We start from the raw sequence: 57,671 nt of genomic DNA, 5'->3' as shown, positions 1-57,671 counted from the left end.
AGGTGTCGTACTGCTTCTTGGTCATGCCGGAGAGCAGGCCGATGATCAGATCGGGCTTGGATGCGGCGATGGCCTCGACATCGATACTGTCTGATTCGTCATGCAGCTTGGGCATATCCGCCTTGTCCACATGCATTTCGTCCAAGGCATCCTTGGTCCAGGTCAGGTATCCGCCATCCACGGTCTTGCCGAAGGCGTTCTTCTGGATACTGACCGGCACAACTCCCAGGGCCAGGAGATTGTCGGGAGTGGCCCATCCGACGGTGGCGATGCGCTTGGGCTTGGAGGGTATGGAGGTGGTGCCGTAGACGTGATCGATCTTGACGGGGAAGGAGCCTTGCCCTTCCGTGGCCTTTGACTCGCTGGACGGACCTGCCTGCGAGTCCGATCCGCAGGCACCCAGGAAGAACAGGGCGCTTGCCAGCACCAGGATGACTGCGATAGTGCGCTTGAATAGAGTGAGGGAGAGGAGTGGTCGAATGTGCATGTGGTTCCTTTGATCGTGCTGTCTAATTGGCATGGTGCACCAGAGCCAGGTACCAGATGTAGCATCGGCACGATGGGAAGAAAAGAGTTGATTTCCTTGGTTGCTTGTGTTAAATGAATCATTCGCAAAGACAATAGGCGAATACCGACCGAATATATCTGTGATCAAGAGCATGGATATTCTAATGAACGTGGGGCTCTTCGTTACTCCGTATATGATTTCCAATCACTTCAGTGTGACTTAGAGAAATGCTGACGGATCCTACAGAGATTCCAGGTGGAAAATCAATGGGAACGGTGCTCGGCGGGAAGGATATGCCGCCGAGCACCGTCGAATATCAAGGTCTTTCAGGAAGGTTGAACTTTAACTGTGTCCCAGGTCCACAAAGCGTTCAAAGAAGGATACAAGCTTATCTATCACTCGCTGTTTCTGCTCCTGGTATCCGCCGGTTGGTGTGAACCTGGAGGTGGGCGGCATGATCTGAGTGATGGCGGTGCCGCCTGTCTGTAGGTCCCCGTTTTCGAAGGCTTGATGCATGAACCGCTCTGTGGATTCAGGTTTCAGATGCTCTTCGTCAATAATGCTGGTGAGCTCCTTTTGCTGCTGCTGAGAAATGAACTGTTGCCATTGTTCCTCCACTGTTCCGGTTATGGAGACGGTGTCCACAAACCGCTCAATCAGATCGCGCTTGTCGCGCAAGGTGGGGCTGGCGCTTACCGCTTTAGTTATAGTGGTGCGTAGTTCTTTGTCTTCGCCGCTGCTGTGATTCTTGCGGTACTTGTCGACCAGCATAAGGATGTAATCGACATTGATTTCAACTTGCTTGACCAGTTCGATTTCAAAGTTCAGATCATCATTAATGGTCTCTCTGTCAGCTTTCTTCTTGCTCCGATAATCGGCATATAGATCCAGGTAAATGTCTAGGTAGTCCTGGTATTGCATGGCCGAGAGTATTTCGTGGCCCTCGAATTCATCGAAGCTATCGAGTATGTTCTTACGGCTTAGAATGTCGCCAAACAGGATAATAAAATCCTTCTGTGCTTCTTCACCAGTTATTTGTCTGCCTGTTGGATAGGATTCAAGCAGTTGCGTGACTTTGACCTGATACTGGTCATAATAGTAACGATATGGTTTTAGTACTGCGGTGCCCTGAACATCTTTGTTGCCATATAATTCCAGAGCTTCGTTGGTCTGCTGTTCCAGATTTCTGAAAGAGACGATGTTGCCATAGGTTTTTATGGAGTTTAGTATTCTGTTTGTGCGCGAGAAGGCCTGAATCAGCCCGTGCATTCTCAGATCTTTGTCGACAAAGAGAGTGTTAAGTGTAGTGGCATCGAAGCCTGTCAAAAACATGTTCACTACAATGACCATGTCAATCTCGCGGTTTTTCAGCCGCATGGATAGGTCCTTATAGTAGTTTTGGAACTTGTCAGCACTGGTGTCGTAGCTCGTATGGAACATGTCGTTGTAATCAGCGATCACGTCTTCTAAAAAGTCTCTATCTTCGTTGTCCAAGTAATCCGTTGTGAAATCTTCATCATCTAATATCCCATCGGATTGAGCTCTATTGGGCGAATATGAATAAATCATCCCAATCTTGAGTCGTTGGTCAGGCGCCAGATCAGCTTGTTGGTGCTGGAATTCGATGTAGTAACGCTTGGCGGCTTCTATGGACGCTGTGGCAAAGAGAGCGTTGAATCCTTTCACTCGCCGTGGCTTCTTGATTTCTTCAGTTCCGCGAGGGGATTTCACTACTTCGGCAACATTGGTTACCGTCGTATGCTGATAGCTGTCTTGTCGGCGTGTTTTCTGTGCGAAGTGTTCAAGTGTGTATTTGACTATCTGATAGATACGGCGATTATCCAGCAAGGCTCGTTCAGTATCGATTCCTGAGACCTTATCGTCGGTTACATTACCGACCTCTACACTGTTTAGATAATCGATCCGGAAGGGCAGGACATTCTTGTCTCGGATAGCGTCAACGATGGTATAAGTATGCAATCTATCGCCGAAGACTTGTTCGGTAGTTCTCAACTGCGAGTTACCTTCGGATTGCGTATTCGCTGCGAAGATTGGGGTTCCGGTGAAGCCAAAAAGATTGTATTTCTTGAAGGAGTCCGTAATGAGGCTGTGCATGCCGCCGAATTGGGACCGATGACATTCGTCAAAAATAATAACGACATGCTGCTGATAAACAGGATGTCCAGGATTATTCTGGACAAAGTTTGACAGCTTTTGGATGGTGGTGATGATGATGCGGGCATCAGGGTCCTCCAGCTGTCGTTTTAGGATTTTGGTGGAAGTATTCGAATTAGCTGCGCCCTTCTCGAAGTTGTCATATTCCCTCATGGTCTGGTAATCAAGATCCTTGCGATCAACTACGAAAAGCACCTTGTCCACATCTTCCATCTGTGTGGCTAACTGGGCGGTTTTGAAGCTCGTGAGGGTCTTGCCGGAGCCGGTGGTATGCCATATGTATCCACCGGCTCTGACCGTTCCCAGCGTATGAGCATTGGTCGAGACTAATATCCTTCGCAGGATTTGTTCCGTAGCCGCAATTTGGTAGGGCCTCATCACCATCAATGTTCCATCTACTGTAAGAACACAGTAGCGTGTCAGGATATTTAGAATAGTGTGCTTGGCAAAGAATGTGCGGGTGAATGCTCTTAGATCCAATATCGGTTCGTTGGTGGCATCAGCCCAAAAGCTAGTAAACTCATAGCTGTTCGAGGTCTGGCGCCTGGTCCTTCTCTTCTTGCTTTGATACCCTATCTGGGCAATGTGTCTCTGACGTGTGGTATTGGAATAGTACTTAGTTAAAGTTCCATTGCTGATGACAAACAGCTGCACATACTCGAACAAGCCGGAATCAGCCCAAAAAGATTCGCGCTGATATCGGTTTATTTGATTGAAGGCTTCACGGATACTAACACCTCGGCGTTTGAGCTCTATGTGGACCAGTGGCAGGCCATTAACTAAAATAGTCACGTCGTACCTGTTCGAATATGTGGTACTGCCGCCCTGGGCCTCACTGGGGACTGCATATTGGTTGATCACCTGGAGCACGTTGTTGTGAATATCCTTTTTGTCAATCAAAGCGATGTTCTTAGTACTACCGTCGTCACGGCGAAGTGCCTGGACATAATCTTTCTGTATACGGTATGTTTTCTCGGCGATACCATCGTTGCTGTTGGAGATGGAGGTTGTGAAGAACTGATCCCATTCCTGGTCGGTGAATTTGATGTGATTCAGATCTTCAAGTCTGGATCGGAGATTTTCAATAAGATCCCGTTCAGTATGTATTTGTACATATTCGTATGCCTGGGATTCAAGGAGTTGAATAAAATCTCGTTCAAGATCCGCTTCAGACTGGTATCCGGCTTTGTCAGAGTTTGGTGCCTCGTATCTTGCGATGACTGTGCTTTCCTCGGACATAGCGATAGGACTGTATGCAGATGCGTCTAAGTTACTCATGCGTGTAACTCCCTAAAAGTCAAAAGTTGATTACGGTAATACTCATACTGTTTATGGCGAGCTTCGATTTCGTCTAGAAGTGATGTGGTTGATCGATTAATCAGGGAATGAAACTGTTCAAGTGTTGATGCGATGGCTGCTTGTCTTTCAAGCGACGGAACGGGAACTAATATTCTGGCCATATTTTTGCCCGAGACGCGGCGCACTTTGGTGCCGGTAATAAAAGGAACTTTCTGCTTTTGGAATATGGAACTTGAGAAAAGAAAGGCAGCATATAACGGATTAAGTCGATGTCTGAATATATAAGCATCTCCACTGACCGCGGCGCTCTCCTGGCCCATCCAAGCTATGGCCTTGCAAACATCCTGATCATTTTCACTTGTTGTAGCTATCACAAGATCGCCGGGCTTTGCTTGACGTAATTTCATTGCAAGTGAGTCCGATATAAATGATTTGGTTGTTGTGGTTTCAATGTCATAATCTGTATAGATTTGCCCGTAGTGGATGCAACTGTGTCCGGTGGTAGTGAAGTCTTTTTTTTGCAATCCCTGACCACGGATAAACGTACCAACCTTTCCTAAAGGAATGGTTCCCACCAATTTAGATTCTCTGATGAATATTGAATCTTTGTAATGTGCATATTGGAGTAATCGTGCATCAAGTTCCTTTTCTAATTCATTCTCTAGCTCATTTTCAAGGGAAGTGAATGATTCTAGAATCCGTACAATAGCTTTTTGCACAGGCATCGGAGGAATAGGAAAACGGAATTGCCTAAATTTAGACATAATCACACTAGAAAAGCTGGATGTCGTTGTATTCTTCATGCACCATTTATCAAGTATGAACCCGTAGTAATAAGCAAATTTCATGTCGATCATTTTTCGGAATTTTGGTTTCAAAGTTAAAGAGGTAAATCGCTGATTTGAAAGATACGGTACAGTAATCAGCGCGTGTGCTCCTATTGTCGCGCTGGTTGCGACAATTAGAGAATTAGCAGGGAATACCGTCCCGCCTTTTATTGCTGTTCGGGAAACAGATTGGATCGCATGGTCCAATACTCCTCCGTTTTTCCGGATGTCTTCCATGCGAAACCATGGGACTGTATCGGTTCCATTCCAATAGTCAGGATTTGACTTCGAAGGGGTATACCCATTGCGAAGGGTAAAGATTTCATCAATTGAATAAAAGGGTACTTCCTCGGAGCGTTTTTCTTGAATCAATTGCGTATCTGTAGTCATATTTAAACCTTGCTGCTTGTCTAAGTGCGCAAATTTTGAAGCTTGTTTTAATGCCATGACTAGTAATTCACTAATTAAGCAGTTGCTCTTGCGTGGGTAGCATGTGATGGGACGCTTTGTGATTTCAATGAATTTGCTTTCATGGGAGAGGAGTAGCTATCTTTCCCATTCCTGTCCTCTAGGTTGTTTACAATAGCGTCGATTTGTGTTCTTAACTCTTGTTGACGTCTTACTGTATCGTCAATCAGTCTGTTGATTTTATGAATGTCAACTGCTTCATCAGCGGATGCGGGTTGTACATAGCTGGAAACTGAGAAATTATATTCATTTTCGCTAACGTCTGAATTTGCAACCAATCTAGCTCGGTGATCAGCATCTTTGCGTTGTCTATACCAGTTCAAAATTTTTTGACGGTTAGCTTTAGCAAGTTTATTTTTGTTGCCTGAGTGCACGAATTGATCTGAGGCATCTATAAACAGAATGTTGTTATCTGTTTTGGACTTCTTCAGTACTATTATGCAAGTTGCGATCGTGGTGCCGAAGAATAGATTCGGTGGGAGTTGGATTATGGCATCTATATAATTATTAGTTATTAAGTATTTTCTGATCTTTCGCTCGGCGCCACCTCGATAAAGTACTCCTGGGAATTCGACAATGGCTGCTGTGCCATCTTCAGCCAGCCAGGAAAGAATGTGCATGGTGAATGCCAGATCCGCTTTGGATACTGGTGCTAGCACGCCCGCTGGTGAAAACCGCGCGTCATTAATGAGAGTCGGGTTGTTTTTGCCATCCCATTTAGTGGAATAAGGTGGATTGGATACTATGGCCTCGAAGGGCTCTTCATTATCGTATGCAGGTGATGTCAGAGTGTCCCCATGAGCTATGTGAAACTTCATATAGTTCACATTGTGCAGGAACATGTTGATTCTTGCCAAGTTATATGTGGTGGGGTTAATTTCCTGGCCGAAGAACCCCTGCTGCACGTTACCTTCACCTAGTACTTTATTGAACTGAAGCAGAAGGGAGCCGGATCCGCAGGCTGGGTCATATACCTTGTTGACATGGGTTTTGCCGACTACTGTGATTCTGGCCAGCAGTTCCGAGACCTCTTGGGGGGTAAAGAATTCACCGCCGGATTTTCCTGCTTGAGAAGCATACATATTCATCAGAAATTCATAAGCATCACCAAAGGTGTCTATCTGAGTATCGTCGTCAAACCCCAGCTGCATGTCACCAATAGCTGTCAGCAGTCTGCTGAGCTTTTTGTTACGCTCAGCCACAGTAGGACCCAGCTTGTTGCTATTGACGTCCAAGTCATCAAAAAGCCCCCTGAAGTTATCCTCGCTAGCCGTTCCTAGGGCCGATTTTTCAATATTCTTAAATACGCTCTCCAGAGTCTCATTCAGATTCTCGTCTTGAGTAGCATTGGCTTGCACGTTGACAAACAGATCAGAAGGGAGGATGTAAAAACCCTTTTCTGCGACCGTGTCGTCGCGTCCAAGTTCTGCCTGTTCGTCGGATAGCTGTGCATAATCGAAATCGCTATTGCCCGCTGCGTGTTCAGCTGCATTAAGATAGTCTGTCAGATTTTCGGATATGAAGCGGTAGAAGAGCAGCCCAAGGACATAGGATTTGAAGTCCCAGCCGTCCACAGAGCCCCGTAATTCATTTGCCATTTTCCAGATAGTCTTGTGTAATTCCGCTCGTTGGATTTCCCTGGTATCTGCCATTCCATGTGCTCCTTGTGCTCCTGCATGTGCGATATCAAACAGGCAGATCATGCTGCTGGACGGACCGCACATATTTATAGTCTCAGTATATGGTTATCGATCAGGACAGAGAACAGCCAAATTAACCAGTCGGGTAAAGTCCGCAGGCATAGGGCGACCGCATCAACTGGTTGATGGTATAAGACTATGTTCAGGCACGTTTACCTTTATCTTTCTTTATTTTCGGTCTTTAGTCTGGCTCCTGCCATACGGAAACGGAGAGGAGCCGATCATGCATTACATATTACGGACCGAGGGGCTGACCAAGGTCTTCGGCCATGGGCAGCGGGCCGTCGACCAGGTGTCCCTGCATGTACCCGAGGGCGGAGTCTACGGGCTTCTGGGCCCCAATGGGGCTGGCAAATCCACCACTCTGAAGATGGTCACAGGCATGCTGCGCCCTAGCGGCGGGTCCATGATCCTGGATGGACACCCTTGGTCGCGCCGGGACCTTTACGACATCGGTGCTCTGATTGAGCAGCCGCCCGTCTACCCCAACCTGACGGCCCGCCAGAACCTCAAGGTGCGCACCACCCTGTTTGGCCTGCCTGATGAGCGGATCGACCAGGCGCTCTCCATTGCCGGACTTGTCGATACGGGCTCCAAGAAGGCTGGGCAGTTCTCCCTGGGCATGAAGCAGCGCCTGGGGATAGCCAACGCCATCCTGACCAAACCTCGGCTGCTGATCCTGGATGAGCCCACCAACGGGCTGGATCCGCTGGGCATCGAGGAGCTGAGAGGGATGATCCGCAGTTTCCCCCAGCAGGGGATGAGCGTGATCGTCTCCAGCCATATCCTCTCCGAGGTGTCGGTCCTGGCGGATCACATCGGCATCATCGCCGACGGCCGCCTGGCCTACGAGAATGAGCTGCATGCCGGGGAGGACCTGGAGGGGCTGTTCATGGATGTGCTCAGGAGGTCGCGATGAGCAGCAGGAACCTTGAAGAACTGACCCAAGATAATGTGGCTGCATCAGGCGACCAGATCGGGACGCGGGTCAGGGCCGGAGGCATCCCCTTCGGCAGGATCCTGGCAGTAGAGATCATGAAAGGTCGGTCGGCCGCGCCGAGGCGTATGGCCCTGGCCTTTCCTCTGGTGCTCATTATCATCATGGCTGTCCTCGTGTTCGGACTGCATGTCTGGTCGCCCTCTTCGGTCAACTACTGGTATGTCCTGCTCCTTCCAGCCATGGCTGCCCTGATGAGCGCCGCCGTGGCCAGCATCGACGCAAGGCAGCAGTGGAGGACGACCCTGGCCCTGCCCGCCGCGCCCATTCTGGTTTGGTGGGCCAAGATCGTCTACTGCCTGTTCCTGGTCGGCGTCGCCACCCTGCTGGCTCTGGGCCTGCCGGCGCTCATGATCGCCATCTCTGGAGTCGAGGGGCCCTCTCCGGCTGATTTTGTCATCAGCGCCCTGATGCTGGTCCTGGCCTGCTCCTGGATGATACCGGCGGGATTGGCGCTGACCGCCAGATTCGGCATCCTGATCGGATTCGGCCTGCCTTATATGGCGGACCTGCTGGTCTCGACAACCTTCTGGGGAAACCAACGGCTATGGCCCTTCCTGCCGCCCTCCGCCATGATCAGCCTGCCAGTGCCTTTCATGACGGTCATGCCCGATGGCGTGCCCCTGAAAATCGAGAGCAGTAGTCCGATCAAGACCGCACTGTCCGTCTTCGGCGGTCAGAGCCTGACGGCGCTGGCGGTCTGTCTGGTCTGGTTCCTGCTCCTGTCCCTCCTGACGGGAATCTGGTTCTCGCATAAGGAGGCCGACTGACATGACCGTGCACTACAGACGCGCCGCCAGACAGACCGTTCCGACCAGGCAACCCAGGACAACCATCTGCCGGGCCATAGTCTCGGAGGCCGGACGGCTGCGCGGATCAGCGCTCATCCCCATCCACGCCGTCTGCGGGCTGGCGGCCGGGATCGCCTGCGGCGCCTACTTCGTTGCAGCCCCTTACGACCCCGGGTTCGGGACCGATGCCTTCTTCCAGATTCTGGGTGCCTTCATGCCCCTGATGGTCGCCATCATCGTCGCCTTGAACATCGAAACCGAGCGCGAGGCTGGCGACATGGCCAACCTCCTGGGGATTCCCAGCCGCCGCCTGGGCCTGACAGCCAAGATCATGGTGCTCTGGATCTTGGGCCTGCTGGCTCTGGTCCTGGCCGCCCTGGCCTTCCGCCTGCCCATGGCTCTGGCAGGCCGGGCGGGGACGCCGGTCTCCGCCCTCGCGCTCGCCATCCTGGGCATTGCCGGGGGTTCCCTCTGCCTCTACCTCTTGGCCATAGCCCTGGCCATGCGTTTCGGCAGGAACCTGACCATTGCCGTCGGGGTCGTCGGCACTGGGACCGCCATCGGCTCCCTGGGAGGCCTGCTCAACGGCCTGTACAGTCACACCCTGGCCGGGGCCGGCCCCACTGGGGTCAGCCGGTGGATCCCCTTCACCTGGCCCGCCCGCTTCGGCTCCCTGGGCATTGAGCAGGCCTTGGCCCTGACCATGCCGGGAGGGGACGGCCTACGGGTCTCCATCGGCGTAACTGCCTTGGATAATCTGGTTCCCTGCCTGGACTTTACCCTGGCCTTGGCCGTGGCGCTCATGCTGTGGATCGGCTGGTTCGAAGACCGGCACAAGGCCAGCGATTAGACTGGGCTGAGAAACGCCTGACAGGCATGTATGCCGGCTGAGCCGGGGGAGGCCAAGCGCAGAGAAGGAGCCGATCATGGTTGACACGCAGGCCGACCTTTCCCATGGGGGCGATCGGCATCAGGCCACCATCCTGGTGGTGGACGACGATCCCAGGATCACTGCGCTGCTGATGGCGGCCCTGTCCAAGGACGGCCACGCGGTGACCGTGATCAACGATTCCCGAAAGGTTACGAAGATGGATCTGTCCTCGGTCGACCTGATCCTGTGCGATGTCATGATGCCTCACATGGACGGCTTCGCCCTCCTGGCATCCATCAGGGACCGAGCGTCCTGCCCGATCATCTTCCTGACGGCCAAGACCGACGAGGACAGCGCTGTGCTGGCCTATGGCCTAGGTGCCGACGATTACATACGCAAGCCCTTCGGCGTAGCCGAACTCCGCGCCAAGGTCAGGGCGCGGCTGTCCCAGGGCAGCCGGTCCAGACGCCCGCTTCTGCGTTTCGGCTCCTTGGACATGGATCTTCAGACGCGTCAAATCAGAGTGAATGGGCACAAAGCCAATCTGACGGATGCGGAATACCGCATATGCGCCCTCTTGGCCCAACATCCTGGGCGGGCATATACGCCTCCGCAGATATGGGAGGCCTGCCTGGCCACGGCGGACGACTCGGCCGCCAATAGTCCAAACGGCGATGCCACTGCAGCGGTCAGGGTGCACCTGAGCAATGTCCGGCGCAAGTTCAAAGCCCTGGGAGCGGATCCCATCAGAACCATCTGGTCGGTGGGGTACCAGTGGGCGGCCTGACCGGCGGCGGGCCCGGATCGCCACAGAGGCGGAGCAGCGAGGGGAAGGGTGCGTCCGGCCGCAAAGGGATCCCCATTGTTCTGCTGATTATCAGATACTTTCTTTATGTGCTCCTAGCACTGGTCCTGCTCTTCGCCGGCATCGACGCGGTCTGGACGGGTCTGGGCGCCAGGGGCGACTTCCTTTGGGCCAACTACGGCGAACGGCACCTGGAGGAGGTGGGGCGCACCATCAGCAGTTCGGCCACTGTGGACGACGCCATGATTCCCGCAGCCTACTGGTACCGGACCTATGACCATCGAGGACGTCCCTTGGAGGGCGACATGGGCCCTGGCATGGCGGCTGATGCGGACCTGTTGGCGGCCGATCATCCTGAGCGCGGGGCATCCACGCTGGTGGAGGAGCAGGGAAGGAAGACCGGCCAGCCGCTGGGCACCCGCGTGGGCAAGGAAGCGACGTATGCCATCTATGCCACGGCTGATGGAAGCCGGTGCGTTCTGGCTTATCAGATCATGCCGCAGTGGGTTTCGAAGCAGGCCCGTGACCGGTACCCCAACCCTCAGGACTTCCTGCTGGCGGCATTTGCGGCGGCCCTGCCGATTACTCTGCTGGCGGTCGGGCTGAGGGCAGCTCATGTCATATCTTCCAAGCTCAAGGTTTTCAACCAGGTGGCTGCCGATATAGGGCGCCAGGATCTGGAGGTCGGGCTGCCCCGCACCAACATCCTGGAGATCAACCGGGTGCTGGACTCCTTCGACCGGATGCGCGTCACGCTCAGGAAGTCCCTGGAGGCGACCTGGACGGCACAGGAGGCCCAGCGGCGGCAGGTGGCAGCCCTGGCTCACGATTTGAAAACGCCTTTGACCGTCATGCGAGGCAATGCAGAACTGTTAAGCGAGACCGAGCTCAGCCAGGAGCAGCAGACCTACCTGGGTTATATCGAGGGTGCCATCCGTGAAATGGCTGACTATGCCCAGGCCATCAGCCAGGGCTCCATGGGTGCGGCCTCCGGACGATCTGGGGTCGCCACAGCTGTCCTGAGGGATATGGTCGACAATCAAGCCCAAGGCTATGCGAAAGCCCGGGGGCTGCGGCTTGAGAGCGATGGCCGTCTGGATTCCGCCGCTGGTCACATTTCCGGTGATGCCGCTGACCTTGTCCGAGCGATCATGAACATCGTTGCGAACGCGGCTGACTACTCGCCGGACCATGGCCTAGTGACGTTGACCTGGAGGCTGGAGGGTGGTCAGGAGGGCGGGCGAGCCTTAGTGGTGACCGTGCGTGACCGGGGTCCAGGTTTCAGCAGCCGGGCTCTGGCCCATGCCACGGAATGGCTCTATCAGGCTGACAGCAGTCGGCACGGCTCCAGCGGTCACCATGGCATCGGCCTGGCTGCAGCGCGGTCGACTGTGGAAAGTGCAGGAGGCCGCCTAATCCTGGCCAATGCAGCCAGTGGCGATGGCGCAGCAGTCACTGTATCTTTGCCAGTGCAGTGAATTCAGCGGAGCTGATACCGGTCACAGCAAACTCGGTGTCCAGTTAAGAATTGCGCAGTGGTAAAGATTAGGAAATAGTGTTAGTCGTGGGCTATTAATTATAAAAACATCAATTATTTAGTAATTGATTACAGAGGTTTGCCATTCTTTAGTAGATCTGTATGTTACAGATAACAGGAATTATAAATTTGTAGGGACTGTAGGGACCTGCATGTAAAAATCAGATGACGCTGAACAGAGCGATCGGTCGCTGGAGGAGGTTGTGCGTTCGATTCAGCACAAGGGTTGTGAAAGCCAATCGATAGAAGCCAAAGCCGCCAGCCAAGGGCCTCCGACGGTGTATGACTGGTTGTCGTCGCTGTTCGGCCAGGATGAGGGCGGCATCGCTGTGTGTGGGCTTGACGAGAATCTTAGTCTAGGTTGTCGGTGTCCGTGACGTACAGGAGCTGGAGAAGGCAATAATGGTACAGGGGGAAGAGATGAGTCCCACAAGGTCAAGCCGATTATAGCGAAGGCCTGATTGACGGCAAAACGGTGATTTTGGTTTCTGTTAGCGGCAGATGCATGGATGAAAGACTAATCTACCACAAAACAACAAGCACCAGCACAGGCGGTCATGCCCGGATCCAGGATGCCGATGCCGCATGAAGCCTACACAGCTAAAAGAAACTGAGGTTTTCGGGACTTCCGATGCGATAATGTTTCGGTAGATCCTCAGACCGATGCCAATATGTTGAGCCCTGAAAGACGCCGTATTTTCATAAGCCGCGCTCAACGGAGTGCACCATCTAGTGCAGAGGCAATCATATCCAAAGAACACGCAATCAGATCAAATTCAATAGATGGACATAATGCATGATCAGGCGGCATAGTCAAGGGCAGGGCCTGCAAAAACAACGGGGATGTGATCGTGTTGCAGTCTGCGCGACCGTTAATAGTGTGAACTGCTGGTTTTGAAACTGCCATTGTTTATTGAGTCTACGTGACCGCCTACATCTACTTCCTTCCTCCTAGCACAATGCACTAATAAAGAAAAAGGGACAGAATTATGCGCAGATCAGGAACGAGAAGTGGGAAGAGGACGACCGGAGGAGCTCTAAGACCGTCGCCATGGCCCGAGATGCAAAAATGCCGAAAGGACACGACCGACATAATGCACTGGCTGTACCCTCTTTTTCCTCCTTCCAAGCGCTTTCGTATCATCCCATCATGGCTTAGGGAAGACCGGAGCGCACGGCATCTATTAACTTACGCATACCCGTTTAGATTATTATTGAGTGGCTGAAGTCAGGTTCAGTCTCTTAGGTCTATAGGAAATCATCATCATTGAGATCAGATAATCATAAAAAAGATAGCTGATTGGTTGTTCGGAACAGCATGGGTTATGTTTTGAGAATGAGCAATTCCGAGATTTGTTCCTGTACGACCTATGGAAATTCGCGTGCAACTTCTTCAGCTAAACCTTGCCGTTAGATACTCAACGATCAGTTCAGCAGTGACTACGTATCATGCTGAAAATTAAGCAACCAATTAATTTCATCAAAGATATCTTTAGAAGGCAAGACGAAAGTGTGAGTCGCCTGTTCTCTAGTTGAAATGAAAATCCTGCCGCCAGCGGCTCGTATTTTCCTCGCATATAGATATATATCCGAATTATTCACATTAGTATCAAGTTTATTAACAGCAATGCATATGGGAGGATAAGATTGGTGGGCAACATTTTCCAGAGGAGACCAAGATCTAAGATATTCAATTTCTCGAGGATATTGGGTTCTTCCAAATTCCTCTTGGTCTATAGCAAGCCTAGGGTTTCTGTCATTAAGAACTGCTTTTAGCGGCGAAATAAATGGTGCCACTAAGTATGCGGCATCATATAGATCAGGGCGTTGGTTTAATGCTGCAGCCGCTATCGCTCCTCCCGCACTTGCTCCCGCAGCAATGATGTGCACATCATCCCCAGCACATTCATGTTTTATGGATATAGACACCGATATATAATCATTTATGGCGTTTTGTTTGTTACCCCTCTGGCCGGCGTGATGCCATTCAGTCCCAAGCTCGCCTCCTCCCCTGACATGCGCATAGGCTATATGCATGCCTCTGCTCACCAGATATTGGATGGATGAATCGTATGTAGGATCAAGATTTTTCCCGTAAGCGCCATATACCAAAAGAACCACTACTGTGTTATTAAGCGGAGTTTCTCTCGTGTTTTTAGGACAAATCAATGTAACAGGGATTTTTGCGTTATCGTATGATAGGGGAGTAAGAAATCTAATATAATGATTTGGTTCAATCATTTGGTGATGACGGTCTAGCCCCTTGTGCCAATCAACAATGCCCTTTCCTATATAGGCATATGAAGAGACTTTGCAAGCCGGACAACAAACATCCACCATCATTTGGCAATGCTGAGGACTAAACGCCTGTACCAGAAAAAGCGAAGTATGATGCACGCTTGGTTCCGTTGCTACCATCTTCCATTTCACTTCGCCTGGTTCATTGATGACGCTCATCCAGGTTGTCCATATGATATTTTCATCACCGCCTGTGCGGATAACCAGAAGAATCTCGTCGTTGAAAATCGCATAGTCAGTGATGATGCCCTTGACGCTTACATGGACATATTTCCAAGCTTGTGGTCTCAATAAGCTCTTTTCTCCGTTAACAACGATGATGTATTGCTGGTCTTCTCCATCATTTCCGTACCCAATGAAGTACGTGTTCCCTTTAGCACTTACATCTTGAACTTTTCTCAGGCCATTGACGTTTCGCGAGCATAATTGAGGGGAATCAGCGAGATGACCATCAGTGTGTATAAGGAAGGTGCTGTCTCCCTCATGCAGAAAAAGAAATCTGCGCGAAGGTAACACATCTATCGTGGCCCATTTCCCTACTGACAAAGTCTTAAGGTTAACATCTAGAAATGGGAATGCTGTACGTCTCTTCCTGAGTTCTTTGGGACTTCCATCTCTATCGAGCGATAGATAGTACAACCACGAATCATCAGGCGATAAGCAGACATCACTACCTGCGGTATTGACAGTCGTCAGTAAAGTGGCTGTTTCTAGTGCTATTAGATTCAACTCGTACGACGAATCCAATTCAGAGTGGAGGATGGAGACGGCGATCTTCCCGTTGAAGCCGATTTGCAATCCATAAAATCGGTTAATGACGGAAGCGCTTAATTTGCAGGCGATTTTTGGGTGGCGTTCCTTTGACTTGTCCCCGCATGAAAGCCTTTCAAGAATGAAATCGTTATTGGAATTGCTTGTTTCTGAATACCACCAATCGCCAATGCGAAACGGCTTGCTATTGTCCATTGATGCATCTTTCCTGCATGTGACTTAAATCAATGTCATCCATCCCTGTATTCCTACACAATTGTTGGTACAAAGGATTGTTCATGCTCAGATCAGCATGTGTCCCAACTCCGTTGATGGTTCCACTGGCCAAAACTATGATTCTATCTGACGAAGCGATCGATTCTAATCTATGAGCTACCATAACAATTGTCTGCTCGGGAAAATTGGCATGAATAACTTGTGTGACCAACTCCTCGTTTTTAGCGTCTAAATTAGAGGTTGTTTCGTCAAGCAAGATAATTGGCCGCTTTATGAGCAACAACCTTGCCAGGGCCAAGCGTTGACGTTCACCACCACTCAGCAACACACCGCGTTCGCCTACCAAGGTATCCAATCCATCGGAGGTGCCTCTCACTTTTTGCGCGAGGTTCACCTTATTCAAGGCATCCCAGCAGTCTTCATCAGATACGTCGTTCTTGTTCATCGCCAAATTCGTTCTGAAAGAACCAGAATAGATAGGGGCATCTTGTTCAACATAGCCGATCAGAGAATGTACATAAGAGGAGCTAAGCGTTGAAATGTCAACACCATTAAAGAGAATGTGGCCATGATTCGGCTTATAGAATGCCTCTATGAGGGCCAGCATGGTTGATTTCCCTGCTCCGGATGGTCCGACTATCGCGTAGACGTCACCGCCTTTCATATGTACACTTACATCATTCAATTGGAGCTTGCCACGATTTTCTTGTGTGTCATCATAAGAAAAATCAACATGGTCAAAATCGATGTCAATCCGATCGGGGTTGGGGATCTTCCTTTGGAGCTTACAGGACACTGCTCCTGCTGACGTTGCATCTTCGGTCGACATTCCCATTATTGCTTGAATTCTGGAGTATGCGCCCAACGCTCTGAACAGGCTGCTAAATGCCGACGAAAGTGTCGCCATAGGTGTAAACATCATTTCTAAGTACATAGAGAAAGTTACCAGTTGCTGAACAGTCATCACCCCTTTGACCACTTGGAAAGCGCCGATCCCCAATACAATCATTAGGCACAACTGCATTAAGGCCATTCCTGATGGCTGTATTAGTGATTGCTTCTTGGAAATTAGACGACCAAATGTGTACGCTTGTTTGGCCTTTTCGCTGATTATGTCGGTCTCCTGCTCTGTAGCGTTGAAGGCCCTGATCGTTTTTAAACCCATCAAAGCATCAGTGGCTGCAGACGTCATATCTCCTATGGCCGTTTGAGCCCCTCTGGAGAAGTCTTGTAATTTTCCGGATAAGACTACCAGTAAACCGACGGTAACAAGACAGGTCGAAAGAGAGATAACGAACATGACGGGACTGATTATGACCATTCCCACACACGCGCCTATGAACACCAGTAAAGTGCCAAACACTTCTGGTAATCCATCGGTCAGCAAGCGCTTCAGCTCATTTGTATCAGATGAAATAATAGAAATTACGTTGCCTGTATGCGACTGGTCCAGATCTTTGAACGGCAAATGCAGAATATGCATTACTAGAGACCGTCTCATATCGTTCAACAGCAGGTAAGCGTCAAAAGAAGTGATTGCTGCGCCGGACAGAAACACTCCTGCCAACGCTATTAGAGGGGCACTGCGGATCGCATGTTATGCTGCACGCGTCCAAGAATGACATTGACAAGCTGTGGCTGAGCCAGATTTAAGAGGGCGCTCGCTATACTTAGCAGACTAACCGTGAATAAAACACCCTTATGGATTTCAAAAGGCGGGGCACGTCTATCAAAGATGCGGTTTTCTCATTACTATTCCGCTTGTGTGGCGACATTTTCGTCCTTTGTTGGGGGTGGTTACTCACCGACTGCACGTGATATGACCCTCACAGAATCCTCGGAACGCGCGCACAGCGCCTGCACGCCTGTGACGAGGGCGCCTACGACAATAGCGAGGAGTGCGATGACCGCCCAATATCCCCATTGAACGCTTATCTTTGCGCTTCCCAGATATCGTTGCAGCATGAAGGCGGTGCCGCAGGTGCTGAGCAGTGTGATGACGAAGGCGAGCAGCACCGAGGTGACCATCGAAATGAGACCATCGAGGGCTCCCAAAATGCGCAACTGTCCGGTACTGGCACCGGATACGTATGTCAGCGCCAGATCCAGGCGTCGCCCTCGTGCGGTGATCATCAGTCCGGAGATTGCGCCCACCAAAGCGATGATGAGCGCAGGGCCGAGCATGGCCATCAGGTTCGTCAGCATGTGTGGGTTCACGTTCATGGAATGGCCGTTACTGGCGAAATTCTTGAGGCTGTCGGTCAGCGTATGCAACACACCAGAGAAAGTCATGAGCAACGACAAGCCGGCCGTCATGGGAATGATGGTCGCGTTCTGTCGTTGGATCCTCCCAACGGCCTGCTGCCTAGCGAGTTTCCAGGTGCTGAACGGCAGGGGGAGAAGATGCGTCCATCCTTTGGTGAACCAGTGCATGACATAGGGAGCCAGAACAGCCAATGCGAAGATCAGGAGGAACATGCCTCCCATGGAGAACCCAATGAATCCTGTCACTCTGGACTCTATGGGATTCCTGCCGGAAATGTGCGTGGCGAGCTCGCCAGAGTCTATCTTGCGTGTAGCTGTCCCCGGGATGATGAGCGCGCATATCGCTCCCACGAGCAACGATGCGCCTAGCAGAACACGGAATGCGTTCACTTGTCTCGGCGGGTTTTGTGACTGCCGAAGCGCCTCTATCGGCCTGATCTTGGATAGTGTGCGCACGGTCAGCACTGTGCCTGCAAGGACGGCGACTCCGGCAATGGCCAACCCAGTGCCGATGGATGCCAGCAGCTGGGTTGCTTGATACGTCAGTTTCAGCTCGAATGCTCTGGCCAGGAGGTCGAACAGATATGGTGCTGCCAGCGGCGTCAGGAGGGATGACGCTACTGCTGCCAAGATGAATAGGACGATGATGATAGCCAGATTCCCGAAGAGCAGCTGCCAAGGCGTGGCGCCTTGAAGGACCAGCAATGCTAGTTGGTGCCGACGCTGGTTCAGAGCGGCGGTCACGACCCACAGCATTACGAACACGGCTATGACCACGCTGAACAGCATTGCTGGGCCGGAAAGGTTGGCGCCTAGCCCGGCATCCGGTCCGTGGTAAGCGGCATCAATAGCCCTGCGCGCGGCGACAATAGTGCACACAGCGGTCTGGGAAACGATTAGTGACAGCCATACGCCTGCCCATACGGCCGGGGCTGCTTTCAGATCAGAGAGTGCGCCCCTCATATACCGGCCCCGCTCTCCGCATCGGCGTTCAGCACGTGGCCATCACGGACCTCAACGATCTGGTCGCACTGTCCGGCTACCTCTCCACTGTGGGTCACTATTACTACGGTCCTGCCCGCATCCATAGCCAGACTTTTGAACACCTGCATGACCTTGGCGCCAGATTCCTGATCCAAGGCTCCAGTCGGCTCGTCGGCGAAAATGATATCTGCATCGGAGAGTAGCACTCGTGCAAGCGCGACACGTTGCTGCTCTCCGCCTGAGAGCATCGTCACGCTCCTTTTTTTCTCGTTTGCCAATCCGAAGTACCGCAACATCTCATCCGCTTTTTGCTTGGGGAGTCGACGGCCGCGCAGGGTGAATGGCAGCGCGAGGTTCTCCTCCACCGTCATGCTCGTGATCAGGTTGTAGGACTGAAACACGAATCCCAGATGCCGACGCCGAAACCGAGTGAGCGCGGACGCTCGCATATGCGTGATGTCATGCCCTAGAAGGGAGATGCTTCCGGATGTCGCACGTTCCAATCCCGAAAGGCAGTACAGCAAGGTGGACTTTCCGCTGCCTGAGGGGCCGACAATCCCCGTGATTCTTCCGGGCTCAGCATGGAAGTCGACATGGTCGAGGATGGTGATCGAATCATCCTTCCTCGGAGTCACCGTCATCGTCAATCCATTTGAACTCACTGAAGCACCACTCATCACCGTTCTCCCATCATCGCCGTTCTCGCGACTTATAAATCTTCATCAGAATAATGCTATGGATGCCATACAAGGATGGCACCCATAGACTTACATGACTGTTGTCCTTGCCATCATCAAGGCAAAAATGACAGCCCATGCCATTTTGGTGAATACGTCATCGCAGTGGCATATTTTTGTGGATTAGCTGCAGGTCCATCAACTCCAGATATTATCATGCCCACCGCCGTGGCATGCAAATATGCTGACGCCGCTATGATGAGCGGCTTCATCATTCATGGCGATATTACTATTCTGCAGATCGATAATGTTGTGCATTTTGTCCGTCTCTCTCCTCTCTTTCTCGTGTTTAGTGCTATTTCCAATGGTGTCTCCACTGAAAGGATCGTTAGGGCAGACGGCTGGCAAGAACTACCATGGTTGGCCTATAAGACTATTTACTGCTCAGATAACGCCAGCTGAGCCTGTCGAATAATCACAAGAGGGTCTTAAATAGGATTCTCAGGGCAGATAAGGGTTTTTATGCCAGATGAGCCCAAATTGATTAAAGCTTTTCTAATGAAGATCTAGTATTTTTGGGGGGGGGGGGGGATTCGGCAACTAGGGCGCTGCCAAGTTAAGTGCAGCAAAGATACCGTCTCTGTCATGAGACAGGCCTGAGAATGCATACTGAAGCAAAGGCCTTGACGACTTCGGCCGTGTTTATGTATATTATTGGTTCAACTTGGCAAGCATCCACGCAGCGTTTTGGTCTGGCCGCCTCTGATTTCTTCCAACGGGCCTCTGAAGCGTTGACTACTCCGTGGCATAAGCAGGAGAGTGGCATGACTGGGTTGACCAGCGATCCCAAGCATGAGCAATCGACAGATACCGGCGTGATCCCGACTGCAGGGCAGGGCCATGAGCAGAGGCGCAGAGTGAATGGCCCCGTCCTCAAGGACCCTTCTATAGTAGGTGTCGATCAGGTTGCCCTTGCCCTGAATGTGGACCCCGACCGGGGCCTGGATGAGGCCGAGGCGGCGCGTCGGCTGGACAGGTTCGGTCCTAATGAGCTGGCTGGAGCGCCTCCCGTTCCTGCATGGAGGAAATTCCTTCAACAGTTCAAGGACCCCTTGGTCTATCTGCTTCTGGCAGCCACGGCCATTTCGTTGGTGGCCTGGGTGGTGGAACGCTCACATCCGGCATCAGGAGGCGGGGAGCCCCTGCCCTTTGATGCCATCGTCATCATGATCATCCTCATCCTTAATGCCGCCCTGGGGTACGCTCAGGAGGCTAAGGCCGAGCGGGCTGTGGATGCTCTGGCGAGCATGACGGCCCCGCACGCCTCGGTGCTGCGAGGCGGCCGGGTGGTCAGCCTGGAGACCAGCAGGATCGTGCCTGGTGATGTAGTAGTCCTGGCTGAAGGCGATTCGGTCGGCGCCGACGGAAGACTGTTCCAGGCCGCGGGTCTGCGCGTGGCCGAGGCATCGCTGACCGGCGAGTCGCTGCCGGTGGGCAAGCGGCCCGGTCGGCTTGACCAGCCCAAGGCTCTGGGTGACAGAACCAACATGGTCTTCAACGGCACCGCAGTGACCCAGGGGAACGGGCGCATGATCGTCACCTCTACTGGTATGGACACCCAGGTCGGGAAGATCGCCGACATGCTGGCTGATACCCAGGAGGAACCCACGCCCCTACAGAAGGAGATGGCCCGCGTCTCCAAGCTCCTCGGACTGGCCGTCTGCTTGATTGCCGCCCTGGTTTTGGCTGCTTTGGCCCTGATGGAAGGCTTTCAGACAACCCAGGATCTGATTGATTCCCTGCTCATGGCCGTATCCCTGGCCGTAGCTGCTGTGCCGGAGGGGCTGACGGCCATCCTGACTGTGGTTCTCGCCCTGGGCGTGCAGCGCATGGCCAAGCATCATGCCATCGTCAAGAAGCTCAGCTCGGTGGAGACCCTGGGATCGGCATCAGTCATCTGCTCCGACAAGACAGGGACTCTTACACGCAATGAAATGACCGTTGAACGGGTGGTCGTCCCCTCGGGGCAGGTCAGGCTCACTGGCACCGGGTACGCTCCGGAGGGAACCATGCAGCCGGTCGAGGCCAGTGGGTCAGATGATCAACAACTGACAGATACCATTGGTTCATCTCTGGCTGAGGCAGTGGAAGAGACCCTGATGGTCGGGGCCATCGCCAACGACGGAGACCTGCATTGGCAGCCGGTCGAGGCCGAACCTGATTCCCAGACCCAGTCTGGATCCGGGCAGGGTCACTGGCAGAGCGTCGGCGATCCCACGGAGGTCTCTCTGATTGTCGCCGCTCGCAAAGTCGGCGCTGATGCCAAGGCTGACGGCTACCGTCGTCTGGCTGAGATTCCTTTCACGTCCGAGCGCAAGCTCATGTCGGTCCTGGCCGCTCCGCGTGACGGCAGCGAAGGGCAATCGCGCCTCTTCTGCAAGGGTGCTCCCGATGTGCTGCTCGGCCGGTGCGACCGGATTCTCGAAGACAGCCAGGTCAGGCCTATGACTAGCGCTGACCGGGAGAGGATACTCGCCCAAGTCAGCAGCCTCTCGTCGGATGCCTATAGGACTCTGGGGCAGGCTTTCCGGCCTATATCTGACCATGAGCTATTGTCCCTAACCGAAGCTGACGAAGGGGAGAGACTGTCAAGCACGATTCGGACAGACCAGACAGACCAGACAGACCAGTTGTCTCGGATGTCTCAGCATGCTCCAGCGGTCCGTCTGTCCGCGGATAAGGTGATCCAGGAAAGGACTCGACTGGAGAGCAGTCTGATCTGGACGGGCATGGTCGGCATCATCGACCCGCCCCGCACCGAGGTCCGCCAGGCGGTGGACCAGGCTCACAAGGCCGGTATCAGAACGATCATGATCACTGGCGACCATCCACTCACCGCAGCCAGAATCGCAGGGGACCTGGGCATCATCAAGCCTGGACAGCCCGCCTGCACCGGCGAGCAGCTGGATGCCATGGATTCGGACCAGCTTCGTGAGACCACCTCCAAGGTCTCCGTCTACGCCCGCGTGGCCCCCGAGCACAAGCTGAGGATCGTCGAATCGCTCCAGGACCAGGGCAAGGTCGTGGCCATGACCGGCGACGGCGTCAATGACGCCCCTGCTGTCAAGACCGCGGACATCGGCGTGGCCATGGGCATCACCGGAACCGAGGTCACCAAGGAGTCAGCCAAGATGATCCTGGCGGACGACAATTTCGCCACCATCGTCCAGGCCGTGAGAGAGGGCCGGGGCATATTCGACAACATCCGCAAGTTCCTGCGCTACCTGCTCAGCTCCAACATGGGAGAGGTTTTCACGGTCTTCGGCGGCGTGGTCTTTGCGGGGCTTCTGGGCATATCGCAGCCCGGCATGGCGGGCGTGACCGTGCCGCTGCTGGCCACCCAGCTGCTCTGGATCAACCTCCTGACCGATGCGGCCCCCGCGCTGGCCATGGGTGTGGACCCGCAGACCGATGATCTGATGGATCGCCCGCCCCGATCCATCAACGACCGGGTGATCGACCGGGACATGTGGGTTGACATCATCTACATAGGCCTGATCATGGCCGTGGTCACCCTAATCGGCATGGACATGCACCTGAGCGGCGGCCTCTTCACCGACAGGTCCGTCCAAGCGATCGGTCACGAGGCACAGATCAGGGAGGCGCGGACTATGGGCTTCACCATCCTGGTCTTCGCCCAGCTCTTCAACGCCCTGGCCTCCCGCTCCTCCCGCAAGTCGGCCTTCCTGGGGCTCTTCAGCAACCTCTGGCTCTGGGGTGCCATAGGAATCTCCATACTGCTCCAGCTTCTGGTGATCTATGTGCCCTTCCTGGGCGAGGCTTTCGGCACCGTCCCCCTCCAGCCCCAGGCGTGGCTGGAGTGCATCGCCCTGGCCTCCCTGGTTCTAGTGGCTTCGGAACTGCGCAAGCTGTTCAACTGGGCAGTCAGACGACTGCGGGCATGATCGCCCTTTCCCGGTGCGGTGACTGCACTTGCTCTCGCTGCACCAGATAAGGGCACAGTTTGCGCCCTACTTCATCTTCCGCAAAGCCATTATGGATCAACTGTGTGCCACTTCATCACTCTTTTCCATACAGAGGTAGTGTTGAACAAAATTATCAACATTGACACTGTCGGTTTCATCTGCTGTTTGACCTATTTTTCAGCTCTTCTGCATGACTGGCAGCTGTTTGCGAGACAAGGGAAGACAGAGCATCCAGGGGCATAATCGTAGAGTTTTGAAGGAAATTCGGCTGTGTTGAAGCTGAAAACAAAAGATGACGAAAAGCTAATTTGACAGTGAGACTTATTTATCAGTATAATAAATTTGACTCTAGTTACTATGGCAGTACTAAGGAGGTCATAATGTTGTTAAAAAATCTAAAAAAGAAAGGCATGGCTGTAGCTTTAGCGCTTGCTGCATCACTTAGCTTTGCACCAGCTGCATTTGCTAACAATCACGCGGATACTGGATGGAGCGCCTATCTCTCGAGCTGGCAAACTAGTGATACTCCAAATCGTCAAAAGCAGGATGCCAGTTCAGGATACATCAAGGCAACCAGTGTATCCAATGGCCGTACAATTTGCAGCTGGATGCTAGGTTATTCCAACGAAGATGTCAATTCGGCAACTGTGAATCTGAAATCTGGCCAGTACCAATATGTACACAACTATGCATATCAGAAGTTTGGGAGAAAACAGGTCCATATGAGGTTGCAGCACGCATATGCCTATTCCGGGACCACACAGGCCTATGGTGTGTGGAGTCCTGACTCAGCCTGAGACAACGGCAAGTTCCTTCGACCATTAGATGGATGAAGGGACTTGTCAACTCTTATGTTCAACGGAGGAGTATTTTGATTAATACATCCCTGGCTAAGGCTCAAATCTCTCGCAGCTTGACTAGTCTTCGAATGGTTTCGGTAATTGCGATGTCGATTGCACTTTTCCTAATCCAGTATTCGACGACGCATTATGCTGGCTTTCGGTTAGCTCCTGGTCATGAACTGACTTTCCTCAGCGACGTGATGTTATTCAGTTGCCATGGGACTGGATCGGGACTTTATCTATTCATTCTTCCTTTTCTTGCTGCTCTTGTAGGCGGCAGTGTAGCTGCAATCGAGCGGCATAGTCGACGTATGAGTGGAATGCTGGGACGCGAGGGACGCGGCAAAATCATGAACACCTCGCTGGCATCCGGATTTGTTTTGGGAGGCATAGGGGGGTTGAGCCCGCTTTTGATAAACTTGGTTGTTGCAGCAATCATGAACCCACACATGAATTTCATCAATGGTGATGTCGTGGATGCCACGGGTTTGGTTGACGGATCCAAATATGTGCTCATTTATTCAGATTCGTGGCTGTATCCGTTGTACCGCTTCAATCAGCCATTGGCTATCCTCACGGTTATGCTAATGGTATTCATTCTTTCGGGCCTGTTCGCAGATATTGCCGTCGCTGCATCGTTCTTTACTACCCATAGGTATGTTGAAGTTCTCATCCCCTTCGTCCTTAGCATGCTCTGGTGGATGCTCCCAGGAATGACCAATTTTCTTGTGCCCGACCAATGGAGCCATATGATATTTCTCTTCCCTGCTCCTGGGGGCGCAGATTCTCGACAACTTGTGCAGATCTTCGTAGGAATGGCCCTTTCGGTATGCCTGCCGGTTGTCATATCGGCCTCGCTTGTTGCATTCAAACGAAGCCGAGATGTTTCATGATTAATCATCTGATCTACCTGCGTCGTTCCTCCTTCGGTTCCAAAATGGTTCTTACCGGACTCTTCCTATTTGGCTTTATCTATTGCACGACCCAGTTATTTCTCAACATGGAGAAGGATCCAGTGATGGACTATGCGGGGTTCATGCTCAACTGCCCTACTATCGGAGTATTGCCCGTATTCCTGATGCTGTTATACGCTGGAAGTGCTAGGTATTCGACCTTCGAAATGGTCAGGCGCGATCCGCGTTTGCAGTTGAAAACCAACTTGCTGTGGTGCGCACTTGTCGGTATCGTCGGAGCTTTATACACGTGGCTGTTGTTTTTCTTGATTGAGTTCCCATTGCAGGGCCAGCAGATAACACCTATGGCCTTGTCTGTTTCCCTGATGGTCCCTGTGCAAATATTCATGATGATTATCTCTGTGGGTCTGGTCTGCCTGCTGCTGAACAACCTTGGAATATCCTGGGGACGATTCCTGCCTATTATCATTGGTTTTTTCGCTATTGCAGATTGGTTGTTGAGTCCACTGGCGGGTAACGCTACTAGGTTTGTATTTTACTTTTGGTACCCTGTTGCTCCTTATTGGAAATTTGTGGTTATACAACAGATTGTCCCTTTCATTGTCTATTGCCCGGTTATGGCTCTGGCTAACTCATCAGCTTTCGGTAATACTGATCGACTGGGTGATTGAAATGCACGCGCTACGAAGAGCAATGCAGCAACTTGGACCACGTAACGGTCTGCGGGCCCTTATTCTGCTGGCATTTGCCGTTCTGGTGACCAACTACTATCTCAGTAGGAAACCAAGCAGCATATTTATGGGTATGTACCGTCTCAGTGAAAATCCCCAGGAGTCAAATCTCTTGACTAACATGCACGCCCTGGTTTTCATGATTACTGGAATGGCCCTTCCTCTTGAGCAGCTTTCGGAATACCTGGCTATACCGAATCCGCTGGTCTACATCCGTCAGGATCGGGGGATTCGACATTTCGCCAGTTACCTGGCACTTTTAGCCCTTTACTGCCTGGTCTTTACAGGGATTCAGGCATGCATCTCTTTTGTGGTGATACCTGATCTGGTTCCCGGTCAACTGCTGTCAACCGCTATTTGCGCTGGCCTGACCCTGTTCTGCATGCTTCTTATGGTTAACTGTTCCTATCTTCTGGCAAACCGGGCGGCTGGCTACATTGTTGCTCTCGTTATTTATGCGTCACTGCTGTCTTTTTGGCCGGCTGCGCGGTGGTTTTCCACGGCGCATGCAGGTCCTCTACCCTTATGGCTTCCATCGCTGCTTGCCCTTACGGTCGCGCTGATTGCCGCGAACGCTGTGGCCTGCGATCATCCCCGAATCGCGTGAGTGTCATGAAGCCGCCTCATAGCACAATTAACGCCCATTTGATAAGGAGAACTCCCCATGTTCGTTCATGTTGACAGCCTGAGCAAGACCTACAAAGGCAAGCGGGTGCTCAATCAAGTTGAAGCTGAATTTGATTCAGGACGGATTTATGGCATAGTCGGTCCCAACGGATCGGGCAAGACAATGCTGCTGCGAGCCATATGCGGCTTTATACGGCCGGATTCCGGCAAGGTTACCATTGGAGGTCAGCCTGTGGTTTTCAATCGTCGACTTCCTGAGCCCATCGGCCTGATCATCGAGAACCCGGGGTTTGTGCTCAGTGAAACTGCCATGCAGAACCTCCGTTATCTGGGGAACATCAACCACACTTTTGATGCTGATGAAACTGAACGGCTACTGACTGAATTCAGCCTTGATGGCCATGTGGATGAGAAGGTTAAATCCTATTCGCTGGGCATGCGGCAGAAGCTCGCTATTGTGCAGGCCCTAATGGAACACCAGCGTCTGATTCTGTTGGATGAGCCTACGAATGGTCTGGATGAGCATTCTGTGGGGATCTTCCTGGACGAGATGATCAGGCAGCGCAATCAGGGCAGGACTATAATCATCGCCAGTCACCACCAGGGTGAGCTTAAGCAAATCGCAGATGAATTTTTCCACATGAATGACGGAGCACTTAGCCAGATGCCGTAACGTGCTGGGAGCCTACTTATTCCAATTCCTTTTGGGCTTGACGGTTTTAAGGTTGATACGGGATTCGGTTAGATTCGGTGTCCCTGCCCTGGCTTGCGACTTGTGCGCGTCCATAACCTTATGCTTCCGTCTAACAGTTTGACTCCTGGAGCATGGATCCTGATTCTCGTGCCTGTCCCCGCTTATCCGCATACTGGCAAATATGGGGAACGATGAGCAACAGCATGCAATGGATGTTTTGTCATATTGGTGCGCGGTTGAACTGTTCTCGCCACAAACTTGGAGGGATAACCAGCTCATTGCTTTATCCTCCTCCCGCAACGACGACCACAGGGTAAGCGTTGCTGAGCAGGAGCGACTTCCATGGGATGGCATTCATGCTGATCTTCTCATCGGGCCGGTTGACAATGAGCGTCGTTCCTATACAAACCTCTATAACGACCTGCAGAGCAGGAAAATATACCGGCTGCAGACAGACATGTACGCTCGGCTGACCAAACCTTTCTCGTTTGCGGAGGATACCGAGAATTGGTTGCGCGCGCAGGCGGCAAAATCAGGGCTCGACGAACAGACTATAACCGGTCTGCTTAGGGAGACGAACCGGTTATGGCTAGAGGTGGCTGAGCAGCCCGGCCCTCTGCCGGCAGGTACTGAACTGACGGATTCCATGGTTTCGCGCCTGCTACAGGTGGTGGAAAAGCTGTCAGCAAAGGCCAATCGACCTGGCTCAGCCTGTGCCGTTTACCGCAAGGACTATGACCGTCGATTCGCACGTCGCCCCGTCCACCAGGCAGTAAAACCTGGCGAGAGCTCGGAGCAGCAAGAAGGGGTAGGACGACAAAATCGATGGCTTAGGCATGAACGTTTTCGAATAGCAGTTGGGCTCTCCCAGCGTGTAGTCACGAATGCGCTGTTGAAGGCAGCCAAGCTTGTTCGAGAGCTCTCGCCAGCCGAGGAGACTGCTCAGGATGAGGTGTTGCAGGAGCTTGCCCATCGGCAGAGCAAGCGCGCTGGCGGTCCTTCTGCCGTGGCTTCCCTCATGGAGTTCTGCGTAGGGGATGATGGCTGTCTGGTTCCAAGATCGTTGATGCTCTCGCAATATGCCAAAGCGGTTTCCTGCCTGTTCAATCATGAGGGCTGGCCCGATTGCCCGGCTGGGTGGCCACATATCGAAGTATTTGACGATACGGAAAGCAAACTCAAATCCGAATTCAATCGTCTGGCTGGGGAAGACTCTGAGGACCAGGCAGGTCCGGTCGGCAGATACGAGATCGAAAGCCTCGTTGAGCAGGTAGCAAAACGGATGGGACTGGATGACCGCGCGGTGAGTAGCTCTCCTCTTTTCGCCCGCGCTGACGGCTCTCCTCTGATCAGGGATTATGTCAATTGCCATCTGGAAGCCAGTTCAGAATCGTTGAATGGCGAAATGATGGACTCCTTCTTCCTCGAAGATCTTGAGGACCTTTATCAAAATGGGCCTGAAATATTTTCTGAACCGGTCAGGCAATATCTATCGGTTGGTCATCCTCGACGGTTCAATCTGCAGAAGGACCCCGAAGGGCATCTGGTCGGCGACTTCACGGAACCTGCCAGCATGCCGTTCGGGCGATGGCCGAGTGCTTCCAATCAATTCCAGTCGACAGGCCAACAGCTGGCGATCAATCAAATACGGGCGGCCTTGGAAGGATATGGCAGCTCATCGCTTCTAGGTGTCAATGGCCCTCCTGGGACCGGCAAGACCACCCTGCTCAAGGATGTGGTAGCCGAGATTATTGTGGCCAGGGCTCGGCGGTTGGCAGGATTCTCCCGTCCTCAGGATATTTTCACATCCCGGAGGCTGGCCAGAGCAACCTCGGACGAGGACAAGGACTACGTCTACTGGACGCTTGATCCGTCGGTGACCGGCTTTGAGATTGTCGTTGCTTCCAGCAACAACGAGGCTGTTGAAAACGTCAGCCAGGATCTGCCCAGTGCCGATGCTATAGACACCGAGTGGGAATCCTATATTGACAGTGAATTCAAGCAGGTTCCCTGTGGATTCGCTTTTCGAGACTTTGCCGGGCAGATTGCCGATCGCAGGAGCCAGGATAAGGAGAGTGGTCCTTCAAATACCTCCTCTGCCTGGGCTCTTATATCGGCGGTCTTGGGGAATATGAGCAATAAAAACCGATTCCTGTGGCCCTTCAAAAACGAATTTATCTATAAGTCATTGAAATACATGCCAGGTGAAAGAGGCAGCAGGACCAATTGGGCAAAGGCCAGGAACGACTTTAATGCTGCGCTGAAGAAGGAAGAGAGCATCCGCACCAGGAAAATTGCCCAGTACAATCTTGCGCGTTCTTATTCAGGTCTGTGCAATCAGCGAACTGATCTGTCAGCCGAGCTGAAAACCCTCAATGAACAACTCCTTGGCATGAAGGCAAGCCGCTCAAGGTATGTCGGACAGGTTCAATCAATGGAACGGCAGATGTCGGATGCTGGCCAGGCTGCCAATAATGCGCAAGCTGCTTGGGAACAGGCTGATGGCATTTGTCAGGCTCACTTGTCTTACTGGAAGGCGCATCCGCTAAGGTCGTTTTTCCACAGCCGCGAAAGGCAGCAGGACGAGCTTAAGGTACGTACTGATCTGGAGCAGGCGCGTCGCGCGAAGCAGCATTTTGATGAGCAGGCCAGCACGGTCCATCAGCGGTTGCAGTCCTTCTATGGAGGGTTGGAAGTCGGTGATCAGGAGTTAGGTCGATGCCAAAAACAGATTGCGACCTTGACCAGGCAACTTACTGCTCTTGAACAGCAAATTGCTGAAGCCGAACAGATTCAGTGGCCCAGGCCCGACATTGGCGATGACCATGTTGCGTGGATGGACCAGGAATGGAGCAAGGCGCGGACGGAGGTCTATATCAAGGCGCTGGCTCTTCATCAGCAGGCCGTCATGGGTGCTGCGCACCAGTTCATGTGCAATCTGTCCCTGGCTTGCGCCGTGATGCAGTCGAATGGCTTTACGGATGACGAGAGGTTGGTGGCTTGGCAGACTTTCTTCTTGGAGATCCCAGTCGTCTCCTCGTCCTTTGCTTCAATATCCAGAATGTTTTCGGGGATAGGCAAGGAGGCGCTCGGCTGGGCGATTGTGGATGAGGCCGGACAGGCCCTGCCCCAGGCCGCTGCTGGTCTGTTGCAGCGCGTGAAACATGCGGTTGCAGTTGGAGACCCTATGCAGCTCCAGCCCGTGGATACCATGCCCAAGCCGAAGCGTGAACTCCTGGCGAGCACCCATCACCTGCAGCACCTAGGACTGGAGTCCGAAAACATGCAGGCCTTGGTTGATTACCAGACGCCTTGCGGTCTGCTGGACGAGACGGATGACCACTGGCTGGGGATGCCTCTGGTGGTCCATCGGCGCTGTGGTGAACCCATGTTTTCCATATGCAACGATATGGCCTACTCCGGCAGGATGGTGCGTGTAGGGCCGGAGCATCAGCCCTGTGCCTATCCGTCTGGGCCCTGCGCGGGAGATGAGCTGCCGACCTCCTGCTGGTACGATGTGCCGCCGAATTCCAGCGAAACGGGGAGAACGCAATGGAGGCCGCAGGAAGGCTACGAACTACACAAGCGTCTATGCGGGCTCTTCCAAGGCGGGATCGACCCCACCAATATTCTGGTCATCGCTACGTTCAGAGCTGTGGCCAACCAGGTGCGTGACACCTTCGCGGATGCCTTGCGGCAATGCACTGGTTGCAATGACAGCGAAGCGAGCCGGCTGGCATCAAGCCAGGCCGGAACCGTCCACACCTCCCAGGGGCGGGAAGCCGATGTGGTCTTCATCGTTCTTGGCAGCAGAGCCGGCAAGCGTGGAGAAGGCTCTCGTTCATGGGTTAACGGGTCGCCCAACCTGCTCAACGTCGCCGTGTCGCGAGCCAAGCGTCGTGTCTACGTGGTCGGCAATCTCGCTGATTGGAAGAATGGAACCTATACGTCCAGGATTGCAAAGGACCTACCGGTGGAGGCAAGCGTAGAAAACTGAGTGGAGCGTGAAGATGCGGCCAGAATTCCTTTAGATACAGCACGTCATCCCTGGTCTGTAAGACCAATTAGTTATGCTGCAGATTAAAAAGTAGGGCAGGGTTATTAGTGACTTTGCCTTGCGCTTTGGCTGCCTATTTATTCTCGCTTGACTGCATTCATAATAGGGCCGGAATGGCAATGGGCGTAAAACCTCTGACGTAGCGTGGCTCTGATTAATCAGCTGCCTGGTTCCAAGGCTGTTGCCCTTAAGAGGCGAGCGTAGCTGAGTTCAGTGTCTTTCTCGTTCGGGCGGTTTGGTTGTAGTAGAAGACCGGTTGGCTATCGCTTTCGTAGAGATCCGCTTCGTCAATGTTGGCTTGGAAACATGAGTAGTCGGAATCGCCCAGCGCAGCATGAAGCAATGGATGCATGCTATTGCTGTCAGCTATGCACATTGATGCCTTACCATGCACTGCAATTTTGTATTAAAGTAAGAAATCAGCTGTAATTTTGCACTTTAATGCAAAATTACAGACAACAAGGAAGGTGGGCTCCGATGGAGAAGATGTCTCAGGTTACGGTGCGTATATCCGATGCGGACAAGCAACAGGTGGATCATATCGTGAAGGAGCTTGGTCTGGATATGACTACGGTCACCAGAGCCTTTTACAAGCAGATCATTCGGGAGCAGCGGATCCCCTTGGACTTCAGCTTGGATCTACCTGCCGAAACTGAGGAGGCCTTGGAGGAATCGCGCCGTCTGGCCATGAGGGGGAAGACTAAGGGGTACGCCACAGGAAAGGACCTGGTGGATGGCGTGCTAGCAGCTGCTGGCGCGGACCGATGAGGCTTGCGCTGGTTTCCACTGGTGCTTTTACGAGAGACCTGAAGCGCATGGTTCGCAGGCACGTCTCATTTGAGCCGGTCGAGGAGGTGCTTGATCTGATAGCAGAGAATTCTGAAGCGTCGCTCCAGGCATTGAAGGCGCATCATCGGATGCATATGCTGCAAGGTTATGCGGCTATTTATGAGTGCCATGTGGGCAATGCTGGAGATCTGCTGCTGGTGTGGCATAGGGAGGGCGATGCGGCCTATATTTTGCGACTAGGTTCCCACGATCAGGTGTTGGGTAGGCGCGGTAGATACTGAGATTCGGTAAATAGATCAAGGCTATGTCAGGTACCTAGCCCATCGTTGCGTAAGTGGATAGTATGGTTACATATTGGATTGGTGCGGTGGTACTTGGGCAGCTAATCAGATGCCGAGATTCTAATGGACAGATTTCTGATATGAGCCAACTTCGGAATGTAATCAACGCCTAACTTTTAGCTTTTTGCAGTTCTTTCTACCTTAAATCGAAGACGATATGCGCGTAGTGTTGGAATTGAAATTATCCCACTCCTCCTGGTAGGACAATAAGCGCGGCGAATTTTCGCGATGAATCGTTAGGCGATGTTCAGCTTAGGGTGCTGCTCTGGAACGCTATTGGTCGTCCTAACGCTTTTAATCATGATTAATGGCAATGAAACTAGGTGCGTGTGCTGTCGAATCATGGGTTAGCGATAGTTGATGGGTACAATTTGCAGTGGTGTGTGCAGCTTACTCAAACTGGCGTCTACTTTCTTGTATGTGGAGCGTAGCTGGTAGTAAGAAGAGATGAAACCGATCGAGAATTAACCATGTGATTGACAGGTTATATCTAATTCTCCTGAGCCCCCAAAAACTGAACTTGGACGAAACAATTAAGGACTGCCCATGAAGTCTTCTCGTAAGCAAACTCAGCAGGTGCACTTACAAAAAGCTCGCAAGCATAGTGCGACAGAGCAGATGATGATCACCTTGGTGGATGCTAAATCCCATGATATTACGATTCCCTATGACAAGATAAGCCACTACAAGAGGCTTGCCTCCTTCGCCAAAAGGTCGGGGAAGATTCCTGAAGGGATGCAGATTACGGTTAAGAGAAGTTGGGGACAAAGTGGTGCCGCCGTCAGACTTGAGCCGTTGCCTGCTTGGCAGTTGAAGAAGCTGAAGCCAATCCCGGTGTCTGCACAATTACGTAATCCCAATGATGTGACCACACTACTCAAGAACAGTGATGCGTTCCAAGTCAAGGGCGAACCTAAACATCGTGCGCTGCTTCTGATTGAGGCACTTGTCACTGAGGCTAGACGACGTGGCGTAACGGTCGAGGCGAAATTGGGCGAGCCATTGTTCCCTAACCAGTATAGGTATGACGGCCCGAAGCATGATGAGGTTATGTTCGTGTTCGGTCAGGATGAGTATCGCTTATGGTTTGAACAGAAGACGCTGCACAAGCATCATGAGCCGACCAGAAGCGAGATTAACTGGGCGTGGCGTGGCCGCCTGTTTCCTGATGAGGATGAGATTCCTGACACACATCTGAGTCTGGTCCTGCGCGGCGAGGGCGGCAAGTTCTGGGCTGACCGCTGGGATGATACGGACGATCATTATCTTGAGGATGATCTTGCGCAGATCCTTGAGGAGATGCAGCTGCGCCATGACGCCATGGACGAACGACGGCGTGATGAGGAGGCTGAGCGCAAACGTAAGCAGGAGGAGTACGAGCGGGAACAGGAGCAGTTAAAAGTGCAAGCAGAGAGACGTAAACGACGTCTTGCTGCTGCCACTAGACAGGCAAAGAGAAACTATCACGATCACTTCATCGTTGAGACGATGTATCAGCAGTCCCGACAATGGCAGGGTTCCTTGCTGCTGCGTCGCTATGCGCAAGCTATTGAATCCGCCGCCGCATCCAAACCAAACAAGCAGAAAGTACGAATGCTTGCTTGGGCCAAGCAAATCAATGCCCAGGCCGACAGAGACGATCCTCTACCATTAAGGGCAATACGTCCCAACGTCCCTGAACCTACCGAGACCGAGCTCAAGCCTCTGATTGATCAATTAATGAAAGAGGATTAGTAGCCCCACCACCGTGGAGCACGTCGGTATTCGACAAGTACAGGCCTCTCCGACGGATCAAGTGGACGCTCTACAATCGTGCGATAGTTATACGCGGTAATGCGTTCTTTGACATAGGACTGTTCGATGTACTCAACTGCTTGTTCAAAGCCATTTTTCTTCATCTGATTGAACAGCTCCTCAATCAATATGTTGAGCCGGTGTACTTCAGCCTCAGCCGCCTCGGCGCGCTCCATCAAGGTGACGGCCCGCTGACCACACCATGCACGTAACAATTCATGCAAGGGACGGCCATCTTCGAGATACCGTTCATACTCCCAGTCAGGACTCGTTGTATAGGGTTTGTTGTCCAAGGTGACCGCAGGACTGCCCTTGCGGCACTTCTCTTGGTATTCTTTCTCTTCCTGCTCTACCCAGTCAAGTACGGGTATGGGATTCACCCGGCATGCGTACTGGGCCACGCGAAGCGTACCATAAGGTGACAGGATGGTATCTCCCTCAAGTTTGAAACCGGGAGCCTGGGCGAGCATGTCCTCAGCCGATACCCCAATCAGCTTCTCCAACCCGGTGGAATTATGAATCCGGGTCGTCCAATGCACGGGTGACCACTCCGGTTCCGCAATCTCTTTGGGAATCAACAATATAAACACACGTTCAATTGCGTATTCTTCAATGTCGGAAAGCTCATAGCCCTCAAGGCTCTTCCAATGCGCCATCAGCGCATCATACCGGTCAACATCCGTCCATCGTCCACGCAGACGACTTCCCGGGATATTCTCTCGTGTGCCTTTCTTCTCGCCATCCAGAAACTCCACCACATAGCGCGGGGTCTTTTTACGGTTATCAATCTCAGCGATACGAACACGTTCCGACGACGCATACTCCCGCACCCGATAGATAAGCTCGTCACCAACAGCAATATCATCCATTGCAATTCCTTATTCGAATGTGTCCGACGTCCTTGGATTGATATGAATACTCTAGATGAGGAATGGCTCCAAATAGTCAATTAAGCAGTAATGCCTAAATGATTAGGTTCTAATACTTCCGACAGATGTTCGGCTCGCTTCATCCAGCCAAATTAGTTCGGCATGTAGGGAACTATCGATTTATCACGATTACCGTTTTGCAGGGGCTCTACGAATGTTCCTCATCGGATAAGCTGCTCGAGAGGAATGTAATCCACTGATCGAATGGCAGATTTTGGGCAAGTTGTCGCATCTTTTCAAACGTGTTCAGAGCTTGCGCACTCAGATCGCTGGAAAATGTAAACCCTGGTGCACGAAGCACTTGGTAGTATTCTCTTGCAGAGAGATTCGCCCCAGGGGTAACAGATTTTCGTAACAGGTCGGGATCCAATCCTTGACTATGTGCAAGAGCATTGATGGCATCTTCAGTCACAGATTTTACCGACCGCTCATCGGGGATACAGGCGGAGATTATGAGTTCTTTTTCCATATACTTAGTGACATCAATTGGACGAACAGGAAACTGCATTACAGATGAAGCTAGCATTGCATACCATATAAGCAGGGGATTTTTAGTTGTCGAATTTGCCATTGCCCCTTTGGGAAGACTCCTTGCTGACATTACGTTGTGTACATGTTCAATACCGTTGGATAGATCGAGTCCTAAATTGACATTGACGCCTCTATCCAGACAGCATACTGAGTCAATGCGTTGATCAATCGGAACGTCTTCTTGGATTTTATTGAGTTTGCCTGCATATAGGTTATCCGAAGTTGCTGCGAATACGGTGTAATAAATTGGAGGATTGACATATTGTTTGCCGTATATCGTGTGTGTGGTTTGAATAGCTTGTGGAAAGTATGCAGTGCGTACCAGTTGCTTGACACTTCTACAGTTAGCTAAGCATGTCTCAATATCACTGCTGCGAAGATGTGTTTTAACCTCTACGACGCCGAGTACCCCTTCTGCTGGTACTCGAGCTAACCTTTTATTCTGATCTGCAAACAGCATAGGAGTGTGTTCTGCGTCGTAGAGGATTACATCCTCCTGCTTACTGGTCTGTCCTGTGACATCGAGGATTTCTCCGGTGCAGATTCCAATAGACTGCGGCAGTTGGCTGCGAAGGAATTCTGCGACAACGGTTTCCCCGCCTTCACCAGCCATACCATTGTGATCAAAAGAGATGCGAATTTTTTTGAATTCAGACAGCATTTGTTCAGCGGTATGAGCGAGTATTTGTGATAATCTCGACTCCGTTGGCACGTCCTGGTGTTCTGTATCGTTCATTGTTCAATACTCCCGTATGATGTGTAACGCAATTACATCACGTTGACTTTTGCGCTCCCTTAATATCAAAATATCAAATGACTCGCGCCATCAAACTCTGAGATCAATGTTTACAGTTAGAAATGCTTGCAGGTATTGGCACAAATTCTTATTCTGTCGTTTACCTTGCATAAATCATGATTGATGCTCATTCCGCGGTCTCAGTAGAGACTCCCAAGGCATATCGAACTGTGCTACCAGTTCGGAGATGTTGAGCAGCTTCTATACATTCAATATGTCTTAGGAAGGTATGTCTCTCGGTAAGGGTCATGGCATATGGGTCTCTGATGGTTCCGCCTTGTAGGTTTCTGCGGTGAACCTTACGGTGTTCAGCATCGATTCAGTTGTCACCAGCAAGATTCATGTCGGGGACCTCGAAATAGACTTTGGACCTTCGATTCTGCATGAGCTGTTTAACTGCAGCTCTGTGAATGCGAGACAATAGTCAACGAACTCTCTTTGGTAGAACTTATTGACGGAGGTTTGGACACCACTTTTTGTTATAGCGTCTGTCTGTGCCGTCGGCATTGTCGTCCGTGTGCTGTTCCCTGACCAATCTCTAATACAGGTGGAAAGGAGAGGTTAGGTGACGCAGGGCAGGGGTGTTTGCACGAGTGATTTGTGTCTGCAGAAATTTGGTGTTGGGTCCAGGTGTGCTTGCACATACCAGGTATAGGGCGAGAAAACCTAAGTTTACGAGTGTTGCCCGAAAAGCAGCATATGCCGCATGAAGCGGGACTTCCGGCTCAGTCTGTTGAATACGTGCAACAGTCACGACTTCGTCCACCCATATTTCTCTGTGTTCCGGTGGGCGTTCTAGGTGCTCTAACCACAAACACTATGGGTATCAGATTAAACGCGCTGACCTGCTTGTTGAACCTGGCAAGCTCCTGCAGGATTCTATATGGGAGCGATCCTGGTCATTCTTCTCAGGACAGAACTGGAACACATCAGTTGAGGGCTCGCTTTCTTTGAGGCGAAGATTGCGGTCAGGAACACGGAATGCGATTAAGCAATGCTCTAACGGGGGCGACTATTTGGCAGTAATTAGGGACAGTCACAAGCGGTGTAATGAACCTTGACGATTCTTTGTGCCAAAATCATCAACTGGTGTTCTTTGATAAGTTCTATGTGCAAAAGGGTGCTCATATTGAAGGTCAATTCGGCGAACTCTTTAATATCTTCATGAATCTCAAAATACAACGACTCACGCTCAGCTGTGACGGTGTGAATAAACTAGGGAGTGAAGTTTGATCCGTTATATGTTGAGTGATGAATCCAAAGTGCCCCCCGTGGGATTCGAACCCACAACCCACGACTTAAAAGGACGCTGCTCTAACCATTGAGCCAGAGGGGCAACATGGCATAGTATACCTCATACTTGGTCGACGGCACATCGCGGCGGCCTGTCCACTGGATGGTCCATCGGGCCGGGTCCCCGCCGGCCGACCCTTCCGATTGCCGAACCCATCGCTGCCTGATGCTCGGCTCGGCCTTTGCTAGTGTCGTGCAGGAGTACACCGAGTTGAACGATTATCACGGGACTTTGGGGAAAGCTTGAAGCCTCTGCCGACGGAGCGCAAGACAAGGAAGACAAGCACCATGCTTACACATCACCCATCCACATTCACCCCCTCTTGACGGGACTTGGGCCATGACAGCCCTCAACCCCCAAGAGGCGCCGGAGGATCTCCGCAATCGCGTGGCCAATGGAGTCGAGGCCCGAGTGCCGGGGGAGGCGACCATGGACCTCCTTCGCGCCGGCTTTATCGGTGACCCCTATGACGGGGACGACGAACAGGCCCAGCAGTGGATCGGCGATGTGGACTGGTGGTTCAGTTGGCATGACGACGGGTCGCAGCGTCACGACCTGGTGTCCTACGGGCTGGGCACGGTTGCCGCACTGGAACTCAACGGCTGACCGGTCGGCAGCACCCAGAATGCCTACCGCTCCCACCGGTGGGAGGTGCGCGATCTCCTCAAGGGAGGGTGGGGGGCACGCTGGTCGTTTCCTCCACCTCCCCCGTCCGCGAGGGGGGAGAGGCGACAGTCAATTCTGGGTTACTACCCTCATGACAACCACCCCTTCAATCCGCTCCGGAAAGCGGCATCGTCCTTCGGAGGGGACCGGGGAATCGACGTGGCCAATGCTGGAACCGGCAACCCATAGGCATCGATTCCTGGTCCGGTGTCAGAATTTCCCGGGTCCGCCCGCGGTGGGTGTCGACGACCAAGGTGAGGGCCTGCTCACCGTGGATGTGGATTTGGAACGCGCCGGTGGTTGTTGTGGGTCCGGCATCGATGAGACGGCCCGGCCCGGCACCCAGTCCGGGGGATACCCGTGCGGGTCCATCTAGGTGGCAACGGCGCATGCTCCTGCCTCAAAGCCGGCGCGGACACGGTCCGCCTGGTCCTCAGGGGGATCGGCTCTGGTGGCCCTTGGGCTACGGGGAACGCCCTTGGGGTGATGGATACTATTCCGATCCTTTCCCCCGTCTGTTCGCACAGCTGGATCCGACCAGGATCTACCTGCCGAGTTCCCCGATGAGTTTCACCAAGTACACCACACCCAATAAGGACAAAGACGGGACAGTGCACATCTGGAATGTGTGGAACAACAAGGACTGCAGGGCCTACAGGGATTACAAACCCCGCTTCGCCGACGAGTTCGGATACCAGGCGCCTCTTGCCTGGGGCACCCTGACTCGCGTGGTGCATGACAGTCCCTTGGACCCCTTCTCGACACCCAGATGTTGGTCCATCAGAAGGCTGTCGATGGCACCATCAAGCTCTCCCGGGGCATGCGTTTCCACCTGACTCCGGGTGACTTCTATGACATCAGTTACGGCGGTGTGGTCAACGGCCATCGTTCGGATGGGCCACACTCCTGGTTGATTCCCAGTGACCGCTGGGAAGACATTGAGGACTGGCACTGGGCCTGTCAGCTGCAGCAGGCCCAGGCCATCCGATTCGGGGTGGAGTACATGCGTTCCCTGGAGCCGGTGAATGCCGGCACCCTGTTCTGGCAGCTCAATGACTGGCTGGTGATCTCATGGGCGGCGTGGACCATGACGGGCATCGCAAGCCCTCTGGTTCGCCTCGCGCGATGTCTTCGCTCCTCGCCTAGCCTCCATTCAGCCCGAGGTCTCAGAGGCCTACCGGGCCGAGCACAGTTGGGCTGGCATGCCTGTCACCCCCGACCAGCTAGCCCTGGTCATGGTCAACGACACCCGTCAGGCCTGGGAGGGCCAGTGGCGGGTGGAGCGTCGCCGCCTGGATGGAACCGTCCTGGCCGATCAAATCACCCGGGTCTCCATACCGGCAGGGGGACAGGCCCAGGGTTTTGGAGGCCACCGTGGCTACCTACGGCGGCCCTGCCCAGGAGATCCTCGTGGCCAGTACCGACCGTCCGGATTTGCTAGGGTCATTTACAATCCGGCTGAGGTCGTCGACCAGGCCCTCCGGCCCGACCCTCTTGAAGCCCCTATCGGGGCCGAGGACTACGGCTACCGACTGGACCCTGACCGCTCGGACATATGCCCGTGACGTCTTCTGCATGGCGGACAAGGTGGATCCTGCCGCCTCAATCGACAGCGGCATGGCCACCCTCCTGCCCGGGAGTCGGTCGTCTGGCATATCGCCTCGGCTCCTGTGGACGTTCCTGAGCCCTTTTTGCCCCCAGGGTCCTGCGGACAGCCAACGATTTGCAGTGTCAGACGTTGTGAGCATCCTTTCGAGGGGAAGGCGAAAGGGCATCCCTTCCGGTTCCTACTTGGGCCGGAGCGGTCGGTGTCTGTCTGAACAGCACCTTTCCATCTTCCCTCTGGCTGCCGAACTGACAGTCCTCACTCATGTCTCATGCGTGTCAATTCCTTTCGTGGTAATTGTGAGGTAAGTTAATTAATTAGGTCTCGGCTGCCCGCTGGTGTATGAGCAGATTCGGACAAAGAAGTGCAAAGACCAGCCATGAGACCGCAGACCCAGGCAACCCATCGACAAGACGAATTCCAAGGAAGGATTCCGATGAATCTGGATTATCTCGCCAATATCAAGCCGTCCCGCCGTCAACTCGATTGGCAGCGCATGGAGATGTATGCCTTCATGCACTTTGGCATGAACACGATGACCGGCCGCGAATGGGGCCTGGGCCACGAAGATCCCGCCCTCTTCAATCCGGCGGACCTGGACTGCGACCAGTGGATGGAGACCTTTAAAGCCGCTGGCATGACGGGGGTGATCCTCACCTGCAAGCACCACGACGGCTTCTGCCTCTGGCCCAGTGCCTACACCGAGCACAGCGTGGCCAGCTCTCCCTGGAGGGGAGGAAAGGGCGATGTGGTCCGCGAGGTCTCCCAGGCCGCCCACCGTCACGGCCTCAAGTTCGGTGTCTACCTGTCCCCCTGGGACAGGACCGAGGCCACTTACGGGCAGGGCAAGGCCTATGACGACTACTATGTCAACCAGCTGATAGAGCTTCTTACCCACTACGGACCTATCTTCAGTGTTTGGATGGACGGGGCCAATGGCGAGGGACCCAACGGCAAGACCCAGGCCTATGACTGGCAACGCTATTTCAACGTGATCAGGGCCCTTCAGCCGGAAGCGGTCATCAGCATATGCGGACCTGATGTCCGTTGGTGCGGCAACGAGGCCGGCAAGGCACGCGAAAACGAGTGGAGCGTGGTTCCAGCATCCCTCAGCCATGCAGAGTGGAAGATGGGCAAGGGAGAACTGGACCACCCCGCCAACCCCGATTGGGCTGTGCGTTCTGAAGATGAGGACCTGGGCAGTCGCAAGGTTCTTGAACAGTACGGCGGCCCCCTGGTCTGGTACCCGGCCGAGGTCGACACCTCCATCCGGCCCGGTTGGTTCCACCATGCCAGCGAGGACGACAAGGTGCGCACGGCTGACGAACTTTTCGACATCTGGTCCACCACTGTCGGCGGGAACGCCAATCTTGTGCTCAATGTGCCGTCGAACGCCCAGGGGAAGATCAGCCAGCCCGATGTGGATTCCCTGACCGGTCTGGGTCGCAGGATCCGTGAATTCTGGCAGGGGGCCGTCACCGAGGGTGCCAAGGTGTCCGTCTCCTCCAACGCCTGCGGGAGTGACCCACAGGCCCTCCTGTCCACTGGTGTGGACTCCGGCTGGTGGCTGGCCGCTGCGGATGATGAGCATCCCACTGTTACCATTGATTTCGACCGTCCCCGACAGGTGGATGGGCTCATCCTTCGTGAGCACATCGAGGTCGGCCAGCGGGTGGAGCAGGTCGTCATCAGTGCCGAACTTGACGGTGAACTCCGCCAAGTGGCAGAAGTGGGGGCCATTGGGTATCAGCACTTTGCACAGGTCGGTCCACTGACCACCAGCCACCTGGAGGTCAGCGTGACCAGGTCGCGTGGCCCCGTGGCCTTGGACACCTGCCTGATTCGCGAGGGATGCGGGCGATGAGCTGGCCGGCGTTGGTTTCTGGATCGCCGACTGTCTCAGATAGGCCCACGGGTATGGCCTGGACTGTGTATTAATTCCCTGTTCCTCCACCAATGAGGGCAGCCGCAGGATCGCCCAGACGGGGGTCTTGGAGGCTATTCGGGGGAACAGTAAGGTCGCAGCAGATAAAGGGACAGGCCTTGGACTGGGCAGAGGAGGTGGACCATGGGAATCCGTCTGGTGAGGGTGGATCAGCCGGGTGCGGTGGATGCCAAAGCGATTTGGGAATATCTGCAGGCCTGCCGTTCTCAGCCTCAGGATGAAGCGGCTGGTCTCGGCCCCTTGGAGGGCTGCCACAGCCTGGATGAGGTTCGTCGGTTTGGTCTGCCGGAGGTGGCTGGTCAGGCGCGTGGTGATGATCTGCCGCCGGGGTTTGTGCCAGCTCTGCAGTTCGCCGCCATGGACCCCAGCGGCAAACTGGTGGGGATGATTCAGCTGAGGTTGCAGCTTACGCAGGCGCTTCTGCGAGTGGGCGGCAACATCGGCTATTCAGTTCGTCCGGATTGTCGCCGGCTGGGCTATGCCGGGCTGATGCTGGATGAATGTCTTCGACAAGCTGCCACTCTGGGCATGAGTAGGGTCCTGATTACTTGTTCCCCGTCTAATCTGGCCAGCCGCCGGACCATCCTTTCGCGTGGCGGGCAACTGGAGAATGTGCTCCCCAGCAGATCTGGTCAGCCAGTAGAACGATATTGGGTTGATTTGTCTACCGAGTAAAAAGGCCAAAGAACGCGTCAGCATGAACCAGTGTGAAAGAGACCGATAGATTCCTCGTGTCTTAGCGCGTCTATGGGGTTCTTCTGAGAGAATGGCAGGTATGGTCTGGATGATTGTCCTGGTATGGGTGCTGGTGGTGGTGGCATTCATCGTATTTGTCATGCGCTTGGCGCTTGGCGAGTCCCAGGACCGTGCTTTTTCCCAGTCTCTGGATGAGCGTGTACGCCGGGCCGCCCGCCGTCAGCAGGAGCGAGAGAATAAGCTGCCGCGGATTGCAGGAGGGCATCTGTCTTTTGCCCCTGGCTCGGGCGAGGATGCACCAACCGCTGAAGACCTTGCACATCCCTATCCGGTTTATGTCAACTCCTCCTCCGTGGTGGAGGTTCGAGGCATGCTCGCCTCCGATTCCAAGGACGAGATAAATCTGCCCAGGCCGCCCAGCACTGATTCTGCATCGTCGGCTAGCCCGAGGCAACGGAGGAATGCCGTGCCATCGGTTTCTGCGGCCTCTGGGCCTCCAGCCCCCAGAAACGTCACCTTGCGATCATCCAGCCCTGAGCACTCGCATCCGCAGCGGCGGGAGCCTCAACCCATCACCTCCGACGTCATGCCTTCGGTCAAGAGCGGTTCGCAGACGGACAAGGGTCACCCGAGCGGAAAGTGACCGCTCATGATGACCATCCGTGTCCCTTTTCGCCTTTAGGCTGGTACCTATGACAACACAGCAGCTCCTTATTTTTATCGCGGCGCTGATCGTCCTGGTGCTGGCGGTGGTCGGTATTCTGGTGACGGTCCGTAAGCGCCGGTCCCAGGGGGATTCCACGCGCCCAGGCAGGGTGCAAGAGTCTGATGATGGCCGCTCTTCTCTGTCCCCGGAGTCGGCGGCGGCCGCAGCAAAGGGTCGAGCTGAAGGCCAACCTGGTGCCTCCCCAGCAGCTTCATCGGCTGACCAAAGTGTCCAATCTGCCTCTCCTGCATCGGGCGCATCCCCCAATCCGGACGCTTCTACGGGTTCAGCGGCGTCCGCCCAGTCGTCCTCGGCCGAGCAAGTGGCATCGTCGGCGCAGGAGGAGCTAGCTCATCCGGAGACCTCTGCATCCCGTATGACCAGGCTCAAGGCCAGGCTGGCCAAGAGCCCCAACCCCTTCGGCAAGGCCCTCTTTGCCATTCTGACCAAGGACCATCTGAGCGAGTCCGACTGGGAGGATGTGGAAGACACCCTGCTCATGGCGGATGTGGGCGCTGAGGCCAGCGAACAGCTGGTGAAACAGTTGCGTGACGATGCCCGGATTACCGGGCAGAAGGACCCAGCAGCAGTGCGTCGTGGCCTTCGTCAGCGCCTGATCGATCTGGTCGACCCCGATATGGACCGGACTCTGGTGGCTGCCCGACCTCAGGCCAACAGGCCGTCGGTCATCATCATGGTGGGCGTCAACGGCACAGGCAAGACCACCACGGCGGGCAAGCTGGCCAGGCTCTTCGTGGCCGATGGCAAGTCGGTGGTCATGGGGGCCGCCGACACCTTCCGTGCCGCCGCCGCTGACCAGCTGGAGACCTGGGGTGGCAAGGTGGGCGTGCCCGTGGTCCGCAGCGACCGCGACGGTGCCGATCCGGCCTCGGTGGCCTTCGAAGCCGCGGAACGGGCCAAAAACGATCAGTCAGATGTCCTCATTGTGGACACCGCCGGGCGCCTCCAGAACAAGGCCAACCTCATGGATCAGCTGGGCAAGATCCGGCGGGTGATCGAGAAGAACCTGCCCGTGGACGAGGTTCTGCTGGTCCTGGATGCCACCACCGGGCAGAACGGGATGATCCAGGCCCAGGTCTTCGCCCAGGCCATCGGGGTCACGGGCATCGTCCTGACCAAGCTGGACGGCTCGGCCAAGGGCGGCATTGTCATATCTGTTCAGCGGGAGCTGGGCGTGCCCGTCAAGCTGGTCGGACTGGGCGAGGGGCCCGACGATCTGGCCGTTTTCGATCCGGAGTCCTTTGTCGACGGCATCCTGGGAGACGAGTAGTCCTGCCGGTGGTTGGTCATAAGGTGGTCATCCAATAGTCACCCGGAGGTAATGCGGCGGTGACCTGACCGTCATCCTCTTCCTGTTTGATGAATCGGGAAGTGGAAGAGAATCTGACGTAGGCTGTCCGGAGGAAAGTCCTCTTTATTGGGGACTGCCCGCCCGGATGGGGAAAAGAGAGGTGTAGGCATGGATTCTGGAAATGCTGCCTGGATGCTGGTAGCGGCATCCATGGTTTTCCTGATGACTCCGGCGGTGGCTTTCTTCTATGGGGGTATGGTCCGAGCCAAGGCCGTGCTCAACATGATGATGATGTCCACGCTGGCCATTGCCGTGACCGGGGTTATCTGGGCCTTCTGGGGATGGTCGATTTCCTTTGCAGGCAAGGACATCGGCGGCGTCTTTGGCGACCCCATCACCGGCTTCCTGCTCAAGGACACGGTCACGGCCAAGGACGGGGTCTTCACCTCGCTTGATTCCGCAAACGCCGCCTACCCGCACACGGTGGACATCGCCTTCCAGGCCGCCTTCGCCATGATCTGCGTGGCTCTGATTTCGGGAGCCCTGGCAGAGCGAGTCAGAATCAGCACCTGGATGATCTTCGTGGCCCTCTGGGTCACCTTGGATTACGCACCCATGGCCCACATGGTCTGGAATCACGGACTGCTGGCTGCCGATGGACCCATCTCCAACGCCATCGGGGCTCAGGCGCATGACTTCGCAGGCGGTACGGTCATCCACATCAACGCGGCAGTGGCAGCCCTGGTCATTGTGCTCATCATCGGCAGACGAATCGGCTTCCCCAAGGAGTCCATACGCCCCCACAATGTGCCCATGGTCATGCTGGGCGCCTTCCTGCTCTGGTTCGGCTGGTTCGGTTTCAATGCCGGTTCCGCCTTCGCCGCCAACGGCACGGCTGGATATGCCTGGGTTTCCACGACCATAGCCGCCAGCGGCGCCACCCTGGGCTGGCTCTTTACTGAGCGGGTCCGCACCGGGCATTACACCGCCATGGGTGCAGCATCCGGCATGGTCGCCGGCCTGGTGGCCATCACTCCAGCGGCTGACGTGGTTTCGCCGCTCTGGGCCATGGTCATCGGCCTCTTGGCTGGTTTCGTCTGCTGCCTGGCCTGCGGGCTCAAGTTCCGTTTCGCCTACGACGACTCCCTTGATGTGGTGGGCATCCACGGAGTGGGTGGTTTATTGGGCACACTGCTGATAGGCTTCTTCGGTACCGGCACGGGCTTCCTGGCCGGCGGCAATTTCCGGCAGCTGCTGGTTCAGTTCCTGGTGGCGTTGATTGCGATCATCTACGCAGCTGCAGTAACCGGTGTGATCGCCTTTGCGCTGGAGAAGACCATTGGTTGGCGAGTCAGCAAGGATCAGGAGGTCATCGGCGTCGATCAGAGCGATCAGGGTGAGAGCGCCTATGACTTCGGGTCCATTCTGAACTGATCAGAAAGGAAGGCAGCATGAAACTCATTACCGCCATCGTTCAGCCCGGGCGGCTGGATCAGATTAAGCAGGCCCTGACCGAGGTCGGCGTGCACGGCATGACCGTCTCGTCAGCCCAGGGCTATGGTCGGCAGGGCGGCCATAAGGAGGTCTACCGGGGCAGCACTGTCAAGGTGGACCTGGTTCCCAAGGTGCGTCTGGAGGTGCTGACCGAGGATCGCCGGGTTGACGAGCTGGTCGACACCATCGTCCAGGCTGCCGCCACCAACACCGTGGGCGACGGCAAGGTCTGGGTGCAGACCCTGGACTCGGTGGTCAGGGTTCGTACCGGGGAGACCGGCGTAGACGCCATCTGAGGCAGCCGCCTGCTGACCAGTTTCGGCAGGATCCCGCCGCTGTGGCCGATTTCATGGTCTAGCGGTCGGGGTCCTGCTTTTTCTATGTCTTTTCAGGCTTCCTTGGCTTGGCTTATCGTCCCCATCCAGACATCGGTGCGCGTTCTCAAGCCATTGCATATGGCTCTGACGCCGATGAAGAGGACATTGAGTACGGCCCAGAGCATGGCTATCCGCCAGGTGGGCGTCCAGTTCATGGCCAGAGCCGTCATACCCAGCAGGCCGATCAGGTAGATCACAGCCGTGAGGGAGCAGGTGGCCGCCAGGTAGCGATAGTCCCCGGCCCCGATCAGGATCCCGTCCAGGGCCCACATCCATCCGGCGACGGGCATGAAGACTCCCTGGACGATCATGCCCACGGTGATCAGCGATCTGATGGCCGGCGTGGGGCTGAACAGGGGAGCGGCGAAGAGGCCCAAGGCGATCATGACCAGTCCGACCAGCACTCCCATGGCCATGCCGGCCTTGGCTGACAGGTCGGTCATGACCCGTGCCCGTGACCGCCGTCCGGCGCCCAGCTCGGTGGCTACCAGTGACTGGCCGGCGATGCCCACGGCATCCAGCATGTTCAGTCCGAAGTTCCAGGCCGAGTTGACTCCTTGGTAGGCTGCAAGCACCTGCTCGCCCAGATGGGCCGCAGCCACCACGGTCATAAAGAGGCAGACCCGCAGGGCCAGTGTCCGTAGGAAGAGCGGGAAACCGTCGCCCATGCTGGCCGCCATGCCTGAGAGCCGGGGCCGCAGCTGGGCGCCTTCCCGACGGGCCCATACCAGGGCGGGGATGGTCAGGAAGAGCCCCATGGCCCACTCGGCAATCAGGGTGGCCAGGCCCGAGCCCAGAATGTCCATGTGCAGGCCGAAGACCAGAAGGACCTCCAGGGCGGTGTTGAGGATGGCGCCCGACACGGCGGCCACCAGGGTGATCTTTACCTTCTGCAGTCCGCGGAAGATGCCGTTGGCCGCGTAGACCATAAGCATGGCCGGAAGGCCGAAGACCAAGGCATCCAGATAGGTCCGTGCCGCCTGCAGGACCGGCCCCCGAGCTCCCATCAGGCTGCAGATGGGCCGGCTCAGAGCCAGGAGAACAGCGCAGACGACCAGGCCGATGACGAAGGCCAGCCACATGCCGTCCACGCCGGCTTGCATGCCCTCCCGGCGGCGGCCGGCACCCATGAGCCGGGCCACCTGGGAGGTGGTCCCGTAGGCCAGAAAGATGCACAGGCCCACGGTGGTCAGCACCACAGTGGATCCGATGGAGAGCCCGGCCAGGGCCGAGTCGCTGATGTGGCCCACGATGGCGGTGTCGATCATGACGAAGAGTGGGGAGGCGATCAGCTGGCCGAAGGTGGGTATGGCCAGTCCAGCAATGGTCCGGTAGGTCGCCCGCCGCTCTTCCGGCGTGATTGATCCGGTCTTGGTTTCGGGGATGTCCCTGTGGCTGCGCATGGACGCCATGCTAATGCTCTGGGCTGAAGACACAACCCCTGAAAGCCAGTCCGTGGACGCCCTGCCGGTAGGTGCAGTATCACCAAACAGCCCTGAGCGCAAGCTGGATTGGTGATGTGGAAGACTGTCCCCAAGTTTTGCACAGAGTTGTACCCATGAGGTGGATAAGTTGCACACATGTCCTCTAGGACACGCCTTGAATGTGGATAACTTATTTTTCTGTACACATGCAGGACCGGCCCCGTGCCCATCCAGTTCCATCGGCGCGCCCTGGTGAATGCCTTGGGTGAAATCCTCATCTTAGGGCTGTCAGGGACGGTCCTCTTCGTAGAATCGTGGCTATGGCTTCCGATGACTACACCGACTACACCCATCCCGAACAGCGTCCCACCGATCGTGCCCAGACCGGCCGTGACATGCTCTTCGACCGGGTGCCCCCGCATGACGACGATGCGGAGATGGCCGTGCTGGGCGGCATGCTCATGAGCAAGGATGCCATCGGCGAAGTCAGCCAGATGATTGAAATATCCGACTTCTACCAGCCCAAGCACCAGACCATCTACGAGGCCATCGTCACCCTCTTCTCGGCCTCCCAGCCGGTGGATGCGGTCCTGGTGGCCAACGAGCTGCTCAAGTCCGGCGACCTGGAGAAGGTAGGGGGCACCGACTATCTGCACTCCCTGGTGGCCTCGGTCCCAACAGCCGCCAACGCCACCTACTATGCGGAAATCGTCCACCAGCGGGCCATCCTGCGCAATGTGATCGCGGCCGGCACCAAGATCGCCCAGCTGGGCTACTCGGCCGAGGGCTCCCAGGCCGAGGACATCGTCAACCTGGCCCAGGCCGAGGTCTACGAGATGAGCGTGGGCAGGGTCCGCCAGGATTACGAGGCCATCGGGCCGGTCGTCCATGACACCCTGGACCAGCTGGACAAGCTGCAGAACGGCGACATGGAGCGGGGCGTGCCCACCGGCTTCAAGAGCATCGACGACGTGACCCAGGGCCTGCAGCCCGGGCAGATGATCGTGGTGGCCGGCCGCCCTGCCATGGGTAAGTCCACCCTGGGCATCGACTTCGCCCGCGCCGCGGCCCTCCATAACAACATGACCACGGTGGTCTTCTCCCTGGAGATGAGCAAGACCGAGCTGGCCCAGCGCATCATCTCGGCCGAGACCGACATCCCCTTGGTGGCCCTGCGCCGGGCGGACGACATCACCCCCGAACGTTGGAACACCCTGAACACCTTCTGGAGCAGACTCCAGGATGCCCCGCTCTTCCTGGACGATTCGCCCAACATGAGTCTGATGGAGATCCGGGCCAAGTGCCGTCGGCTCAAGCAGACCAACGACCTGAAACTGGTGGTCATCGACTACCTGCAGCTGATGACCTCGGGCAAGCGGGTCGAATCCCGCCAGCAGGAGGTCTCCGACTTCTCGCGCGCCCTGAAGCTGCTGGCCAAGGAGCTGGAGGTTCCGGTGGTGGCGCTGAGCCAGCTCAACCGCGGTCCCGAGATGCGCAATGACAAAAAGCCCATGCTCTCCGACCTGCGCGAGTCGGGATCCATCGAGCAGGACGCCGACGTGGTCTTCCTGGTCCACCGACCGGACTTCTACGACAAGGAGGACCGCCCGGGCGAGGCCGACATCATTCTGGCCAAGCACCGCAACGGCCCCACCGACACCTTCAAGCTGGCCTTCCTGGGCGAGAAGTCCAAGTTCAAGGACATGCCCCAGGACTACCAGCAGGGAGGGGTCTGATCATGCGGTCCAAGACTTCCAAGGCGCAGCCTGCCGATCAGCCCGGTCGTCCCCGTCGGTCTTGGCGCTCGCTCCTGGCCCTTCTGGTCGGCAAGGTGGTGCGCCTCGTTTCGCGTCTGTCCCATCACGGCGGTTCGGCCCTGCCTGGCAAGGTGGTGGAGCGGATCGACCCGGGCTTCCTGGCCAGGACCCTGTCGGGGCTGCCCCGTGGTGTGGTCCTGGTCTCGGGGACCAACGGCAAGACCACCACCACCCGAATGGTCGCCTCCATGCTGGAATCCCTGGGCCTCAAGGTCTTCACCAATCCGACCGGGTCCAACTTCACCCGTGGCGTGGTCTCGGCCTTGGTTTCCACTCTGGGGCTCTCCGGCCGGCTGCATGCCGATATTGCCGTCCTGGAGTTGGACGAGGCCTATGCGGTCCACTTTGTGCGGCAGGTCAAGCCCCGCTACGCCCTCCTGCTCAATGTCATGCGTGACCAACTGGACCGGTTTGGGGAAATCGATACCACTGCCCGGCTGCTGGGTCAGGTGGCTCAGGCCACTACGGGCACGGTGGTCCTCAACCGTGAGGATCCGCGCATCGCCAGGTTGGCCGCCCAGACGCCGGCCCAGACCGGCGTGGCCTACTTCGGTCTGTCAGACGATCTGCTGAGCTATTTCCCCACTGATGACGACATGCATGCCTCGGATCGGGGTGCCCATGGTGCCGGTGCGGCCAGCACCTCCCGCCCGATTCGCCCCGGTCACCGGCTACCGGCCGAGGTGACCCTGGAAAGGGTCATGGACCACCGGGCCGCCTTCCGCCTGGATGGGCGGCTTCTGGAGACCGACCTGCGTCTGGAGGGCGTCTACAACCTCTACAATGCGGCCGCTGCCTTGGCGTTGGTGAGGGTCGTTCTGGAGGACGGGGAGCCTGATGATGCAGCGCTCATGGATGCCCTGTCCAAGGTCACGCCCGCCTTCGGCCGCGGGGAGGTCATCACCTACCAGGGCGCGCCGGTTGAGCTGGTCCTGGTCAAGAACCCCATGGGCTTCCGTCTGGCCCTGTCCTCCTTCGACCCTGCCGGGCAGGACACCATGATCGCCATCCGCGACGAGTATGCGGACGGGCGTGACATGAGCTGGCTCTGGGATGTGGACTTCACCTCGCTCAGGGATACCGGTGTGGCCATGGTCTCCGGCACCCGGGCCTACGACATGGCCCTGCGCCTGGCCTATGACCAGGTGCCTACGGAGGCGATCGAGACCGACCTGGATCGGGCGCTGACAGCCTTCCTTGAGGTGCACCCAGGCCGACCCAAGCGAATCTACTGCACTTACACGTCGATGCTCCGGCTTCGGTCCGCCCTCGGCAGGATCACGAGCGTGGACGATGCCGGGGTGGGCGCATGAGCGAGCGAGCCAAAAGGAGCACAGGAATGCCGCAGACGCAGGATAAGGCCGAGGCCGTGGGAAACCATCCGCCGCTGCAGATCCTCTCCCTCTACCACCGCGACATGAACATCTACGGGGATTCGGGCAACATTCTCAGCGTGACCCGCAGGGCTGAGCTGTACGGATTCCGTCCCACGGTCCGCTATTACGATCCCGGCGATGCCTGGCCGGAGCGGATCGATATGATTCTGGGCGGCGGCGGCCAGGACCATGGCCAGGAACGGATCATCGACGACCTGCGGGAGCGGGGCGGTCTTCTGCACGATCTGGCCGACCAGGATGTGCCCATGCTGATGATCTGCGGGCTCTATCAGCTCTTCGGCCATTATTTCGAGACCTCCGACCATGAGCGCCTGGAGGGGGTCGGCATTCTTGACGTGCACACCATTGCCAAGCCCGAGCGGATGATCGGCAACCTGGTGGAGCAGGCAGAGGACTTCGGCAGGGTGGTCGGCTACGAGAACCATTCGGGCCTGACCTACCTGGGTGAGGGGGCCCAACCCCTGGGCATGGTGACCGAGGATGGACGCGGCAACAACGGCAAGGACCACACCGAGGGGGCCCGATGGAAGAAGGTCATCGGCACCTATATGCACGGGTCGCTGCTGCCGAAGAACCCGGCCATCACGGACTTCCTTATCGAGGGGGCAGCCGAAAGGCGGTACGGCCAGGGCACCTTCGCCCAGATGAAGACTGCCATGGACCAGAAGAGCCGGAGCGAGCTGGAGCGCCTGGACTCCCTGGCAGATCAGGCCAGCCGTATCGCAGCCTCCAGGCCCAGATGAAGGGGAGCCTGCAGTTCCGCCTGCGGGTCCTGCGCAGATTCTGATCAGCGGTCGGGGACAGTGCCAGGGGAGAGACGTTGCGGTCCCTCTTGCCATGGTGTCGAATCGGATCGGTCAATGATAACCGGCTAGACTGTAAAGAGAGACGGCCGCTCGTCTCTTGGCGGTCAAAAGAGCCCGGTACTTCAAGGGCGTATGAATGCTGGGAGGCATATCATGTCGGATTTGCATATCGGTGACGGATTGCACAAGGTGCTTCTGGCTGGCATCGGAGCCTTGGCCACAGGCGTGGAGAAGGGCCAGGAGGTCATTGACAACCTGGTCAAGAAGGGTGAGCTGACGGTCGAGCAGGGAAAGATTCTCAACACTGAGCTCAAGCGGAACAGACAGAACCCTCCCGCTCCTGCACCTGCTCCCGCTCCTGCTGACAGCGCACCTGCACCGGCTGCTGGCGCGCCCAGGCCTGCGACTCATGTTGCTCCTGATTCCCGCCGTCCCGACCACGAGCCCCTGGCGCCAATGCCGAATCGTCGGTCAGGGTCCATTCCCATCACCTCCAATGATCCCATCGCGGGTCAGCAGGGCTGAAAGCAGTCAATTTACTGTCAGCGTCGGTCGTCTGCGCCGGAATGCCTGCCGCTGGTCGGCCATGCGGATAAAGGACGCAGGTGAGTGGTGAGTATGGATGCCATGAACGGACATGATGCCCCGGTGCAGACCATCGGCCTCTTCGGGGTCGGCACGGGAGAGCGGCAGGGGGCGGCAGGAAGGATTCGGCACAGGCGTGGCAGGGCCCGTCGACTGGCCGAGATGATCCGCATCGCCAACCGGTTCGACATCATCCACGGTCTGACCCCGGTCACCATGCGTCGATTGTTCGAAGCGCTCGGGCCCACTTTCGTCAAGGTGGGCCAGATTCTTTCCATGCGTTCGGAGATTCTGCCGGAGGCTTTCTGCCGCGAGCTCTCCAAGCTACGCGCCGACGCGGATCCCATCCCGTATTCCGTGGTGACCAGCACCCTGGCCACCGAGTATGGCCGTCCGCTCGACCAGATCTTCTCCTCCATAGACCCTGTCCCCTTGGGGTCGGCCTCCCTGGCGCAGGTGCATCGTGCCCGCCTGGTCAGTGGTGAGGATGTGGCCGTCAAGGTCCAGCGCCCAGGGATACAAGAGACCATGGCCCAGGACATCGACATTCTGCGCAGCATGGTCAAGTGGGCCTCCCGGTTCGTTCGCAGTACCCAGGTGATTGACATCCGCGGGGTGGTCGAGGAACTCTGGGAGACCTTCCAGTCCGAGGTCGACTTCCAGCAGGAGGCCGCGAATCTGGCGGAGTTCAAGGATTTCTGCGACGCTTACGCCTACATCGACTGCCCGAAGCCCTATCCCGAACTGTGCACCAAGCATGTGGTGGTGATGGAATACATCGACGGGATATCCCTCTCACGGCCTGCCCAACTGGTGGCTCAGGGCTATGACCTGAAGGAGATAGGCACCAAGCTGGTCGACAACTATGCCACCCAGATCATGGACCGGGGCTTCTTCCACGCCGATCCGCACCCCGGCAACATCATCATCCGCGATGGCTGCATAGTGCTGATAGACCTTGGAATGGTCGGCCGCCTGGACAAGGTGACCAAATCGGCCTTGAAGGACATGATTTTTGCAGTAGGCCGCGAGGATTCACCGGCCCTTGCCCAGGGATTGCTCCGCTTCGCCGGCACGGGCGAGGCCAGGGCCGAGGACTACCCCTATCTTTTGGCCGACCTGGATGCGGTCGTCCAGCGTTTCGGCAAGCTGGATCTGGCCGATCTGGACATCGCCGAATACGTCAATGCCGTTATGAAGCTGGCCGCCCGGCATGGCATCAAGGTGCCGGGGTCGGTCACCATGGTGGCACGCTGCCTGGTCACCCTTGAAGGACTCCTGGATGAGTTCCTGCCCGAGGCCAACATCGTGCAGATCATCACCGATCATGTCGCCTACAGCCAGGGCACAGGATCCATCCTCAAGGAGGAGACCCGGAAGCTTGGAATCCAGGGCGACCTGGCTTTGCATGGGCTTTTGGGTGCCCTGGCTGAGTCCCAGACCGCAACCAAGATGCTGACCCGCGGCCAGCTGCGCGCCAATGTGCAGCTTGTAGGCTCTGAGGAACCCCTGCAGCAGCTGTCTGACATGGTCAACAGGCTGACCATGGCCCTCATTGTCGTCGGCCTCTATGTGGGCTCTTCAATCGTCTACTTCGCCCGCATCAAGCCGGTGGTCTTCGGTATCCCGGTGGTCAGCATGCTGGGATACGTAGTGGCCTTCATTCTTTCGGTCTGGATAGTTCTGGACATCCTGATTAAGCACCGGGCCCTCAAGCGTCGGCGACGCAACGGCGAAGCCTAGGCTGAGAGCCCATCCATCCTGGATAGATACAGATACTCTCTGATGCTGAATCAGCCGGCGAAGTCCTCAACGGTTTCAGGATCCTCATGGTTCATGAAAGCGGATTTGCCGGTGTCCATGGCACGCAGCCGGTCCATCTCCTGGTCGCTGAGCTGGAAGTCCCAGATGTCGAGGTTCTCGCGCATGCGCTCGCGGTGGGTGGTCTTCGGGATGATGATGACCCCGTCCTGGACCAGGAAGCGCAGGGCCACCTGGGCTGCGGTCCGGCCGTGCGCTTGTCCGATTTCGGTCAGGGTCGGGTTGGTGAACATACCCTGGCGGCCCTCGGCGAAGGGTCCCCAGGATTCGATCCGGGTGCCGTACTTGTCCATGTAGGTGCGTTCCTGGGGGCGCTGGTGGAAGACGTGGGTCTCCAGCTGGTTGACGGCCGGGACGATTCTGTTGAACTTGACCAGGTCCACATAGCGGTCGGCATAGAAGTTCGAGACTCCGATGGCGCGCAGGACCCCCTGGTCATAGAGATCCTCAAGGGCGTGCCAGGCTGCGTAGTAGTCGTTGAAGGGCTGGTGAAGGAGGACCAGGTCCAGGTGGTCAGTCCCCAGCTTCTTCAAGGACTCCTCGATCGAGGCCTTGGTCTTGTCGTACCCGTAGTTGGTGATCCAGACCTTGGTGGTCAGGAAGACCTGGTCGCGGTCGAGGCCGCTCTGGGCCAGGGCATCTCCGACGGCCTGCTCGTTTCCATAGGCCTGGGCCGTGTCGATGGCCCGGTACCCGGTTTCCAGAGCATCCAGAACCGAGCGGCGGCACTCGTCCAGGTCGGCGATCTGGTAGACGCCGAAGCCCTCCATGGGCATGAGGACGCCGTTGTTGAGCTTGACGGACGGGACGGCAGTGGATGAATCGTTCTGCATGGTATTGTGCTTCTTTCTTGGCAGATTGCTTGACGGAGTTGGTTAAAGGCGGGGCATGCCTCTCTAATCTGCTTGTTCAAGGATAAGGCCTTGAAGCAGCTTGAAGTCAAGCCGGCAAAGCGCGTCCGGCCTCCTGCGATGCTAGCGTGGGTAGTGAAGTAGCTGATGGCTGGAGGCGATGATGGGGTCCAAAGCACGATTGGCCGGCAAGGTCGCACTGGGTCTGGGATTCGGGGTTTTTGGAGCCTGGTGCTGGGCCCTGGCTCCTGGCCTTTCGGTGGTTGCGGGCCGAAGAAAGCCTGCTGGACTGTCGCTGCATCCATATGCTCATAGGGGTCTGCACGATGCTGGCTCGGGGATGGAGACGACCAATCCCGACGCTGAACAGACCGCCTACTTGCACCGTATTCATGATTGCCTGAAGGTTGCGTCTGTTAAACCCCTAGGTAGGCACGCTTCGGCTCCGGCCAATCCCCATCGGGTGGTGGCGCCCGAAAATTCGCTGGCTGCCTTCGAAGCGGCCTGCAGGGCCGGCTACGGGATTGAGTTGGATGTCCATCTCAGCCGTGATGGCCAGGTGGTGGTCATCCACGATGGAGATCTGCGGCGGGTGGCTGGTGTCAATCGAGCAGTTGCGGACCTGACCTACGATCAGCTGCGGAGGATTCCCCTGTGCCCAAGCCCAGCCCAGGCTTTTGAGTCCGTGGAAGAGATTCCGGGTTCTGCCGACCACGATGGCGGTCCCGAAACGGAGGGAGAGGACGAGAGTCTCGACGATTCTGAAGTGCAGCATGTGCCTCTTCTGTCTGATGTGCTCGCTCTGGTGGATGGCCGGGTGCCCCTGGTCGTCGAGATCAAGATGGACCGGGGCTTGGATCGGGAGCTTATGCACCGCACCGATGCCCTCCTGTCTCAATACCAGGGTCCTTATGTGATTGAGTCCTTCAATGTCCTGGCCCTTGCCTGGTATCGGGTTCACCACCCAGGCGTCACTAGGGGACAACTGGTCGCCCCCTACCACGGTCGCGTAGACACATGTTCCTCGGCTGTGCGCTGGATGGCCGGGTCCCTCCTCTTCAATTGGCTGGGGCGGCCGGACTTCGTGGCCTGCGAGTGGCACAGCGGGCACTCAATGCCCATGCGGCTCTATCGATTCCTGGGTGGGACGCCCATCGCCTGGACCGTCCGTTCCGAGCGCGCGCAGGAGGCGGCCAGCCCGGACTTCGACGGCATCATCTTCGAATCGTATCTGCCCGAGAGCTGAACCAGCTGTACAGGCCTGAGGCCGCAGCAGCCAGGCCTATCGCCCAGAGGGCCATGGTCAGGAAGTAGCCGTAGGGGAGAGGCACGACGCTCATGTCTACCTGGTCGGACAACTGATGGAAGATGACGGCCAGCACCCCCGCCATGGCCAGGGCTGAAAGAAGGATGGCCGAAAGAGCATCGATTACTGACTCCCAAATCGAGGAGCAGACCAATGTTCCACGTGAAACACCGGCAGCCTGCATTCTACGATTCTCCTGGCGACGCTCATTGACCGCGATGGCGCATGCCTGGATCAGAAATATGGCCGTCAGGACGATGGCCCCGTTCGCTATCTGGGGCATGGCCCGCTGCACTTTCTGTGACCTTTGGATGTCGGAACGAATGTACTCCTTCTTGGTGCAGGCCTTGATGCCCTTGCTGTCCCATGAAGCGTTGAGCTTACTGATCAAATCGTTTGTCTGGACTCGGGGAGCGGTCCTGACTAAGGTAGTCAACCCACGGTTGTCGGGAGCCAGTTGTGACAGGCTGTCATCCATGATCAGGTACTCGCCTGTCTGCCCTGTCGGTGTCATGTCAACAATGGCGGTGATGGTCAGCGTGTGGCGCTTTTCGTTTTTGTCGATTAAGGTCAGCGTGCGTCCGAGGGGATTCTTTTCCTGACTGTGGCCTTTCGATATGGCGACCTTACCTGGTCCCAGGTCTGCAGCCGAGCCTGTGATGAAAGCAGGACTGATCGTGTCAAGCGCCTTGCCGCTTTTGTTGATGTGCATGGCACTGATGAAAGGTGCATCGCTTTTGCTGTCTGTGTTGCCCGCTCTTCTCCAAGATTCTTTGCTGTAGGTGACGGCGGATCCTACATCTGCGGACGAGCGAAGTTGCCGGTCCAGATCCCTGGTGTCTTTGGTATCTGTTGTGATCATGATTTCGGCAGCGACCGGCTTATACCGGCTTATGGCTTCTTGCGCCCAGCTGGACCGTCCCAGGGCTATCACTCCGGTCACGATGACCAGCATCAGGATGATCGGCACCGCGACGGCGGTGGAGCTCCGGTTTTCCTTCCGCGCCCTTTGCCGTGCCAGAAGACCGGCGCCTCGGAAGGCCAGTTGGAAGGGGATGCCGATCAGGTTGGCACAGGCCGGAACCAGGACAGGGGCCAGGGCGCCGATGATGACGAGCAGACAGCCGGTCGAGGCCATGATCTGGATTTCAATGTCCATGCCCTTGAAGCGGTGATAGACCATGGCCAGTCCTCCAGCTAGGCCGGCCAGGGCGATTATCAGGCGAAGAGGGCCGATTGACTTGGTTCCTGACCGATTTCCCGAGTCCTGCAGGGCCTCGATGGGAGAGATGGCGGTAATCCTTCTGGCAGCGAACCAGGTTCCTAAGAGGCCTGCCAGGAGTATCCC

42 protein-coding genes, 1 tRNA gene and 2 pseudogenes (2 of these 45 cut by a window edge) are annotated in these 57,671 nt (G+C 55.5%); 31 read left to right on the top strand and 14 right to left on the bottom strand.

The window, feature by feature from the left end:
- From H3S97_RS03135 to H3S97_RS03120, 4 genes are all read right to left on the bottom strand, one after another.
- Positions 1 to 487, bottom strand: partial view of an iron-siderophore ABC transporter substrate-binding protein gene (locus H3S97_RS03135; RefSeq protein ID WP_198219582.1) — the beginning only. 584 nt of this gene lie to the left of the window's left edge; 487 of the gene's 1,071 nt are visible here — the first part of the coding sequence; its start codon is at positions 485 to 487; its stop codon lies beyond the left edge, outside the window.
- 363 nt (positions 488 to 850) lie between these two features.
- Positions 851 to 3,961, bottom strand: a complete 3,111-nt coding sequence (locus H3S97_RS03130; RefSeq protein ID WP_232356222.1) for a type I restriction endonuclease subunit R — start codon at positions 3,959 to 3,961, stop codon at positions 851 to 853.
- Positions 3,958 to 5,256, bottom strand: a complete 1,299-nt coding sequence (locus tag H3S97_RS03125; protein WP_198219581.1) for a restriction endonuclease subunit S — start codon at positions 5,254 to 5,256, stop codon at positions 3,958 to 3,960. Before H3S97_RS03125 ends, H3S97_RS03130 begins: the two co-directional genes overlap by 4 nt.
- A gap of 17 nt (positions 5,257 to 5,273) precedes the next feature.
- Complete coding sequence (locus H3S97_RS03120) at positions 5,274 to 6,929, bottom strand: type I restriction-modification system subunit M (RefSeq protein WP_198219580.1); 1,656 nt, start codon at positions 6,927 to 6,929, stop codon at positions 5,274 to 5,276.
- Positions 6,930 to 7,200: 271 nt separating this feature from the next.
- Between H3S97_RS03120 and H3S97_RS03115 the strand changes: the two genes are divergently transcribed.
- The 5 genes from H3S97_RS03115 to H3S97_RS08490 all read left to right on the top strand — a co-directional run bounded on the left by H3S97_RS03115 (position 7,201) and on the right by H3S97_RS08490 (position 11,919).
- Positions 7,201 to 7,896, top strand: a complete 696-nt coding sequence (locus tag H3S97_RS03115) for a lantibiotic protection ABC transporter ATP-binding protein (protein ID WP_198219579.1) — start codon at positions 7,201 to 7,203, stop codon at positions 7,894 to 7,896.
- Positions 7,893 to 8,744, top strand: a complete 852-nt coding sequence (locus H3S97_RS03110) for an ABC-2 family transporter permease (RefSeq protein ID WP_198219578.1) — start codon at positions 7,893 to 7,895, stop codon at positions 8,742 to 8,744. The genes H3S97_RS03115 and H3S97_RS03110 overlap by 4 nt, the downstream gene beginning before the upstream one ends.
- 1 nt (position 8,745) lies before the next feature.
- Positions 8,746 to 9,615 carry an ABC transporter permease gene (locus H3S97_RS03105; protein ID WP_198219577.1) on the top strand — a complete coding sequence of 290 codons (870 nt, stop codon included), beginning with the start codon at positions 8,746 to 8,748 and terminating at the stop codon, positions 9,613 to 9,615.
- Positions 9,616 to 9,691: 76 nt separating this feature from the next.
- Complete coding sequence (locus tag H3S97_RS03100) at positions 9,692 to 10,423, top strand: response regulator transcription factor (RefSeq protein ID WP_198219576.1); 732 nt, start codon at positions 9,692 to 9,694, stop codon at positions 10,421 to 10,423.
- A 107-nt stretch (positions 10,424 to 10,530) separates the two neighbouring features.
- Positions 10,531 to 11,919 carry a sensor histidine kinase gene (locus tag H3S97_RS08490; RefSeq protein WP_198219575.1) on the top strand — a complete coding sequence of 463 codons (1,389 nt, stop codon included), beginning with the start codon at positions 10,531 to 10,533 and terminating at the stop codon, positions 11,917 to 11,919.
- A 1,499-nt stretch (positions 11,920 to 13,418) separates the two neighbouring features.
- Here the strand turns inward: H3S97_RS08490 and H3S97_RS03090 are convergent.
- From H3S97_RS03090 to H3S97_RS03075, 4 genes are all read right to left on the bottom strand, one after another.
- Positions 13,419 to 15,242, bottom strand: coding sequence for a prolyl oligopeptidase family serine peptidase (locus tag H3S97_RS03090; RefSeq protein ID WP_082097816.1), 1,824 nt, complete (start codon positions 15,240 to 15,242; stop codon positions 13,419 to 13,421).
- Positions 15,232 to 16,764: an ABC transporter ATP-binding protein gene (locus H3S97_RS03085; protein WP_269749240.1), complete on the bottom strand. Its 1,533-nt coding sequence runs from the start codon at positions 16,762 to 16,764 to the stop codon at positions 15,232 to 15,234. The genes H3S97_RS03090 and H3S97_RS03085 overlap by 11 nt, the downstream gene beginning before the upstream one ends.
- 296 nt (positions 16,765 to 17,060) lie before the next feature.
- Entirely contained in the window at positions 17,061 to 18,317 is a 1,257-nt protein-coding gene (locus tag H3S97_RS03080; RefSeq protein WP_198177152.1) for an FtsX-like permease family protein, read from the bottom strand.
- Between the two features lie 170 nt (positions 18,318 to 18,487).
- The gene (locus tag H3S97_RS03075) at positions 18,488 to 19,189 is read right to left on the bottom strand and encodes an ABC transporter ATP-binding protein (RefSeq protein ID WP_024627009.1); all 702 of its coding nucleotides are present in this window, start codon (positions 19,187 to 19,189) and stop codon (positions 18,488 to 18,490) included.
- A gap of 75 nt (positions 19,190 to 19,264) precedes the next feature.
- On the opposite strand from H3S97_RS03075, the gene H3S97_RS03070 reads away from it, so the two are divergent.
- The 11 genes from H3S97_RS03070 to H3S97_RS03020 all read left to right on the top strand — a co-directional run bounded on the left by H3S97_RS03070 (position 19,265) and on the right by H3S97_RS03020 (position 33,904).
- On the top strand, positions 19,265 to 19,651 hold the full coding sequence (locus H3S97_RS03070; RefSeq protein ID WP_155804679.1) for a hypothetical protein: 387 nt from the start codon (positions 19,265 to 19,267) through the stop codon (positions 19,649 to 19,651).
- 455 nt (positions 19,652 to 20,106) lie between these two features.
- Complete coding sequence (locus H3S97_RS03065) at positions 20,107 to 23,154, top strand: cation-translocating P-type ATPase (RefSeq protein WP_408610419.1); 3,048 nt, start codon at positions 20,107 to 20,109, stop codon at positions 23,152 to 23,154.
- A gap of 401 nt (positions 23,155 to 23,555) precedes the next feature.
- Complete coding sequence (locus H3S97_RS03060) at positions 23,556 to 23,972, top strand: hypothetical protein (protein ID WP_232356220.1); 417 nt, start codon at positions 23,556 to 23,558, stop codon at positions 23,970 to 23,972.
- A 32-nt stretch (positions 23,973 to 24,004) separates the two neighbouring features.
- Complete coding sequence (locus H3S97_RS03055; protein ID WP_198219572.1) at positions 24,005 to 24,910, top strand: ABC transporter permease; 906 nt, start codon at positions 24,005 to 24,007, stop codon at positions 24,908 to 24,910.
- Entirely contained in the window at positions 24,907 to 25,602 is a 696-nt protein-coding gene (locus H3S97_RS03050; RefSeq protein ID WP_198219571.1) for a beta-carotene 15,15'-monooxygenase, read from the top strand. Before H3S97_RS03055 ends, H3S97_RS03050 begins: the two co-directional genes overlap by 4 nt.
- Positions 25,595 to 26,269, top strand: a complete 675-nt coding sequence (locus H3S97_RS03045; protein WP_198219570.1) for a hypothetical protein — start codon at positions 25,595 to 25,597, stop codon at positions 26,267 to 26,269. The genes H3S97_RS03050 and H3S97_RS03045 overlap by 8 nt, the downstream gene beginning before the upstream one ends.
- 57 nt (positions 26,270 to 26,326) lie before the next feature.
- Entirely contained in the window at positions 26,327 to 26,962 is a 636-nt protein-coding gene (locus H3S97_RS03040) for an ABC transporter ATP-binding protein (protein WP_045935895.1), read from the top strand.
- A gap of 202 nt (positions 26,963 to 27,164) precedes the next feature.
- A complete protein-coding gene (locus H3S97_RS03035) occupies positions 27,165 to 30,980 on the top strand; it encodes an AAA domain-containing protein (RefSeq protein ID WP_198219569.1) in 3,816 nt (1,271 codons plus the stop codon).
- A 537-nt stretch (positions 30,981 to 31,517) separates the two neighbouring features.
- The gene (locus H3S97_RS03030) at positions 31,518 to 31,808 is read left to right on the top strand and encodes a type II toxin-antitoxin system RelB/DinJ family antitoxin (RefSeq protein ID WP_232347038.1); all 291 of its coding nucleotides are present in this window, start codon (positions 31,518 to 31,520) and stop codon (positions 31,806 to 31,808) included.
- Complete coding sequence (locus H3S97_RS03025; protein WP_198219568.1) at positions 31,805 to 32,110, top strand: type II toxin-antitoxin system RelE/ParE family toxin; 306 nt, start codon at positions 31,805 to 31,807, stop codon at positions 32,108 to 32,110. Before H3S97_RS03030 ends, H3S97_RS03025 begins: the two co-directional genes overlap by 4 nt.
- A 606-nt stretch (positions 32,111 to 32,716) precedes the next feature.
- On the top strand, positions 32,717 to 33,904 hold the full coding sequence (locus H3S97_RS03020; RefSeq protein ID WP_198219567.1) for a hypothetical protein: 1,188 nt from the start codon (positions 32,717 to 32,719) through the stop codon (positions 33,902 to 33,904).
- Here the strand turns inward: H3S97_RS03020 and H3S97_RS03015 are convergent.
- The 3 genes from H3S97_RS03015 to H3S97_RS03005 form a co-directional block, all read right to left on the bottom strand.
- Positions 33,901 to 34,833, bottom strand: a complete 933-nt coding sequence (locus tag H3S97_RS03015; protein ID WP_198219566.1) for a hypothetical protein — start codon at positions 34,831 to 34,833, stop codon at positions 33,901 to 33,903. The two genes, H3S97_RS03020 and H3S97_RS03015, sit on opposite strands and share 4 nt — an antisense overlap.
- Before the next feature lie 208 nt (positions 34,834 to 35,041).
- Positions 35,042 to 36,160 carry a DUF6602 domain-containing protein gene (locus H3S97_RS03010; RefSeq protein ID WP_198219565.1) on the bottom strand — a complete coding sequence of 373 codons (1,119 nt, stop codon included), beginning with the start codon at positions 36,158 to 36,160 and terminating at the stop codon, positions 35,042 to 35,044.
- Between the two features lie 1,323 nt (positions 36,161 to 37,483).
- Positions 37,484 to 37,556: transfer RNA gene (locus H3S97_RS03005), tRNA-Lys, on the bottom strand.
- Positions 37,557 to 37,853: 297 nt separating this feature from the next.
- On the opposite strand from H3S97_RS03005, the pseudogene H3S97_RS08570 reads away from it, so the two are divergent.
- The 9 genes and pseudogenes from H3S97_RS08570 (at position 37,854) to H3S97_RS02960 (ending at position 46,235) form a co-directional block, all read left to right on the top strand.
- Positions 37,854 to 38,369: pseudogene (locus tag H3S97_RS08570) on the top strand (glycosyl hydrolase 2 galactose-binding domain-containing protein).
- A gap of 200 nt (positions 38,370 to 38,569) precedes the next feature.
- Entirely contained in the window at positions 38,570 to 39,016 is a 447-nt protein-coding gene (locus H3S97_RS02995; RefSeq protein WP_198219563.1) for a hypothetical protein, read from the top strand.
- A 366-nt stretch (positions 39,017 to 39,382) separates the two neighbouring features.
- Positions 39,383 to 39,745: a hypothetical protein gene (locus H3S97_RS02990; RefSeq protein WP_198219562.1), complete on the top strand. Its 363-nt coding sequence runs from the start codon at positions 39,383 to 39,385 to the stop codon at positions 39,743 to 39,745.
- Positions 39,746 to 40,222: 477 nt separating this feature from the next.
- Positions 40,223 to 41,650 carry an alpha-L-fucosidase gene (locus H3S97_RS02985; RefSeq protein ID WP_198219561.1) on the top strand — a complete coding sequence of 476 codons (1,428 nt, stop codon included), beginning with the start codon at positions 40,223 to 40,225 and terminating at the stop codon, positions 41,648 to 41,650.
- A 204-nt stretch (positions 41,651 to 41,854) separates the two neighbouring features.
- Entirely contained in the window at positions 41,855 to 42,406 is a 552-nt protein-coding gene (locus H3S97_RS02980) for a GNAT family N-acetyltransferase (protein WP_198219560.1), read from the top strand.
- A 100-nt stretch (positions 42,407 to 42,506) separates the two neighbouring features.
- Positions 42,507 to 43,070 (top strand): hypothetical protein, encoded by a 564-nt coding sequence (locus H3S97_RS02975; RefSeq protein ID WP_198219559.1) that lies wholly within the window; start codon positions 42,507 to 42,509, stop codon positions 43,068 to 43,070.
- A 49-nt stretch (positions 43,071 to 43,119) separates the two neighbouring features.
- The gene (gene ftsY, locus H3S97_RS02970; protein ID WP_232356219.1) at positions 43,120 to 44,424 is read left to right on the top strand and encodes a signal recognition particle-docking protein FtsY; all 1,305 of its coding nucleotides are present in this window, start codon (positions 43,120 to 43,122) and stop codon (positions 44,422 to 44,424) included.
- 189 nt (positions 44,425 to 44,613) lie between these two features.
- Positions 44,614 to 45,879, top strand: coding sequence for an ammonium transporter (locus tag H3S97_RS02965; protein WP_101432993.1), 1,266 nt, complete (start codon positions 44,614 to 44,616; stop codon positions 45,877 to 45,879).
- Positions 45,880 to 45,896: 17 nt separating this feature from the next.
- Positions 45,897 to 46,235, top strand: coding sequence for a P-II family nitrogen regulator (locus H3S97_RS02960; protein ID WP_015022571.1), 339 nt, complete (start codon positions 45,897 to 45,899; stop codon positions 46,233 to 46,235).
- Positions 46,236 to 46,327: 92 nt separating this feature from the next.
- Here the strand turns inward: H3S97_RS02960 and H3S97_RS02955 are convergent, their stop codons facing one another.
- Positions 46,328 to 47,719: an MATE family efflux transporter gene (locus tag H3S97_RS02955; protein ID WP_232356218.1), complete on the bottom strand. Its 1,392-nt coding sequence runs from the start codon at positions 47,717 to 47,719 to the stop codon at positions 46,328 to 46,330.
- Between the two features lie 416 nt (positions 47,720 to 48,135).
- Here H3S97_RS02955 and dnaB point away from each other — a divergent pair, with 416 nt between their 5' ends.
- The 5 genes and pseudogenes from dnaB to H3S97_RS02930 all read left to right on the top strand — a co-directional run bounded on the left by dnaB (position 48,136) and on the right by H3S97_RS02930 (position 54,088).
- The gene (gene dnaB / locus H3S97_RS02950; RefSeq protein WP_033510868.1) at positions 48,136 to 49,476 is read left to right on the top strand and encodes a replicative DNA helicase; all 1,341 of its coding nucleotides are present in this window, start codon (positions 48,136 to 48,138) and stop codon (positions 49,474 to 49,476) included.
- 2 nt (positions 49,477 to 49,478) lie between these two features.
- A complete protein-coding gene (locus H3S97_RS02945) occupies positions 49,479 to 50,870 on the top strand; it encodes a Mur ligase family protein (RefSeq protein ID WP_232356217.1) in 1,392 nt (463 codons plus the stop codon).
- A gap of 26 nt (positions 50,871 to 50,896) precedes the next feature.
- Positions 50,897 to 51,697, top strand: a complete 801-nt coding sequence (locus H3S97_RS02940) for a type 1 glutamine amidotransferase (protein ID WP_198219557.1) — start codon at positions 50,897 to 50,899, stop codon at positions 51,695 to 51,697.
- A gap of 216 nt (positions 51,698 to 51,913) precedes the next feature.
- Positions 51,914 to 52,082: pseudogene (locus tag H3S97_RS08620) on the top strand (phasin family protein); the annotation flags it as partial.
- A 296-nt stretch (positions 52,083 to 52,378) separates the two neighbouring features.
- Positions 52,379 to 54,088, top strand: coding sequence for an ABC1 kinase family protein (locus H3S97_RS02930; protein ID WP_198219662.1), 1,710 nt, complete (start codon positions 52,379 to 52,381; stop codon positions 54,086 to 54,088).
- 50 nt (positions 54,089 to 54,138) lie between these two features.
- Here H3S97_RS02930 and H3S97_RS02925 read toward each other — a convergent pair whose 3' ends face one another.
- Complete coding sequence (locus tag H3S97_RS02925; protein ID WP_198219556.1) at positions 54,139 to 54,999, bottom strand: aldo/keto reductase; 861 nt, start codon at positions 54,997 to 54,999, stop codon at positions 54,139 to 54,141.
- Between the two features lie 181 nt (positions 55,000 to 55,180).
- On the opposite strand from H3S97_RS02925, the gene H3S97_RS02920 reads away from it, so the two are divergent.
- A complete protein-coding gene (locus H3S97_RS02920) occupies positions 55,181 to 56,263 on the top strand; it encodes a glycerophosphodiester phosphodiesterase family protein (RefSeq protein WP_198219555.1) in 1,083 nt (360 codons plus the stop codon).
- Here H3S97_RS02920 and H3S97_RS02915 read toward each other — a convergent pair.
- Positions 56,232 to 57,671 carry the 3' portion of an ABC transporter permease gene (locus H3S97_RS02915; RefSeq protein ID WP_198219554.1) on the bottom strand. 648 nt of this gene lie beyond the right edge of the window, so only the last 1,440 of its 2,088 coding nucleotides appear in the window; its start codon lies beyond the right edge, outside the window; it ends in the stop codon at positions 56,232 to 56,234. The two genes, H3S97_RS02920 and H3S97_RS02915, sit on opposite strands and share 32 nt — an antisense overlap.

Source organism: Bifidobacterium choladohabitans (assembly GCF_016102005.1).
Lineage (GTDB): Bacteria > Actinomycetota > Actinomycetes > Actinomycetales > Bifidobacteriaceae > Bombiscardovia > Bombiscardovia choladohabitans.
The sequence above is the reverse complement of the archived record's forward strand: the minus strand, read 5'-3'. Positions and strand labels throughout refer to the sequence as shown.

Excerpts from the sequence above, each read along its gene's own strand:
- H3S97_RS02960 (WP_015022571.1), top strand. The coding sequence starts at position 45,897 with ATGAAACTCATTACCGCCATCGTTCAGCCCGGGCGGCTGGATCAGATT.
- H3S97_RS03020 (WP_198219567.1), top strand. The coding sequence starts at position 32,717 with ATGAAGTCTTCTCGTAAGCAAACTCAGCAGGTGCACTTACAAAAAGCT.
- H3S97_RS02985 (WP_198219561.1), top strand. The coding sequence starts at position 40,223 with ATGAATCTGGATTATCTCGCCAATATCAAGCCGTCCCGCCGTCAACTC.
- H3S97_RS03015 (WP_198219566.1), bottom strand. The coding sequence starts at position 34,833 with ATGGATGATATTGCTGTTGGTGACGAGCTTATCTATCGGGTGCGGGAG.
- H3S97_RS03085 (WP_269749240.1), bottom strand. The coding sequence starts at position 16,764 with ATGAGACGGTCTCTAGTAATGCATATTCTGCATTTGCCGTTCAAAGAT.
- H3S97_RS03070 (WP_155804679.1), top strand. The coding sequence starts at position 19,265 with ATGGCACCCATAGACTTACATGACTGTTGTCCTTGCCATCATCAAGGC.
- H3S97_RS02980 (WP_198219560.1), top strand. The coding sequence starts at position 41,855 with ATGGGAATCCGTCTGGTGAGGGTGGATCAGCCGGGTGCGGTGGATGCC.
- H3S97_RS02990 (WP_198219562.1), top strand. The coding sequence starts at position 39,383 with ATGCCTGTCACCCCCGACCAGCTAGCCCTGGTCATGGTCAACGACACC.
- H3S97_RS03120 (WP_198219580.1), bottom strand. The coding sequence starts at position 6,929 with ATGGCAGATACCAGGGAAATCCAACGAGCGGAATTACACAAGACTATC.
- H3S97_RS03030 (WP_232347038.1), top strand. The coding sequence starts at position 31,518 with ATGGAGAAGATGTCTCAGGTTACGGTGCGTATATCCGATGCGGACAAG.
- H3S97_RS03050 (WP_198219571.1), top strand. The coding sequence starts at position 24,907 with ATGATTAATCATCTGATCTACCTGCGTCGTTCCTCCTTCGGTTCCAAA.
- H3S97_RS02955 (WP_232356218.1), bottom strand. The coding sequence starts at position 47,719 with ATGCGCAGCCACAGGGACATCCCCGAAACCAAGACCGGATCAATCACG.
- H3S97_RS03090 (WP_082097816.1), bottom strand. The coding sequence starts at position 15,242 with ATGGACAATAGCAAGCCGTTTCGCATTGGCGATTGGTGGTATTCAGAA.
- H3S97_RS03100 (WP_198219576.1), top strand. The coding sequence starts at position 9,692 with ATGGTTGACACGCAGGCCGACCTTTCCCATGGGGGCGATCGGCATCAG.
- H3S97_RS02995 (WP_198219563.1), top strand. The coding sequence starts at position 38,570 with ATGCTCCTGCCTCAAAGCCGGCGCGGACACGGTCCGCCTGGTCCTCAG.
- H3S97_RS03125 (WP_198219581.1), bottom strand. The coding sequence starts at position 5,256 with ATGGCATTAAAACAAGCTTCAAAATTTGCGCACTTAGACAAGCAGCAA.
- H3S97_RS03075 (WP_024627009.1), bottom strand. The coding sequence starts at position 19,189 with ATGAGTGGTGCTTCAGTGAGTTCAAATGGATTGACGATGACGGTGACT.
- H3S97_RS03130 (WP_232356222.1), bottom strand. The coding sequence starts at position 3,961 with ATGAGTAACTTAGACGCATCTGCATACAGTCCTATCGCTATGTCCGAG.
- H3S97_RS03055 (WP_198219572.1), top strand. The coding sequence starts at position 24,005 with ATGAAGGGACTTGTCAACTCTTATGTTCAACGGAGGAGTATTTTGATT.
- H3S97_RS02940 (WP_198219557.1), top strand. The coding sequence starts at position 50,897 with ATGCCGCAGACGCAGGATAAGGCCGAGGCCGTGGGAAACCATCCGCCG.
- H3S97_RS02975 (WP_198219559.1), top strand. The coding sequence starts at position 42,507 with ATGGTCTGGATGATTGTCCTGGTATGGGTGCTGGTGGTGGTGGCATTC.
- H3S97_RS03060 (WP_232356220.1), top strand. The coding sequence starts at position 23,556 with ATGTTGTTAAAAAATCTAAAAAAGAAAGGCATGGCTGTAGCTTTAGCG.
- H3S97_RS03040 (WP_045935895.1), top strand. The coding sequence starts at position 26,327 with ATGTTCGTTCATGTTGACAGCCTGAGCAAGACCTACAAAGGCAAGCGG.
- H3S97_RS02945 (WP_232356217.1), top strand. The coding sequence starts at position 49,479 with ATGCGGTCCAAGACTTCCAAGGCGCAGCCTGCCGATCAGCCCGGTCGT.
- H3S97_RS03080 (WP_198177152.1), bottom strand. The coding sequence starts at position 18,317 with ATGCTGTTCAGCGTGGTCATAGCCGTGTTCGTAATGCTGTGGGTCGTG.
- H3S97_RS02920 (WP_198219555.1), top strand. The coding sequence starts at position 55,181 with ATGGGGTCCAAAGCACGATTGGCCGGCAAGGTCGCACTGGGTCTGGGA.
- H3S97_RS02925 (WP_198219556.1), bottom strand. The coding sequence starts at position 54,999 with ATGCAGAACGATTCATCCACTGCCGTCCCGTCCGTCAAGCTCAACAAC.
- H3S97_RS02930 (WP_198219662.1), top strand. The coding sequence starts at position 52,379 with ATGGATGCCATGAACGGACATGATGCCCCGGTGCAGACCATCGGCCTC.
- H3S97_RS03110 (WP_198219578.1), top strand. The coding sequence starts at position 7,893 with ATGAGCAGCAGGAACCTTGAAGAACTGACCCAAGATAATGTGGCTGCA.
- H3S97_RS03035 (WP_198219569.1), top strand. The coding sequence starts at position 27,165 with ATGGGGAACGATGAGCAACAGCATGCAATGGATGTTTTGTCATATTGG.
- H3S97_RS02965 (WP_101432993.1), top strand. The coding sequence starts at position 44,614 with ATGGATTCTGGAAATGCTGCCTGGATGCTGGTAGCGGCATCCATGGTT.
- ftsY (WP_232356219.1), top strand. The coding sequence starts at position 43,120 with ATGACAACACAGCAGCTCCTTATTTTTATCGCGGCGCTGATCGTCCTG.
- dnaB (WP_033510868.1), top strand. The coding sequence starts at position 48,136 with ATGCTCTTCGACCGGGTGCCCCCGCATGACGACGATGCGGAGATGGCC.
- H3S97_RS03025 (WP_198219568.1), top strand. The coding sequence starts at position 31,805 with ATGAGGCTTGCGCTGGTTTCCACTGGTGCTTTTACGAGAGACCTGAAG.
- H3S97_RS03115 (WP_198219579.1), top strand. The coding sequence starts at position 7,201 with ATGCATTACATATTACGGACCGAGGGGCTGACCAAGGTCTTCGGCCAT.
- H3S97_RS03010 (WP_198219565.1), bottom strand. The coding sequence starts at position 36,160 with ATGAACGATACAGAACACCAGGACGTGCCAACGGAGTCGAGATTATCA.
- H3S97_RS03105 (WP_198219577.1), top strand. The coding sequence starts at position 8,746 with ATGACCGTGCACTACAGACGCGCCGCCAGACAGACCGTTCCGACCAGG.